This is a genomic window from Natronincola ferrireducens (assembly GCF_900100845.1).
GTDB classification, from domain to species: Bacteria; Bacillota; Clostridia; order Peptostreptococcales; family Natronincolaceae; genus Natronincola_B; species Natronincola_B ferrireducens.
On the sequence record NZ_FNFP01000005.1, the window covers coordinates 1 to 57,671 of the forward strand.

A 57,671-nucleotide genomic window follows, 5' to 3' on the forward strand; every position below is an offset into this window, starting at 1 on the left:
TATTTCTCTTAAAGAATATTTTCCAGATAAATAGTCTTTAACAGCGCTTTCCTTTAATTCTTGCGAATACCTATTCCATGTTTTTGATGCTTTTAACCCTTCTATTCCATAAGTATTAAACATATATCGCCAATCTTGAATGGTCCTGTTGTGGACTCCAAATTTTGAAAGAATCTCATTTCTAGTCATCAATCCATCATCGTATGATTTTAGAATTTCGTATTTCTCATCAGCTGAATAACTTTTTCTTTTGCACATAAATATACTCCCCTTAGATAAACAGATTTTATTTTTTAATCTGTCTACCTAATAGGGAGCATATCATAAAGAAGGGTGCTTTTCTTTTTTTAACATTATGAATCATCCTAAACCTATTAAATTCCTTTATTGTGCTCATAATATAGATATGATAAAATGTAGAAGATACCCGTTTGGAAGGGAGTAAAAATCTATGGGAAAATTATTTGGTACTGATGGCGTAAGAGGAATTGCCAATAAAGAGCTTACACCTGAGTTAGCCTATAAGCTAGGTAGAATAGGAGCATATATCCTTTTAAAAGAAAAAGTCAAAGGAAAAGTAGTTATAGGAAAGGACACAAGAAAGTCTGGAGACCTTTTAGAAGCCGCTATGACGGCAGGATTTTTATCGATGGGAATAGATGTAATAAGTCTAGGTGTATTACCTACTCCAGCAGTGGCTTATTTGACAAGACATTTACAAGCTGACTGTGGTGTAGTGATTTCTGCATCCCATAATCCTGCAGAATATAATGGCATTAAGTTTTTTAATTATGAAGGCTATAAATTGCCAGATGAAACTGAAGATGAAATAGAATACTATATATTAAAGGATAAAGATGTAGATAAAAGACCTGAAGGAGAAAATATAGGTAAAGTTACTGTTTTAGAAGAGGCTGCAAAGCTTTATACAGATTACTTAAAGACTACGATAGACTGTGATTTTACTGGGCTTAGAATAGCTGTTGACACTGCCAATGGTGCAGCCTATAAAGTAGCTCCCGAAGTTCTAAAGGAATTAGGAGCAGAAGTACATGTGATTTGCCATGAGCCTGATGGTTTAAATATCAATTTAAACTGTGGCTCCACCCATCCCGAGACACTACAAAAGCTTGTAAAGGAAGTAAATGCAGATATTGGGGTTGCCTTTGATGGAGATGCTGACAGGTTAATTGCAGTAGATGAAAAGTGTCACATTGTAGACGGAGATCATATAATGAATATATGTGCTTTCAATCTAAAGAAACACAATAAGCTAAAAAATGATACTGTTGTGGCTACTGTTATGAGCAACATAGGTTTAGACATTGCCATGAAGGAGCAGGGTTGTCATGTAGTGAAGACAAAAGTAGGTGACAGATACGTTTTAGAAGAAATGATTGCTAAAAACTACTCCCTAGGAGGAGAACAGTCAGGACATATCATCTTCTTAGATCATAACACCACAGGAGATGGACTTTTAACTGCTCTACAACTGATTGCAACTATGAAAGAGGAAGATAAAAAAATATCTCAGCTGGCTTCTATGATGATTGCTTATCCTCAAGTTTTGGTAAATGCCAAGGTAAGGAATGAGAATAAGGAAGCTTATCTTCAGGATGAAGTTATTATGAAGGAAATTGAAAAAATTGAAGATAAAATGGCTGGAGAAGGCAGGGTATTAATTCGACCTTCAGGTACAGAGCCTCTAGTAAGGGTAATGTTAGAAGGAAAAGACCAAGAAGAATTAAATCAATTAGCTACGGACCTAGCAAAATTAATAGAGTCAAGATTAAGCTAAAGCAGAGCACAGAAATATTTGATTTGATCTCAATTACTTTTACACAGGGATAAAATCGTTGGGATTAGTAGCGAAACTGATCCCAACGAATAATATAGTAATAGAAGGAGGAGGGATGCCAATGGTAAACAACAAGAAAATTTAAAGTAAAGCGCCTGAGCTTGAGCTTGGTCGGAAAGAAGCTTAAGTTGACGAGGGACAGGGTTTATCGAAATTTCGGCGGATGCCCTGCGGTGTATTCACCACCGATAACGGATCTACAAAACTACTAAGTAATTGGTAGAACAAAGGGGTCTAGGTGAAAGAGTCTGCAAAATATTTTTTGAAATGATTTTGGAGGCTTAGTTTCTTATTGTCTATTTATGAATTTACAAGTAAGTTTAGAACATAAATGGATAAATGACAGGGTTTTGAAAAAAATATATATTAAACAAAATTCTTTTATTAAAGAAATTTGAAAGGAGAAAAGAATATGTGTGGAATTGTTGGATATATAGGAAAAAAAGAAGTAGCACCTATTTTAATAGAGGGTTTACAAAAACTAGAATATAGAGGATATGATTCTGCCGGTGTAGCCATTTATAGTGACAATGATGTTGTTGTCAGAAAATACAAGGGTAGACTTAGTGTATTAGAAGAGCATTTGAATAAAGAAAAAATACCAGGAACATTAGGAATCGGTCATACGAGATGGGCTACCCACGGAGAACCCAATGATATCAATGCCCATCCCCATACCAACTATGCAGGAGATATCGCAGTGGTACACAATGGCATTATTGAAAATTATGTAAAAATAAGGGAATGGTTGATTAAAGAGGGTAAAGTATTTGAGACAGAGGTAGATACAGAAGTAATAGCTCATTTAATAGACTATTATTATGAAGATGACTTGGTGGAAGCAGTGCAAAAATCAGTTCGTAGAATGGAAGGTGCCTATGCCATAGGTGTCATCAGTAAGAAAAACCCTGATAAATTAGTGGCAGTTAGAAAAGACAGTCCTTTGGTAGTAGGTATTGGCAATGGTGAAAACTTCATCGCTTCTGACATCCCAGCGTTATTAAAGCATACACGAAATGTATATTTCTTAAATGACGGAGAAATGGCAGTTTTAGATGAAAACAATATTACATTATTAAACGAATTTGGCCATAAGATAGAGAGAGAAGTATTTGAAGTGACTTGGGATATCGAGGCGGCAGAAAAAGGTGGCTACGAGTATTTTATGCTTAAAGAAATTTATGAACAACCAAAAGCCATAAAGGAAACCTTATCTCCAAGAGTAGATAAAGAAAATCATATTGTTCTAGATGATATTAAACTAACAAAGGAAGATTTAGAAAAAATTAATAAAGTAATGATTGTAGCCTGTGGAACAGCCTATCATGCAGGATTAGTAGGTCGATATGCTATAGAAAAGTTTGCTAAGATTCCAGTGGAGACGGATGTGGCATCAGAATTTAGATATAGAGATCCATTTGTAGATGAAAACACCTTGTTTATCGCAATAAGTCAATCGGGAGAAACTGCAGATACATTGGCAGCTTTAAGGGAGGCAAAGGCAAAGGGTGCTAGAGTAATGGCAGTAACCAATGTGGTGGGAAGCAGAATTTCAAGAGAAGCTGATGATGTTTTCTACACTTGGGCAGGTCCAGAAATCGCTGTAGCTTCTACAAAGGCCTATACAACTCAATTGATAGCCATGTATTTAATTGCCCTAAATATGGGAATAAAAAAGGGTACTATTTCAAAAGAAAAATATAATACAGTACTAAATGAATTAAAAGCCTTGCCACAAAAGGCAGAAAAACTATTAGAAAATAAACAGTTGATCCAAGAATTAGCTGATAAACAATTTAATAATCAAAACGTATTCTACATTGGTAGAGGGATTGATGATCATGTCGGTAGAGAAGGTTCATTGAAACTAAAGGAAATTTCCTATATCCACTCCGAGGCTATTGCTGCAGGAGAATTAAAGCATGGAACCATTGCTTTAATCGAGGAAGGAACATTAGTAGTAGCCCTAGCTACACAAGATCACCTATACGACAAAATGCTTTCAAATATCCAAGAGGTTAGGGCTAGAGGTGCTTATGTAATAGCGGTAGCAAAGGAAGGTAATGAAGAAGCAGAAAAAGCTGCAGATGTTGTGATTTATATACCAGATACAATAGATGAATTAACACCAGTTCTTTCAGTAATTCCATTACAGGTATTTGCTTATTATGTAGCAGTGGCTAGAGGTACTGACGTCGATAAGCCTAAAAATTTAGCCAAATCGGTCACTGTCGAATAAAATAATATTTTGTCGAATATGGGTGTTGTCGATTATAATTAATGCTGTCACAACTTAAAATATTTTATCAAATACAATATAGAATCTACAGAGTTTACTTTAATGAAAGTTACCTTTATAATACAATAATCTCAACTAAAGGACTAAAAAAGTCGATTTTATATTCCCGTAGTAGATACAGAAGAAATTCTGATTTATTACGGGAATATTTTTATTTAAGATGAATTCCCACTATCGACAAACATGACATAGCAGATAGATATATGTCCTTATTGTTAAAAACTGTTTTTATTCAGTTAGATTTAAAGGTGATGAGTAAAGACATTTATGCTGATGATAGTTTAATTTTTAAAAAGATAAGAAAAACAAAATAAAAGAAGTCAAATGTTCACATAATCCACCAGATACTACCTAACAAATACTTTCATGACCTAGGTCTCATTGATATTCATAAATACGAAGTTGGTTTGTTATCGAATTACTATTAATTCCTTGAGAAATTTCAGGAGCCGGATACGGCAAACATAAGTCCAGTTATGTGAGAGCAAAAAAACAGAACTAATTATCTTGTTTTTTAGCTAGTGGATATTTAGGCATCTTGTGGGCATTGGGATTTATTACTGTAAGTATTGCAATAAATAATAAGATACAATGTTATTTATTTATGCGGAATAACATACCCAATAAATTCCTTGGGACTGCTTTTGTAATAAAGAGGACAAGTATATAACCTAAGCCACCAATGATAAGACTATAAATAAAACTGGTGGAAAGGTGAAAATTTATTGAAAGAAACCACTGCTGTGTCTGTAGAATCAAGATTATCATCAAAGCAGCAGCAAAAAAAGGCTTTATAAATAAATCTGTATATTGGTATTTCATTTTAATCATTTTCCATAAAGTATAAAAATCCAATATACAAATGGACAAAGTGCATAGGAAAAATCCCGTATAATAACCATAGATGCCGTAGCTTGGATTGCCTACAAGGTAATAAACAGCAGCGAACTGAAGGCTCATACCAATCATTCGATGAATTGTAGTATTTTTTTGTTTTCCAAGACCATATAAGATCCCTGAAAAAGTATGTTGTATGGCTAGGAAAATAGTACAGAAACCCAAGAGGTATATTGATTCACTGGCTTTAGGATCACTATATAGATAAACTGCTAACGGCTTTGAGAAAAAAACATACAGTGCTGTTAGAGGGATAGACACCAATAGGGTGATTTTTATAGCAAGGTGGATATTGTTTTTAGCTGTTTTATAATTTTTCACAAAGACTTGTTCTGATAAGTTGGGAATAATATTGATGACCAGGGCAGATGTAACGAAATAGGGAAGATATGTTAAGGGCATGGCCATGCCCATGACTCTTCCAAAAGTTGCAATAGCTTCACTATATGTATATCCTGAAGCCATAAGTCGTTGGGGTATTAAGATGGCATTGGTGAATTGCAAAATAACATGAAAAAGTCCTGACAGGGTCAATGGGGCGGATATAGTTAGTATTTGCCTTAATAGTTGGGTCATCTTGATTGAAGTAGGGATTGTGTAGGGGAGTCTTTTAGTAAAACGGCTTTGCATGAAAAGCAACCATACCAAGTCAAAAAACTCACCTATGCTAATCCCACAAATGGCAATGAAGGCTCCTAGAATAGGATCTAATGGATAAATAGAATACAACAAGCCAATAACAATAACAAATCGTGTAAAGTGTTCCACAATTTCAGAAATGCTGGCAATACCTATCATTTTCAGTCCATAATAATAGCCTCTCATGACAGATGTTATAGAAATCAAAACGAGGGCTGGAGGAAGAAAATAAATACAACGTAAGGCATCTTCATTTTTAAATATCCTTAAACCAATAAATCCACGGAATGAAATAAGGATCAAACTGAGACCGATGGATAGGGACAAGGTAAAGAATACAGCTACTCTATAAGTTTTTCTAACGGCATCATAGTTATTTTTAGAACTATATTCAGCGATTAGCTTAGAGACAGCTGTAGGAATACCAGCAGTAGTAATAATAAGAAAAATCATAAGAACCGGCATCATCATTTGAAATAAGCCAATGCCTTCAGCTCCCATAAGCTTTGATAAGATTACATCATAGCTAAATCCAATAAAACGGATAAGAAAATTAACAAATGTCAATAAAATAGACCCATAGACAAAACCCTTCTTTTTCAAACCATCACCCCGCGATTGCCACACTGTATCCCCAGGATACGTAACTATGTATATTATTATAGATAACAATATATACGGGAAACTTCATCAAAAAAACTATAAGAAAACAATGGGGTTAAAGAAGTAAAAATAGCGATGTACTTAATACACTACTAATTTGCTCTCTTCGTTTAAAGATGGTTAAATCAATGAAACAGTGGTCTATAACATATCTACTAGCTTAGTAATAGATTTAGCTACAACCATACAGTAAAGAAATTGATAAAAATTTAATTTAAATTAGCAAAAATCCTTTTAGTATTGATATAAATTCTAAAAAATGGTAGTATAATCCCGTCGAAGTAGCATTTTTAGATTTTGAAAGAGATAGTGTCATAATATTAATCCTCCCATTTCTTATATTACAATACGATAAAATATCAAAGATCCACCTCCTAATTGTTTACTCTGTGGTGTACTTTAGAATCTTCTATTTTTTAACCTACAGTAACTTGACACAATCCCTTGACTTTTAACATCGAATCGATTAAACTGTTATTGCGTAGAAATAACAGTATATACAAGGTAGACAACAAAATAAGAATTTAGGTGCCTCTTTTACAGGGGATAAAAGGGAAGTACGGTTAAAATCCGTCGCAGCCCCCGCTACTGTATGCATGGACGAAACCTCAGTGTCCACCATTTATTTGGGAAGGTGAGGAAGTAGATTGATGTGCGAGCCAGGAAACCTGCCTATACCCATAGAATAACAATAAACCTTCGGAGGGAAAGGTCTTATTATGGAATGTAAGCAACCAAAATAACAATCTAACCCTCAAGGTTAGATTTTTCTATTTGGATAATATATTGACAAAAAGAGAAGAAACGCTGTTTACAACATATCAATGGATAAGTAATATCTATATTGATTGTTAAAAATGAAAAATTAATAAAAGCTTTATGGTGTTGTTCATCTGTTTGATTAACAACTTAAAAGGGAAGTTGGGTGAAAATCCCACGCGGTCCCGCCGCTGTAAAAGAGGAGTTCTTTCAAAAAACCACTGAGTAATCGGGAAGGTTGGAAGGATGATGAAACTTGAGCCAGAAGACCTACCTGTAGCTTTATGACATGCACTCTACGAGGAAATGGAGGGGGTCTATTTGAATTTATCAAAACGATTGATTATGCTCCCAGTCTCCAATTACCAATATAGGTATACGCTGGGAGTTTTTATATTGAAAAATTTATTCATTGAGTCCTACGGTAATATGTTAAGTAGATAAAACAATTAAATTGGGAATTTTCAACATCGATACAGGCAGTACTAAGCTAGTCCAGTGAATATGTAAATAGTCAATATACTGTTCTGTTTTAATAATGCTCAGTAGTAGCAAGGGATGGAGTGAGAGAAAATAAAAACTAGGTTTGAAGGATGTCAAATCCGGGCTGAAAATACGATGGTTAGTCTTTTTATTCTTCTATTTTATATATCCTTTATAGATAGCTATAGATTATTGGCAATAACTGCTGGGATTGCTGTTGTATACTCCATCAGCATCTGTAAAAGCAAATATTTTATAAGGCTGATAAAACCAGTATTGCCCTTTGTAATTTTGATGCTGCTACCCATCATAATAAGGTATATACTAAGAAACACCCTGGAAGATATAGATTTCACAATAATGATTATTGGTAAAATTTTAATTTCCTCTATTATACTGGGAACCGTTGTCGCTAAGCATTCAGCCCTTTATCTAGTGGATGGAATACTAAACATCGGCTTACCTCGAATATTTAACAGGATATTGGCACTTACCTTTAGGTACTTTCATATGATCAATGAAGATGTACAGATAGGTAGAAAAGCATTAAGCAGTAGAGGAATGGGGGAAAGGAAAGGACTATCATCCCTTAGTATTTTTGGTGAATGGATTGGAGGGTTTTTCCTAAAAAGTACCCATCACAGTGATATGGTCTTTAATGCAATGAAGTCCAGAGGTTTTCAAGGAGAGTCAAGAAATGAAAAAATTAAAAATAAGGGCCTAATTATTGAATGTTGTATACTAATTCTGTTTTTGACCATGGTGTTAATAATTGATGGGAAGGTGTAAGATGGTAATCAAAATTAGAGACTTAAGTTTTACTTATCCAAATAATCACAGGGGATTAATCGATGTGAGTTTAGATATTGAAAGTGGCAAAAAAACTGCGATACTAGGGGTCAATGGCAGTGGCAAGTCGACTCTACTGTATCATTTAAATGGTATCACCCTACCTCAAACAGGTTCGGTAGAAGTATTAAATATGGATGTAAAGGAAAAAAATCTTAGGAAAATCAGACGAGAGGTAGGCTTTTTATTTGATTATCCCGATCATCAATTATTTTCGACAACTGTTTATCGGGACATTAAGTTTGGATTAGACAACTATAAATATCCTGAAAAGCAAAAGGATGAGTGTATAAGAAAAGCTGCCAGGGCCCTACGAATTGAAGAACTATTGGAGTATCCTCCCTATCAGCTGAGTCTAGGACAAAAAAAGAAAGTGGCAATAGCTGGATTAATCGTTTTGGAGCCAAGTATAATTCTTTGTGATGAACCTTTTTCAGGGCTGGATGGGTATACACTGATTTATTTTAAAGAATTGCTAAATGATTGGGTAAAGGAAGGAAAAACAATTGTGTTTTCAACTCATGATGTGGATTTAACCTATGAATGGGCGGATAACGTGATTATTTTGAGGGATGGTAAGGTTCTTAAAAGCGGAACTGCATCGGAGGTCTTAACTAAGGAAGAGACCTATTTAGAAGCAGGTCTTGTAAAGCCTATGCTGTATGATTTATTCCAAGACAGTGAATACAAACCCCAAAATATAAGGGAAGCCAAAGAACATCTAAGTAAAAAATTTGCCTATTAAAGTCTAGTACTTTAAAATGTATATTTTATTAAGGAGGAAAAAGAAATGAGAAAAAACATTTCAATGATTATGGTTTTAATTTTGCTATTGACGATAGGTCTGGTAGGGTGTGGTACAGGAAATGAAAGCAATGCAGGGGTAGGGGAAGTGCAACAGGAAGAGCAGAACCCAGTACAAGAGCATGATGAAGGTGATCATGACGAGGAGGAACGTGGTGAAGAAGGACATGACCATGGAGATTATGAATGGATTGGAGAATTTGAGTTCAAGGAAGGAAGCTACTTATTTCATTTTGGTGCAAGTGAAGATGAAACCATGGATGTTGGTTTTATAAAGATTGGAAGTAATATTATTGATTTAGATCATCACGCATCCCACTTAATGTTGACTGAAAAGGAAGTAATCAAACAGGACAGCACTTTTGAAGCAAGGCCGGACTACGCTTATACCTTTGAAATGGCTGAAGATCATGGACATATTCATTTCACAATAAAGGAAGAGGGCACCTACGCTATTGTAACTGAGCATTTTCCTGGAGAAAGCAATATGCAGATATTTGATGAAAACAAAGTAGAGATTTTGCCAATAAGAGAGCATGAAGGAGAAGGACATAGTCATTAATAAATATTTAGGAGGTGCCATCTATGCATTTAGCCGATGGAGTATTAAGTACCCCAGTGATTGTAGCATCATATGGGGTATCGATAGCCAGTATGGCGGTTGCAGCTAAGGGAATCAAGGATGAAGAGATTCCTAAAATAAGTTTAATGGCAGGAACATTTTTTGCAGTATCACTAATTTCTATTCCAGTTCCGCCTACCTCGGTACATCCGCTGTTATGTGGGCTAATCGGTATAATCCTTGGAAAAAAAGCACCTCTTGCCTTTTTTCCTGCACTATTGTTACAGGCCCTGTTATTTAGACATGGAGGAGTAACCTCATTGGGGGCAAATACCGTGATGCTGTCAATACCCGCATATTTATCCCATATGCTATATCAAAAAATACCTATGAAGAAACCTGCTGCTAGGGGAGGTATAATAGGTGCCATATCCGTTGTAATGACTGTGATTATACTGATTTTTTTACTGGCATTGACGGATGCCAGGTTTGCAGCGGGAGATTTTTCAGTTGTGAAAATTGCAATGGTAGGCCATGCACCGCTTATAATAGTAGAAGGTATTGTTACTGCCTTTGCAGTACAATTTATCGATAAAAACAAAAAAGATTGGATAGAAGAGAGGGTGCTTGTATGAAAACAATAGTAAAGAGAAGTATTATATTTTTTCTAATCTGCCTGCTTCTTTTGATACCTACCTCCTCCTTTGCCCATGGAATGCTTTTAAAGCTGGAGGAGCCAGGAGTATTAAAGGTGGAATATGATGGTGGGGGTTTTTCACCAAGAACCGAAGTCACCATCTATGATGAAGAAGGCAATGAGTTGGGCAAGGGACCAGTAGATGAAGAGGGTAAATTTCATTTTGATCCAGACCTGAAGGTTCATAGCGCTGTGGCCGATGATGGTATGGGCCATAGAGCCGAATATAAGGAAGGTGTTGAAGAAAAGAGCATACCAAAGGTACCAGTAGTAATTGGTGTGTTTGCAGTGATAGCGGTTGTCTTTGTTATATTTAATAAAAAATCAAAAGCACAACAGCAGCAATAGGTTTTGCTCGTATCCGTAAAATACAGCCCACATATGAAAAAAGTCCTATCTATGAAATAATTATCATAAATAGGGCTTTTTACTACTTTTAAGCTTTAAATATTGCTGGGGATTTCTCCATTTCTTTTACAAAATAGCAATTGAGTCATTCTCAGTTTTCTGAACACTGTTTGATGAACATGCTTACATTCAATGGTTTCTTTGTATGGAAAAAGCATATGAATATTTGGTTGGGAATCGAAAAATTAATTTAGTAGAGGGGTTAATACCATTACCCATCAAAATAGTAAGTCTACTATAATTCCACTAATTGAAAAGTGGTATTACCCATGAATAGAATAGGACTTTAATTGAATTTACTAATGATATCAACTGTTTTGAACTTTTACAGGCTTTCAAACTAAATATGAAGAAAGTAAGGTATACAGTTTTTAAAAAACAACAAAAATTAAGGCTTCTATTATAATGGGCTGTGAGTCAATAAAAGACACCAATTCAATACTAGGTCCAGAAATCTTAGCTGATAACATGCTTGATATGGAGCAATTCCTGGATCAGTCCCAAATTAACCTGGTGCTAAAGCCAATGAATAAGGACGGTGTTGATCAACTGCAGGATATTCATTATCAGTTATATATTAATCAGAGCTACTCCCTTTCATATATTGGATATAAAAATACTCCCGATAGAAATTTGTGGCATTTTATAATTACCTCAATTATTATCTAGAAAGAGTATATTTAATCTGGGCACACAAAATTTTCTACAGGCTTCTTTCGGCTAAATATATCTATATTTTTGTTTTGGTCTTCCTCTTTTGCCTATGGATTGGGCTATTTCAACAACATTTACTTCAATTAGATAATTGATATATCTATGGGTAGTCTGATAAGCATATCCTGTAGCTTCAGAAACTTCATCAATAGTCATGGCTTCTTTTTTATTTTTCATATATTCTTTTATTGCCTCAACTGTATATTCATTAATACCCTTAGGATATTGTTGTTGTATCTTATGGCCTTGATGAACTTTGCTATGTCTAAGATGCACACTAATTCGTGATAAAAAATCAGGTATTTTTATAGGCTTTAGTGCAAAGTCATTAGCTCCTGCCAATAAAAACTTATCTGCTAATTCTTGATCTTCGTCAACAGTCAAAACAATAATTGGTATATCCTTATAAATCTCACGTATTTTCTTTACCCCTATCAAACCATTTATAAGAGGCATATGATAATCTATGATGATAATATCTATAGTCTCTGCCTTCAACACAGCTAAACCCTTATTTACATTATTAGCTAGATGGGGTTCCCAGTTTTTAAGTTTACATATTTCGCCCAAGCCTTGAAGAATATCTTTATTATCATCTATTATTAGTATTTTTTCCATTTTTATCTGCTCCTTTCATGAGCTATGTAACACAAATGAATATAGTGTTATACTATGATTCAGCTATTTCTTTTTGAAATCCACAGGGAAGCTCTATCAGCACTTGAGTTTTCTGTCCTTCAGTTGAATTCACAGCAATCGTTCCATTATGATTCTCTATAACAGTTTTTGCAAAACCTAAACCAATACCAAAGGAATTTTTTGTACTGAAACCTCTTTCCCATATTCTTGAAAGGGCTTCCTGTTGGATTCCTTTTCCATTATCAGAAATTTTGATGTTAATTTGATCTATATTTTTTGTGACTTGGATGTCAATCATCGGATTTTCTTTGTCAATACTATCTATACTGTTTTTAATGATATTAATAATAGCTCTAGACATTCTAATTTTATTCATATAAATTATGTCTGCGCTACATGCTATATTTACTTTCAAAATATCAGCAATATCATAAGTTGATATTTGAGATAAAATACTATCGAATAATTCTTCTATTGTCACCATTCTTTTTTTGTTTTCTTGAAGAATCTCTGAAATCATACAATTTAGTTGATTAACAGAGGAGAGTATTTTTGCTGCATAATCATGGCACTTTACATCTATTTCAGTCATTTCTATTAATGATGCATAGACCTGTATGGTAGTCAGTGGTGTTTTTAGATCATGTACTAGGTTCTGTGTTTCTTCTATGGAGCGTGCTTTGATATTGTTCAATCTTGCTTCATCCAACTCTTTCTTTATTTTTCGGGTAATTTCAATATCAATAAGAGCTTTGTTTTGATCTACAAAAATTTTATATATCAGTAAAGCATTAACAGTAAAAATACAGAATAAAAACCATGAGATAAAAGTAAGGATGCTGTCTGTATTGATAATTGCTGAAATATATTTAATATCTCTTGATATTTCACCATTACCAAAACCATAATCAGAAAGAGTTGGTACTATGTCAAGCCATTGAAACCCAATTAATAAAATAATAATAAAAATTGATTTTTTTGTGATACTAATATATTTCATTTCTCGAATACTAAAAATAGTCATTGCGCTAATAACAAGGATAGAGGTCATGCCAAAATTATAGCGGATATCATAGATACAATAAATTAAATGATATATAGAGGGAATAATCATTAGTACCATAAAGATATAAATAAATTTTTTTATAGATGTATTTATTGTTTTATGTATCCATTCCATCAAAGCAAAGGTTGCTGTATATATGGGAAGTATTCTTATTGAATTCATTATAATCAACATAAATGCAGCGATAAGCAGCAATCCTTGATCAGAATTAATAGCACTTAAATACATATATTTGTAAATAGGGAATGACACTGAATTAAAAACTCTTGGCATCAATAGTCCTAGCAAAAATAGAATACCTATATTTCTAAGACTCTTGCTTTTTAATATAGCCCAGCTTTTTTTTGATTTCACATCGGTGGATATGTCCATAGTATAAAACACCACTTCCTCCAATAAGTAATAATAAAATGCCAATACTTCTATTATAATGATATCTAAAATAAATTTCTTCAACTGCAATATTGGGTATAGGAATGGGATCTATTTGAATACCGTATTCAGTAGCTAGGTCTTTAATATCTAGAAGATTTATAACACCAATACCGCGACTTAAAAAATTTCCTGCTAATCCTATATCATTATAATTCAGCTTAAGTTTTGGATTAATATAACCATTCTCCAGCCCATAACCCAAATCTTTTTTTCCAAGACCAACGATATTACCGCCAATATTTATAAAAAGAGCAATATTAGGATCGTGAGTATAGTAGATTTTTAATCGCTCATTGATATTTTCATCATAGTCTTTTATATAAATAAAGCTTTTATCTTGATGACGTTTACCTATCTCTTCTAATAATTTTTGATCCATGTCTTTCCCGATATCATCTGCCCCACCATAAGAATAGGCTATACTTGATGTGTTGATAAACCCATCTTCTAATAATCTCTGTTCCATGTCTAAATAGGTCAATCTTGGGTCATTTGCTCCGTAGGTAGATGAGCCAATAGATGATATGAGTAAAACATCTAATTCCAGCACTTCTGCAGCTGCAATAACTGCAAGGTTTAGAGCAGGAAATGATCCTGAAGCATTTACTGCAACGGTATCTCCTTTTCTTAATCCTGCTTCCACCATCATCTGAACAACCATAGCTGCAATATGGGGATTAGTGGTAGTTCTTTTAGACTCCAGAGAGCCAAGGGTAGTTGTAATATAAGTGTATCTTGGACCCACGATACCTGTTTCATTAATATCAATAGAGGTATCAATTCTACCGTCAATTTCTAAACGATAGATTTTTACCTGCTGAAATATTCTTTCTAAATGTTGACTGGCAGCTACTTTTTTATCATAAAGCAAATCTTTATCTTTTATTTTTGAATATTCGAGGAAGGTATATCCTAATAGTAAAATTACAAGTAAAACAAATAATATTCTATTTTTCATATAAAATAGCTCCCCTGCATCAAAATAAGCATGACCTTCAAAATAATGCTCGTTATAAAAAGAGAAAATAGAGTTGGCAATACCCCTTGTTTATCACATTCAAAGGCTATCAGTCCAGGAATAATACTGCCAATGGCCAAATAAGGGAGGAATAAAGATTGAACAAAAATCAGCTTTAAAATAATGCCCAGTACAATAGCTAAGGCAAAGGTTCTTTTTCCATAAATAGGAATATAATTGCTTAAAAGCTTTAATAAGTAGTATATAATAACTGATATAATAATCGTACCAATAATTCGTTTTGGTTGGTCAATAAATAGTGCTAGATAAATTGGTGAAATCATTCCCCCAGGAGATAATTCTGTTATTTCATAATATGTGAGACTAATAATGATACCAATTCCTATAAAAACTTCTAACACAATAAGACCTCCTCTTCTAACATTTGTATTCCAAACCCTTTAATATTGCCAATACCTACGATTAAAAAGCCATCAAATTCAATATCTTTAATGCTTTTAATAAGTATAATATCTCCAGGAAATTGAAGTTTCTTCAATTTCTTATGAACATAAGGACTCCCATTACCTGAAAGATATACTATATCTGAATTGTATTCTAATATAAGATCTAGCATCATAGTAAGTCTATCGGGACGATCCTGTCTATGATTGTATAGAATAGCTTTTTTGTAAGGTTTATGATCTTTATATTTGTTGAGGAGAATTTTTGTAGATCCATAATCGTTGGCACTAAATCCATTTATAAAAATCCCCTCACCTACTTTATAAATCTCTTGGTGACCTATGTCCAAAGTATAATTTTTTAGTCCCATCCTGCTTTTCTCTAAATCAAGGCCAAAATATTCACAAACACTCAAAGCCATATTAGCATTTTGAGAAAAAGTATCTTCTGACTGGAAATAAGCTTTTTTGATATGATGATTAGCATCTAGAGGTTTATAATAGGTATCTGTTATGAGTATGCCTTGTTTTGGTTTAACCATCAGCAAAGATTGAGCTATTTCTTCTTTTGTATAACCTAAAATACCCAAATGATCCTCTTTTACATTCGTAATAACAGCTACATCCGCTTTCAATATAGTTTCTGATTGTAATTGCAGCTTTGGATTAACAGCCATACATTCAACAATAAGATAATCACATTTTAAATCACTGGCCATTTTTAATATTCGTCTTTGCTCTCTAATATTAGCTTGAGTTTTTCTATGTATTTTTTTTATATCACCATTTGGCATAACGATAGCTGCTTCACTTCCAGTTGTCTTTGCTATACCTATAAGGCCATTGTTTTTGAAAGCAGCATCAATCATCCTAACTACAGTTGACTTTCCCCGAATACCGTTGACATGAATAACATACTTTATGTTTCTTCGCCATTTCTTACATAAATGCTCTTCTAAATAAAGGCCTCCTATTAATAAAATAAATAAAATCAATAAAATGGGCATAGTTTCTCCTTTATTAAATAGAGAAAGCCCCTTAGATAGTAGAGACTTTCTCTGTTATTTATTCTGATTTTAATAAATAATTTCCGATACCATTATTTATTATATCATAATAATCTGGAACAGCGTTAACTTCTATGGGCTTGTCAGGATAGGTATCTGTAAAAACCCTAAGAAATTCCATAATAGCTTCCGTATGTCTTGCCACCCTCTCAGAAATGGGATGTCCATTATCATCGAAGGGCACATATAGATATCCTAGCTTGCCAGCTTTTACATAGCCACTGTCTTTACCTTCAACTGCTAATGTAGCATCTGTTTTACCACGCAGCCTTCCTTGGCAAGGATTAGCAGTCTCCATAAGAATTGCTAATGTATCTGTATAGTCTCCAAGCTCTCTATGGGTAAGCCCACGAAGATTTGGTGGAGATGGTTCAAGTCCATATTGAATTCCATTGATTTGTAGATTAATTAATGCACTTGATGCAATCCCCATAGCATCCTCATGGGCTACAATTGCATTGTTGACAGGATACTCTGGTGATGCCTCATGTAGATCAAAGGTCATGTTAATACCTTCAGTATTAATTAGGTTTACAATCCCAAAGCATACTTGCTCTGTACGTGTACCATCCTCTCTACCAGGATACCCACGATTTAAGTTTCTCGTTTCACTACCGGATAGTTTTTGACCTGATGCAGCGTGAATATATACATCAGGATCTGGCCATTGGTCTATAGGGTTTGTTGCTCTAGAACCATATTGAAACCAGCGTTCACCCCAAGGTGTTTTAATACTGAATTTTTGAGGTGAACCTTCTTGAGAGTCATTATGGGTAAAGGCACTTGCGTTCGAATGTGGAATGATGTATACCGTTCCAGATTCAGGCTTCATATTTTCTAAAAGTAATACTGCTGTAAGATACCCTGAAGGTTCATTTGGATGGGTTCCCCCTAATATCAACACACTCCCACCAGGTTTTTCACCTTTTAGAATATATATTTCAGTATCAGAAGATGTCCCCTTAATATTTGGGGAATATTCACTTAGCATTCTAACTTCAGTAACCCCAGGTCCTTTAATCATTGGATCTTTGTGGTACATTTGTGAAAAGCTTTTTCCTGCTAATGCTGTAATGATTAATGTTATTAATAAAAATACTATTGCTATACGTTGATGTTTTTTCATTGTTCCACCCCTTTATTTAATCATTAATACACGAAGTATAAGAGGGATAATTACTAAAGCATTATTGGCTTGCATTTTGATTTCTGTTTCCTCAAATAAATTCCATAGTACAAGGCCAAGGATATATACAATTATTAATCGATAAACTATTGTAATCATCTAAATTCCTCCCCTCTATAACACTAAAAATGTCTTTAAAACATTGGCAAAAACGATGGAAAGAAGACCAAAAACAACTGTTACAATGGCTGGCACTACACATTTTTTCAAAACAAGTTTATAGTCCTTTTCACCAACCACCTGCGCAGCAAATAAACCTGCTAAAGCTGTAGGAGGCATTAAATCTCCTGTACTTGCTATAAGAGATAAAGCTGATGCTGTAATAATTTGATCCCTTGCTAAAAGTGCCAATAAAAAGGGTACACCTAGTACGGAGGCAGAGCCATAGGAAGATACAGCACCAAATAATGGGATCGTGATAGCTATAGATATATAAAGTAGAATTGTTGGTAGACTGAGACCACTAACAACAATAAGTCCTCGAACCCCTGTAAGTGTCATGACCTGTATAAACATCCCAACTCCCATTAATATACCTAGAACGGGAAGAGCATCGCGAATGGCTTCTTTAGAAGATTTGAAATAGTTCACTTTTTCTCCAGTAAAGATACCAACTAAACTAGCTAATAAAAATATTAGTGGCATGCCTAAATTTGGTATAGCTTTAGGAAAGATTTTGCCGCCTATCATTAATACAATTACAACAAGAATAGGCAAGTATATAAGTATCCCTTTATTATCTTTTCTTTTAAAATTCATTTCCTGCATTAATTTGTCAAAGTCATTAGCTTTAACGTGTTTATAGCCTAGAAAAAGAACTGAAAAGATTGCTATAGGGATTGTCATAAAAAACAGCGGAAGGGTAAACCCTACATAAGGCATATCTACACCACCACCAATAATCATTACAGGAACATTGACTGGAGGTGCAATCATTCCCATCATACCGCCCATAGCAATGATAGCTGCAGCAGATGCTTTTGGTATCCCCATTAGTATCAATACAGGGGCTACAAGACTACCAGCAGTCAAAACTGCAGCTGTTGATGACCCAGTAATCATACCTGGGAACATAACAATAAACATTAATAGAATAAGAAGTATAGCAGGTTGCTTATGAAATTTTTTAATAATACCATTACTTATTGCTGTCAAGGCTCCTGATTCCTGTACAACTTTCATAAAAATCATTGCTGTAGCAATAATAAGAATAGCATCAATGTATCCAAAGGTACCTTCAACCAAATGTCTTATTGAGAGACCATTGCCAGATACCAATAGTCCCAATATAGAAGAAATTACTAAGGACAAACTTACTGGTAGCTTTAATTTAAAACAACCAATCATAAAGGCTGCAACCATAAGTATAAAAATTATTAATTCCACTGGAATTACCTCCATTTCTCATGAACAAAACTTATGTTTTTTTAAATTAGGTTTCCAGTAGTTAGCTGGAAACCTAAAAATATCAGAAACTGCTATTTAAATGTCTTTGTAAGAATACCAATGACCTCTCCAATAGTATCTACCTTAGCCATAGGAATTCCATTATTTACAGCAATATTGCTCATGAGACCGTCAGTATCTCCTGTTGCTACCGCAATAATGTAATCTGATTCCGGCAATACTGCGTTAATAAAACGATCTGACAAAGTACCCCGTCTACCTTCTCCACCAATATGAAGTGCAATAATAGTCATTCCATCCTCTTTTGCCTTAGCAATTACTTCTGTCACTCTTTTTAGTTCATCATCTGCATCAATGCCTGCAGCTCCTAACCCTTTAGAGCTTCCTCCAACAGCAACCATAAGTGTAGCTTGATTATTAAGCTGGCCAGCAGTTATTGTTGCATTACCCTCATAATCGATTCCGGTTTTATCCATAAGTGTTTTTGCAATATCAAAATCAGCACTCTGTCCTGCTGATGTAAGAAGCACTGGGGTTTCTGCCATAGCCTCAGTTATATCTTGTATTGAGATAGAATCTGTAGCTTCTTGAGGTTTTTCACTTCCACAGGCCAAAATATTAATACAAATAAGTACTACAAGCATTATCATTATTATTTTCTTCAACTTGATTATCTCCTTTGTGTAATTTTTAATATGCTCCTGCATGGGAATCACGTCTTCGATCTGCTACAGCATGGAATCCTTTTGTATCTCTATAAACTGCATTAGTAGAACCATAATAATCATGTTTGGACGCAACAATTTGTCCTCTTGCCCTTAATTCTTCAAGAATTTTTTCATCAATACTTGTTTCATCGTCTTTTGGTTCAATATATAAGTAGAATTCCTCACCATAGTATGCACCTGCTGGGTGATAAGAACATCTCTCAATATTGATAGCAGTGTTTACATCCATACCATGATCAATAACATTTATAATGTTTTGAAGCACTGTAAAGAATATAGTGTATCCACCTGGTGTTCCTAAAGACATCAATGGCTCACCTTCTGGTGTAAATACAAAGGTTGGACTCATGCTGCTTAATGGTCTCATACCTGGCTTAGGTGCATTAATGGAATCTAGATTTGAGAAATCAAAATCTGTTAATTCATTATTCATAATGATACCTGTTCCTGGGATTACCATTGCATTACCAAGATAATTATTTACTGTATTGGTATAGGAGACCATGTTGCCATCTTTATCAATAACAGATAGATGAGTGGTATCCACTGCTTCATAATCAGCAGGCATTCCTGCTGTTACTTCATTATCAGCTTTATTTAAATCAATTTTATCTGCTATTGATTTTGCGTAGGCTTTAGATGTAAGCCCCTTAAGTGGAACATCAACAAATAAAGTATCAGCCATATATTTAGCACGATCTGTATATAAATATTTTCCAATTTCTTGTAACAAGAAAAATTCATCTACTGAACGGTGACCCATAGCCTTTAAATCAAAGTTTTCTAAAATATTAAGTCCTTGAATAATATGGGTTCCTCCTGAGCTTGGTGGTGGTGAGGAAACAATCTTATAGCCTCGGTAGGTACCTGTGGAAGGCTCTATGATCGTCGCTTCATAATTTACCAAATCCTCCATGGTTAAAATACCACCTTGCTTTTGAATCTCATCTACCATCTTTTGAGCTAATTCACCTTTGTAGAAGATTTCAGAACCATGTTTGGCAATTTTTTGGTAGGTTTCGATTAAATCTGGATTATAGATAATATCTCCTTCTACATAAGGTAAGCCTAGATCATTAAGCAACAGTTCTTTAGAAGCTTCATAGTTTTGGATATAACCATAACATTCTGCAATAGCTGATTCAACTTTATTGGTTACATAAATACCTTGCTCTGCCTTAGCACAAACAATATCCATAATTTCTTGCATAGACATCGTTCCATAGGTGTTCAAGGCTAATTCTAAACCAGCAACATTACCTGGAACCCCAATAGCTAAGGGATGGTAATTGGCTTCATAATAATCAACCTCTCCATCTCCATTAGTGTCCAAAACATCTGTGTTAAGGAACATATCAGGTGTTGTAGCAGCTGGAGCTGTTTCTCTCATGTCTATAACAACATCTTCTCCAGACTTAGCATCATGAATTAACATGAAGCCCCCTCCAGCAATCCCTGTAGATTCAATCTCAAAGAACTGAATAGCAAAAGAAGTTGCAACAGCAGCATCAATTGCATTACCACCTGCTTTCAAAACCTCAAGTCCTACTTCAGTAGCTTCTACTCTTCCAGAGGATACAGCACCATTTTCTCCATTAGCGTGTAATGCAGTATTGTAGACTACCTTTTCAGTAGAGGGTACTTCCTCTTGTTGCTGAACCTCTACCTTTGTTTTGCTAGTACATCCACTAAGTACACTCACGATCAAAATTAGGATTAAACCTATGGTTAATCCCTTATGCTTTAACTTCATACAGTTTCACTCCTTTTCATATAAGATAAGTTAATCTTATAGCACTTATATTATATGAGTCAATTTATTCTCTTTTTTTCTCTTTTTCTATATTTTCTATCTTTTTTAATGCAACCTATGGTTTTTATAATTCCTTGATGCTATAATAAAATTTAAGTGATAAAAAACTCTTTAATCCATCCTATAATAAGAGATGTATATCTAATTAATATTGGAAAAGGAGAAGCTGCTTTGTACAATATCATTAATCTTCAAAAGGATATTATCAATAGTAAGCAGGTTATGAAAAAAACATTAGGTGCTATATTCATATTAATTCCTTTAATCTTATCGGGATGCAGTGTAACCGAAGGTGAGGGCTCTAATATTGACACCATTGATTCAACGCAGCCTATCATAACCTTTCCACTAGCTGTAACTTCTATAGGTCAAAGCATTGATTTAATAATTCTTCAAGGTGCTTTGGAGACTATGCAGCTGGATTATGCCTGCAATTCACAATTAACTGCTGAGGATATACATAATTACAATACACTTCTTGTTGCTGTAGGGTCTAGCAAAAAGGGAATGAATTTTGCAAATGTTACGCTAGATCAAGAATTAGAAAGAATTCATCAGTTAAATAAACATGTAAAAGATGAAACAACCATAATATTAATTCATATGGGTGGTGTTAACAGACGAGGGGTTGAATCTGATAAGCTTATACGTAATTCGTTTCCATTAGCTGACGGAATTATCGTAATTAAAGATGGGAATCATGATTGTTTTTTCTCTGATTATGCTAAGGAACATAATATTTGGTTTAATGAAATAGATACTATTAAAGATCTACAACCTCTTTTAGAAGCTTTAATTCAAAACTAAGACTTTTTTTACAACCTAAAGACCCTAGAACAGGGTCTTTTTTATAACCACTAGGAAATTATATATTTTGTAAAAATGTAGATAAATTTAAACGTAAGTTGCATCAATTCTTTCAATTCATGTTTTAAATAAAAGAATTGATTTAATTTCCGTTAGTGGTTTCAAAATAAGTAAGAAGAAAAATCCTCCTTATACCATGTTGTTTTACTATATTTATTAATCAAACTTTTTAATTTTATCCGAGTTATCCAGTTCTAAAGAACCGGTTATTCCTATTTGACAATTTTGTCGGTATTTTAGTGGAGATATACCATAGCGTTTTTTAAAAACACTACTAAAGCAATATACTGAGGGATACCCGAATCGTTCTGATATTTCATGAATAGGACGATTACTTTGGGCAAGCTCAGTTTCAATATGGCGAAAGCGATAAACAGATAGAAACTCCTTAGTAGATAATTTAAAGGTTTTTTTAAAGCATTTATATAAATATGCCTGAGATAGCCCTAAATGAGAGCATAGATCTTCTACTTTTATATTTTTATTCATATGGCTATCTATATACTTCATACAGTTCCGTATAATAACACCTTCCCATGCACTGTATTCTGTCAAGTCAGTATTTTTTTTGTGACTGTCCACTGGGTTTTGCTGCATAGCCAGTAGTAGATGTAATAAAACTAACTTTGCAGAAAAATTACAACCTGGGCGGTTTTGTTGGATATTTTTATAGGAGGATTCAATCATAGGGAAGACATGATCACTAACTAGTTTTGGATATATAGCAAGTCCATCGCACCTGAAAAGCTGGGCAAATTCACTGCGCTTTCTGTCGGGTATTACATCAAAATAAAGATAATAATATTTAACAGAAACTTTGTCCAAAAAGTGAGTATTATACATAATGTATGGAGAAAGTAGAAGCACATCCCCTTTGGTTAGAAAATATTCTGTTTCCTGATATTGAATGATGCACTTTCCTTCTGTAAATACGATAGCCTTAAAGCTAGTAGAGATTTCGTTAGAAATAGTATCTTTTGTACATTTCTCCAAAACCCCAAATTGTAACAGGCTATAATCAAACTCTTCCAATTTTTTAGTCAATGAGTCCTTATACATAGATTTGCTACCATAGACTGTTTTCAACTTTTCAGCCCCTTATACTTATTTAAATTCTGTAGTACTGACTAACCAGAGATATATTTATAATTATTCTATCATATGTTGGGAAACTTAGTTATGATTTATTTAAAAATAGTATTAAAATAAACATTGTTAAAAATTTATTTTAATAATAAAATTGAATTGTTCTTTCGTAAACAAATTGACTAATCAAACTACAAGGAGGAAAAAAAATGAAATCACGTATTGCATTATTGTTGGCTCTTATTATGGTAATGTCTGTTTTTACAGGTTGCACGACCAATTCTACACAGCCAGGAACTACAACGCCTGAGGATTATGATAATACAGAATCTGCTGATATAGTTATTATTGGTGCTGGTGCAGCTGGTCTTTCTGCTGCTAATGAAGCTATTGAAAATGGAGCAGAAAGTGTTATTATTTTAGAAATGACTAATAAAACTGGAGGCGCTTTAAACTTTACAAGTGGTTCTATGTCTGCTGCTCAGACAATTATTCAAGAGGAAGATGGTATTGAAGATACTCTAGAATCATTTGTAGAAGATATTATAAAAACAGGTAGTGATTTTGATGGCAAGCCAAATCGTAAGCTAGTAGAATTATTTGCAGAGGAAGGTGTAGATACCTTCCAATGGTTATGGGACAATGGTCTTAAGGATTACGAATTTTTGACGGATAGAGAAGGTAAAAGAGCTGTATTTGCTCCTGAGCATCCTCTTTACTCCATTCCCCGTACCTACAAGCCCAAAGCAAAAGACCCTGTGAACTACAAGGCTGCAGCACATGAAATTTTAGATAAAGTAGTAAAGGATGCAAGCAAAATCCAAATTGTTTATAATACAAAAGGAACAGAACTTATTGCAAATGACAAAGGTCAGGTACTTTCTGTAATTGGTGAACACCTAGATACTGGCAAAGCAACAAGATATGATGCTAAAAAAGGTATTATAGTAGCTACAGGTGGTTACTCAGCAAACCATAAACTTATGGGTGAATTCACACTTTATGGTAGTTCATACCTAACAGGAAGTCCAGCTACTGCTGATGGAAATGCTCTACCTATGATGCAGAAAGTGGGTGCTGCAATCAACAACATGGATTATGTACCAACTTTCCCAATGGGTCTTGAAAGTGCAGATAATCCAGGTACAGGTATAATTGCTTCTACTTATACATGGAAAACTGGTGGTATATGTATAAATAAAGAAGGTAATCGTTTCATGGATGAAACAGAACCGAACAACTCTATCCGTGAAGTTGCACTAGAAGAACAGACAGATGCAATTCAATATGATATTTTTACAGATAAAATCCTAGAGGACCTAACTGCTAACAATGCAGCAGGTATGTACAATTACAGATTTGGTGAAGGTACCCCTGGAGAGAGAACTGTTGTAACAGCTTCAAGCTTAGATGAGCTTGCTGAAAAAATTGGTGTTCCAGAAGAAAATTTAAAGAAAACTGTAGAAGACTATAACCAAGCTGTAGGTTCAAAAGGTGAAGATGAATTTGGACGTAAATACGATGATACAGTTACTCCCTTCAACCTTGGTGCAAACAAAATTGAAGGGGATAAATATTATGCAGTTCCTCTACGTGCCCTTTGTATTATTACACTTGGAGGTGTAACTGCAAACGAAAATATGCAGGTTCTTGATAATAATGGAACAGTAATCCCAGGGTTATATGCAGCTGGTGAAGTTGTAGGTGGTATATGGGGTAAATTTGTTTCTGGCGGTACAGGTGTAATGGGTCCAATTGTATTTGGACGTATTGCTGCACGGGCTGCAATGACAGGGGAATTGGCAACTGGTTACACTGTTGCTCCTTCTTCAGAAATACTTGATGCAAGTCTTTTCCAAAAAGATAAGGTGGAAACAGAAGGATTTGATATGTCAGTTGAACTTAAAGATGGGGAATATGAAGCTACAGTTGATGGACAAGAAGGTCCAATGACTGTAAAAGTAACAATTACAGATGGAAAAATAACTGATGTTACTATTGTTTCTGACAAGGAAACAGCTTCAATTGCTGCTCCTGCCTTAGAACAGATTCCAGCAAGGATTGTTGAAGCAAACTCTCCTGATGTTGACGGAATTACTGGTGCTACTTTAACTGTAAACCGTATTAAAAATGCAGTTATTGAGTGCCTTAATCAAGCAAAATAATTATTAATTTTATATTATTATAAAATCACTACTGACAGGGATTATATAGTTCAAGTCGGTAGTGACTTTTTATTATAAACATGGATTTGTTAAGAAACATAGTAGATTATGGGAAAAATAAAGGAAAATAGAATTTTTTGTAGAATAATTAGTAGATGTAGATAAAAAGATAAATTAAGGAGATGGAAAATAAAAATATGTCAAAAGCAGAAAAAAAATTTCTCAATATTAATGAATTATTAAATTTTAGTTTTATCAATAGTATAACCTTGAAAATGATAATTGTTATAACTTTTGCATTTCAGATCAGTACTCCCATTGCAAGATTCATCAATAGTTACATAAATAAGCTAGGAATTGTAACGGAACATATAGGTATTTATATTAACACAGTAATTAATATAATAATTATCAATTTTATTATAGTGTTTTTTATGAAATATATGGTAATAACCCCTCTAAAAAATCATATAAAAAAACTGTATGAAATTAGTTCAGGGAATATAAAAGAAAATGTTGAAGTAAAAGGTAAGGGTGAATTTGCACAACTTGCTATAGCAACCAATAGAACCATTAATAAATTGAATGATCTTATTCAAAGCATTCAGAAGAGTGCAGAAAAAACAGATGATACTACATCTGAGCTAACAGTAAATTTAAATAATATGAAAACCAGTGCCTATGAAGTTGCAAAAGCAGTTGAAGAAATCGCCATGGGGGCTTCAGAACAGGCGAGAAATATAGAAGAAGGTTCGTCAAAGGCTTCACAATTAGGAGACGCCATTGAAGATGATATTGACTGTATGAGGAACTTAAATAAAACAACACAAAAAGTAAGTCAATTGGTAAAGGAAGGTCTAAAGGAAATGCAAGACTTATCAAGAATTTCCTATGAGAGTAGCGAAGCTACAAAGAATGTTCAAGATGTAATAATTAAGACAAACGAAAGTGCTAATAAAATAGGAGAAGCCAGCAATGTGATTGCTTCAATAGCAGAACAAACCAATTTATTGGCTTTAAATGCAGCGATAGAGGCGGCACGGGCTGGAGAGGCTGGTAGAGGATTTGCTGTTGTAGCAGAGGAAATCAGAAAGTTAGCGGAACAGTCTGCTGATTCTACTAGAGCAATTGACGAAGTTGTAAATGAACTACAGATGAATTCAAAGGCTGTGGTTGATTCTATGGAAAAAGTTTCTTGTATTTCAAAAGAACAGGAAGAAAGTGTAGTAAACAGTAAAGAAAAATATATATTAATTGATACAGCCATAAAGGAAGCAGAAAAAGCAACACAAAGCTTAAACGTTTCATCAGAAAAAATGGAAGTAATGAAAAATGAAATACTAGATACCCTAAAGAATTTATCTGCAATTGCAGAAGAAAATTCTGCCTCTACGGAAGAGGTTGCAGCTTCTATACAAGAGCAGACTGCTGCTATAGAAAAAATTACAAGTATTAGTAAAAAAGCATCACAATCAGCAGATTATTTAACTTCTGTGGTGGAACAAATTAATATTTAGTTAACTTATTGAACTATACTAAAAATTTTGAAAGCCTAGTGGGTACTTAGGGGAATAAGCCTTACCAATACCCATGAGGCTTTTTATTATGGATAACCTATAGGGTACTAACTTTGTTATGATTACAAAGGAAAACACCCTTTTATACAATTTAAAATTTGGCAGAAAAAAGAAGGTAAATGTAAAATTTTGTAGAATATATTATATTGATATATATAGAATACAGGAGGAGAGTACATGAAATCATTAAAAGGAACAAAAACTGCTGAAAACTTAATGAAAGCATTTGCAGGGGAATCCCAGGCTAGAAATAGGTATACGTATTATGCGGCTATAGCAAAGAAAGAGGGTTATGTGCAAATACATAATTTATTTATTGAAACAGCCGATAATGAAAAGGAACATGCAAAGAGATTTTTAAAATTTTTTGATGAAAGCATGAAGGGTGAAATGGTAGAAATAACTGCCTCATTCCCAGTAGGTTTAGGAGATACAAAGGCTAACCTGTTGGCAGCAGCTGAAGGTGAAAATGAAGAGTGGGATGAATTGTATCCAGCATTTGCTGATGTAGCAGATGAAGAAGGTTTTCCAGAGATCGCTACAGTTTTTAGAAAAATCGCTGAAGTAGAGAAGCATCATGAAAAAAGATATAGAAAACTGCTAGAAAATATAGAAAACAATAGTGTGTTTGCAAAAGAGTCAGTTGTGGAATGGAAATGCAACAATTGTGGATATATCCATAAAGGAGAAAAGGCTGTTGAGTTATGTCCTGCATGTGCTCATCCACAAGGTCATTTTGAAGTGTTTGTTGAATCCTATTAAGGTATAAACTATAATAGAAATTACTAAAGGTTTATTGAGGATTTGTAGCAAGAAGACATACAAATATGAATAAAGATTAGTCAGAGTCCCATAAATATTTCCAAGAGAGTTTTTGTGAATATTTATGGGATTCTTTATATACTGCAGCATCTTTTGTCCTTAAGGTTTTTAAACTGTTCTATTCAAAGGAATCGTCTCAGAATTTAAAAGTTCAAACTAAATATAAAATTCAGTAGAGTCATGAAAAATGGAGGTTTTACTGGATTTATTGTATAATTAGTTAAAAAGCAATTAAGGTTCAATACATCAAAAACAGATGGCAATGATACCCTATGAAATCAAATGAAGAATTGTAGATAAATGTTGGGGGAGAATATTTAAATATGAGTGGAGACAAGATGATTGTTAAAACAAGAAAAATTAACAAAGCAACAATTTTTTTTATATTGATGATTAATTTAGTACTGTTTTTATATTTTCAAAACAATATGATTACTACTAGAGAAATTACTATACAATCCTATAAGTTACCTCAAGTTTTTGAGAATTATAAGATTGTTCATCTAACAGATTTACATGGTAAATCCTTTGGCAAGGAACAGAAAACTTTAGTAAAAAAAATCAAAAAAGCACAACCAGACTTAATTGTATTTACTGGTGATTTAGTAGATAGTAGACGTTATAATGAAGAACACAGTATTAAATTAATAAAGGAAATTACAGAAATTGCTCCCGTATATTATGTAACTGGTAATCATGAATGGCGATCAGGAAGATTTGAGACGTTAGAAAAAACTTTAGTAAATAGTGGTGTTAAAGTTCTTCGCAATACATCTGACAAAATTGAAAAACAGCAGGATGAAATTTATATTATAGGTATAGATGACCCAGTATCATATTACACAATTAACACAGAGAAAAATACTGTAGAGAATGCACTGGATATATCTACAAAAGGCATACCTAGTGATGGTAGCTTTAAAATATTATTAGCCCATAGACCAGAATTATTTGATCTATACAGCCAATATAATATTGATTTAGTTTTTTCCGGCCATGCCCATGGAGGTCAAATAAGACTGCCCTTTATAGGAGGGTTAGTAGCCCCCCATCAAGGGTTTCTTCCCAAATATACATCTGGGAAGTACATGGAGGGTAACTCTATTATGATAGTAAATAGAGGGCTGGGGAACAGCATTTTTCCTCAAAGGCTTTTTAATAGACCAGAAATTATAGTGGTTCGGTTAATTAATTAAGAGCCTAATAACCAACATTAATATAGGTTCTAAGAATACTTTTGGAAGAGATTCTGTTGGTATCGATAAGTATGTAATTTAAACAATATTTTTTATTTTGTATTGACAATTCTAATTAAGTATAATATTATTTAATTAATGAAACACTTAATTAAATACAAAGGAGTAAGTGATGAAGCAAATCGTACAGATATTTAAGGCACTAGGGGATGAAACAAGATTAAAAATATTAATTATACTTTTTAGAAGAAAAATATGTGCTAAGGGAATTGCAAAACATTTAGATATTTCTGAAGCAGCAGTATCCCAGCATATAAAGGTACTTAAAGAAGCAGGGATTATTGTTGGGGAGAAAGTAGGATATTTTGTTCATTACGATTTACAAGAAGTAGCACTTCAAGAAATAGTGGAATTTATTGAACAAATGAATAATGAGCACACAATAAATAGTTGTAAGCTAGGTATACATATGCCAAATGAATGTAAAGCATCATGTAAAGCAAATAAAAACAAATGTTGTCACAGAAACAAGTAAAACTCGAAAGGAGAAAGAATATGAAAGTATGTATTCCAGTTCAAGAAAATGAGGGTTTAGACAGTATTATCTATAATCATTTTGGTTCAGCTCCATTCTTCCTCATCTATGATTTAGACAGGGAAGAAATAAAAACCATCGAAAATAAAGATTTACATCATGCCCATGGAATGTGTCAACCCCTTAAGGCTTTGGGTGGAGAAACAGTTGATGCTATTTTAGTTGGTGGAATTGGTGGAGGGGCATTAATGAAGCTAAACAATCAAGGTATAAAAGTATATAAGGCTATTAATGGAACTGTATTGCAGAATATTGTTATGCTGAAAGATAATAAACTAATTGAATTCTCTATGAATAATAGTTGTAATCATCATGATTGTAATCATTAGTAATTGAGGAAGTCAAAAGGCATCTATCGCAAGGTAGATGCCTTTTAAAATGCAGAGAATAATTTTAAGGGGGTTAGAGTTATGGGTAGTTATGTAATGTATTTAGTAGTTATCTTACTTTTAATTATTTCTTATGTCCAAGATAAGAAAAAGACAACAATGGCTCTAAAAAAGGCTTGGAAATCATTTGTAAATATTTTACCACAATTTTTAGGAGTAATCATGGTGGTAGGCATCTTACTTGCAACATTTAATGCTGAATTAATATCAAAAATAATAGGCAGTGAATCAGGATGGCAAGGTGTGATTTTTTCTGCTGTTGTTGGTTCCATTACATTAATCCCTGGATTTGTAGCGTTTCCTACAGCAGCCATGTTATTAAATAATGGAGCAGGATATATGCAGATAGGTGCATTTATATCTGCATTGATGATGGTAGGTGTTGTTACAGCACCTGTGGAAATCAAGTATTTTGGTAAGCGACTTGCCATTATGAGAAACTTGTTAGCATTTCTATTTGCATTTGTCGTGGCATATATAATCGGAAAGGTGGTTGGTGGAATATGACTTTATTAAAAAAATATAGATTTTTTCTTATTACTGTTCTAACTATGGTTATTATATTTTATATCAATAAAGAGATGGGAAGAAAAGCAATCAGTGTTACAAGTTACAGTTTTAAAGAAATGATTTTAGTTATACCACCAGTTTTTATACTTTTGGGACTGCTAGATGTGTGGGTGTCAAAGGAAACAATCATGAAATATATGGGGGAAAAATCAGGAATCAAAGGAATTCTGTTAGCCATTTTATTAGGTTCAGCAGCAGCAGGACCATTATATGGTGCATTTCCTATTGCGGCTGTGTTTATGAAAAAAGGAGTTAAGTTTAGAAATGTATTAATTTTTATTGGAGCATGGTCTACTACAAAAATCCCTATGTTTTTATTTGAACTTTCGGCCTTAGGAGCAAAGTTTGCTGTTACAAGACTATTTATAAACATACCTGGAATTATTATAATTGCACATATTCTATCTTCTTTAATTGATGAGGTAGAAATTAAAAAGATATATGAAAATGCTGAATCGATGCAATAGTAAAATTTCATAAAAACCTAGTGGATATTGCAGGGAGAAGTATTGTAGAGACCCACTAGGTTTTTTATTGTTAGGACAGTCTGAGACCTCCTCTAAATCGTCTTCTCCAACTGCCCTCTAGACTATGGATTGAAACTCCTACTATTGGTCTAGTATGAAGAAACTCTTTATTATTGATCATGATACCAATATGGGTTATGATGTTACGATTAATTGCAAAATAGATTAAGTCTAAAGGTTGTAACTCGTTAATACCGATGGATATCCCCTCGAGGCTTTTAATTCCTTTTATAAGTCTTTCAGGGTCTGTTTTGTACCAATCTTTTGTTACAGTAGTCCCATCATTATGGGGAATGTGGATTTCAAACTCTTTAAGAAAAAGGATAACAAGCCCTAGGCAATCTACCCCCTCTTCTAGTGAGCGGCCATTATGAAGAAAAGGCAAATCTATATACTTATGAATCAATTGTTGAATTTTATATTCATAATCATTTTCAAGCACTTTCCACCACCTCCTAAGTATGAAAGTATCTTTTTCCATAGAATAACTCTTTGTATTATTGTATGGAAAAAGATAGAAGTAGTGATTTTCTAAGGAGGATATTATTCTATTAAATAAGTTATAGAAATATTGTTACATGAGGATATTTAATATAACAATATTAAATAGTAGAAAAGGAACTAAGAAAACTTTACGGGGGATATATTATGAGAAATTAACGATTAGAATAGGCTATGGCAGCAGTTCCACAAGTTCAAAATAAAATACAATAAGAAAAGAGTTCATTCTTTTTCTTATTGTATAGAAATCCTCGCTAATAGTTTTTAAGCAAGAATACAATAATATTTAATAAATATAAAACTTTGTTTTTAAGTAAGTAATGGTTTTGTAGCTATAGAATAGTTAATAAATTAACAAAATCAAGCGTTGTAATTAATCCATTATTTGATTAATTCCTCATTCTTAAGAACATATTCCTTGATGGCCTCTGTTGTTACATCTATTAGACCTATATTTCTAACGGCTGCTATTTTTTCTAATGATTGTTTTAAACCTTCTTCTATCTTAAAACCTAATGGAACGGGTTTTAGCATTTTCAATACAGATTCAAACTCTGATTTTGATATGCTTTCTAAAATAATTCGGCCCTTTGATCCCTTTACATCCTCATAGGTCCATCCATTTTCATAATATCTTGATTGCATATCATTGAAGTCCCTAGAGTCTGTCCAAATATCGCCGGTCTCTTTACTTTCTAAAATAAAATAGATCATTTTCTTCTTAGGACTTACTTGGGTATTTTTTTGACTCAAGAAACCAGATTCTTTTTTCATGATGTTATTTTCCCCTCCCCTTATAAATTTTTAGCGATTATTTATCCCCTTCCACTAACCTCCTTATTGAGATCAGTAGATTGAAAAAATTATAGTATATATCAATACTTATATATATTATACCTTGTTATACGAGAAATTGCTACATATTTAGATAATTAATTAACAATATCCAAGGGTCTAGGGGATTGTAGATATTGATGTCCTATACTAAGGGTAGTCTATATAATGAAAGGTTAATTGATAAAAAGTTTATATGTACTAAAGTTATATCATTATAAAATCAGTGGATTTAAAGGGAGGAAAAATAAATATATTTATACTAGTTTAGAAAAAATTAAAATATTTAGTTTGATTTTTAGATTTATTCTAATGTTTTTATTATTTAGGTACTGTATAATTATTTACAATAATTAAATTAATATTTAACAAGATAAAATTTTCAAAAATATTTAGGGGGTGTAGTTTATGAAGTACTATGAAATCGAATTGGTTCAAGCTGCTAAAACACTGGTGGAAGACATGTTCAAAGCAAAAAAAGGTGAGACCTTTATCATTACAGCTGATACTGAAACCGATGAAAGAGTGGTTAATGCTACAGCACAGGCTGTATTCACTGCCGGTGCTAAACCAATGATTATTTGGGTAGCAGCGCCATCGGGAGTCGGTAAAGCCGCTGATCCTGATTTGCCAGTTGATGCATTATCTGGAGCTTTAAAGCATACAGATGCATGGATAGAGTTTAATAACAAATGGCTACTTTATTCAACACCATTTGAAAGAGCAGTGGAAGAGAATAAGAAATTAAGATACATGAACCTAGTGGGTATGAATCCTGATATGATGATTAGATTAATCGGTAAGATAGACACAGAATTATTAAAAACATTTATGATTAAGGTTAAGGATATGACAAAAGCTGCAAAGAAAGTTAAGATAACAACTCCTGCCGGTACAGATCTTGAATTTGAAAATAATCCTAGCCACCCATTTAGCTGTGATTATGGAAAGGCAGATGAACCGGGTATCCATTATCTTTCAGGGCAGATAGGATGGTGTCCAGAATTTGATACAATAAACGGCAAGTTAGTTTTCGATGGTTCTCTTGAACCACCCCTTAGAATGCTTAAAGAATCTGTAGTCCTACATATAGAAAAGGGAAGAGTTGTAGATATCGAGGGGGGCAAGGAGGCTTTAGACTTTAAAAATTGGTTGGAAGCCTTTAATGATCCAAATATGTTAAGGCTAGCCCATATTTGCTATGGATTTAATCCTGGCGCAAAGCTTACTGGTGATATTGTTGAAGATGAAAGAATATGGGGATGTACAGAGTGGGGTCTTGGTTATCAAAGTCAAGAGGATGCTCCACCAGATGGCATTCCAGCCGTATCCCATTGCGATGGCATATGCCTAAATACCTCTATATGGTTGGATGGAGTACAGCTATTGGACAAGGGAATTGTAGTACATGAAGAGGTAAAGGATTTAGCAGATAAGTTAATTAAATAATATTCAATTACAAAACACCCCATCTATAAAAAAGATTTTTTATAGATGGGGTGTTTTTATCATTGTCGTAATCATTAGTAACTGCCCTATAAACCTTTAGCATAGTTTTCAAGAGAATATTTAACTCCCTCCCAATTTGTTTCTTCATTGGTTCCTAGGATAAGTCTTATTCTTTTATTATTGTTTATAAGATTTTGGATTGTTTTTAAAATATTGGACCAAATTTTGTAGAATTAAAAAATCTCTGCAAAACAGGGTTGTTTGCTGGGGATATAGAATTAAATAAAAAGTACTTAAACAAATTAAATAATACAATTGGGAGGGAAACCACCATGCCAGTAAAGGTTAGAAATGTTTTGGATTTAGATATATTTCAAGAGGTCAACATAATTGCTGGAGAGCAAGGTTTAAATAAAGAAATTCACAGAGTAAGTTTTGTAGATTGTCCCATAAGTAGTGATGTTATCGATAAAGGCATAATGAGGAAAGGAGATTTTTATTTATCAAGTCTATTTGCTGCAAAGGATAGCATAGATTCTATGTTACAGCTAATTAATATTTTAAGCCAATCAAAATCAAGTGGCATTTGTATAATTAACGAATATATTGATAGCGTTCCAGAGGAAGTTATAAACCTTGCTAATAAAAACTCTTTACCAATATTTCTTGCAGATAAAAATATTTCTTATGCAGATATTATTAAAAGCATTATGGAGTTGATAGTAAAAAGCAAAGAGGACACCATTAATGAAATGAAGATTAAAAGCATTTTAAAATTAGATCAGGATGAAAAAATTCTTCAAGCTGCCTATGACTTAAACAATAATTTTATGGAAAATATTATTGCTTTCTATTTAATAGCTGAAAATGATAATGGAAATTTCAATTATATTTGTGAAAATATAAATTCCAGGGACCCTTGGCTAGCACTAAAATATGACAATGGGATTTTAGTAATATTAAGTTCCCATCAATCAAATGATATGAAAAATCTAAAAAATTTTTTTCAAAGTTTAGTTGAAACAACCTGTAAAGATTACACATTGGGAATAAGTAATGAATATGGGGAACTTAAAGATTTAAAAAAAGCGGTACTAGAGGCCATATTTTCTTGTGATTTTTCAAATATACTGGGGAAAAAGACGGTGGAGTATAATGAACTTGGTGTATACAGCTTACTTATGTCTATAAAACATAAAATAGAATTAAAGGAATTTTATAATAAAACCATACTTCCATTGAAGCAATATGATGGGAAGTATAAAATGGATCTTTTCCACACAGCAATCCACTTTATAGATAATGATGGAGATTATAAAAAAACTGCCAACAGTTTGTTTCAGCATGAAAATACAATAAGGTATAGAATAACTAGAATGAAACAAATACTTCATATGGAAGATAAGAATATAGAGTTCTATATGCAACTATCTATTGGTGTAAAAATTCATAAGCTTATCAATTACTTTGAGAAAACCCTTTGAGTGTAAAAGACACCTTTAATCCATATAATTTGTAAAGTAAATAGTTTTTAAATAATATACTCCAATACAAGGGCTTTTGCTCATTATTAATAATAAATATTTTAACCACAAACATTTACAAATAGTAAATATTATAGTATCTTATGGAAGAGGTTAAGAAATTTTCTTAGGAGATTAACCTTTTCTTTATCAATCTAAGAAAGGTGTTACACTTTGCAAATCCTGTATAGGATGATTATGATAAATTCCTTCATAAATATAAAATATTGAAGGTGGCTTAATAGTAGAAGGAGGCAGTAATAAATGAAGAACTTAGATAATAGATTCTTAACAAGATTTTACTACGTTATTATAGATGATGAAACTGACGAAGAGGGGGTTATAGTTTCTAGTCATAACAACCCTGAAGAAGCAAAAAAATTGATTTTCTATTTTCAAGCAAAGGTGTATAACGATATTTGTGACAATATTCATTTAGATAAAGAAGATGTTTCCAACCTTTTAACACAATATTATGGTTTTAGAAGAGAAAGACTCTTTGATGCAAATCAAAGGATTGAAACCATTGAATTGATTAGTGTTTGGGATGAGATGATAGACAGTTTTGATAAGATTTTTACTGAGGCTAAATATCAAAATATTGATGTTGAAGATGAATTACTGGAGATTATAGAGGAACATGACAACTTCTTTATTTTCATCAATGCTGCTACTAACCTACCAAATTGGGTAGAGGACATTTACATAGAACCCCTCACCATGAAGGTTACCCACAATGGCGTATTGATACAGGGATTAGAGCTTCTATCTGATGAAGAGGCTGATCGAATCCAAGAATTTTATCCTAAAGCCAAATTTTTTGATGCAAATACCCTTTTCTTTAATTTCAAGGATTTTCCGCCAGAAAAATATACCTTTGGATGGAATGGAAGACATATTACAATCCAAGAGGTGCAGGAATACCCTGATAAACCAACAGAAATAATAAGACAAATGAATATTGGATACTATCTCAATACAATGGATATGAGATTGCCAATAAAAACATTAAAGGATTTACAGATGTTGAAGAAAAAAATGAGGTTACTATAGTTTTTAAGGAAAGAAAGGATAAGAAATAAGATAGACATCAATCCAAAGAAGGGAGCAGAAGGAATGGAGGAAAAAGAGTTAAAAGCTTATGAGGTGTTGGAACAATTAAACATCCCCTATAAAAAATATACCCATCCCCCTGTAGCAACGATTGCTGCAATAGAAGAACTAGATGAAAAGATGGAAGTAATGCATTTTAAAAATTTGTTTCTGAGGAATTCTAAGGGGGATAAGCATTACTTAGTATTGGTGGATAGTACAAAGAAAGCCAACACCAAGTTGATTGCTAGAGAAATTGGCAGCACCAGACTAAGTTTTGCATCCGATGAGAGGTTAGAAAAACATTTAGGCTTACAGCCAGGAGCTGTATCTCCTATGGGGTTAATCTATGACAAAAACAAAGAGGTGGAAGTGTTAATCGATAAGGATTTAACCTTCCAAGAAAAGGTGACCCTCCACCCTAATGTCAATACCGCCAGTGTTACCATAACCTATGGAGATCTTTTAAGGTTTTTGGATTGGTGCGGCAACAAAAGACAGTTTGTAGAAATACCATAATATATATAAGTAGAAATTGGTTGATACTTTTACGTTGACTGATTTCTATTTTTTTACAAAATTCCACCCTAATAAAGGGTTTTAAAGGGTCTATCTAGAAAAATAATAGGGTTAAGAAATAAGCCATAACCAATTGTTAAGACATAGTTCCATCGAGTGGAAAGGAGGCAGTTATGAAGGAGTCAGACAATCATGAAGTAAAGATAGAGGAAAAACAAGATCGGATTTTTTCAGTTTTAACAGGTATAACAGCGGTGGCGGGAGTTGCAGTAGTTTTTTTGTTTTTTTATAGAGCCTTTGGCCATGTTCTTGTAGGGGCATTAACCATAGCCTATATAACAGGATTTTTTATGAAGCCCCTTATTACTATTATAAGGGAAAGTAAAGATAGACTTATATCCCTTCAGGAAAAGTTGTTTTTAGGATTAAGAGCCCTCTTAATTCTTATAGGTATTCAGTCAGCCTATATGATTTTTGCATCTCCTGAATACAATTTATATTGGAATTACTGGATTTTTGTAGGGATTTTGTTATTGTTAGCATGGATAACAGGAAGAGAAAATAAAAAAAGAAAGACGGATTCAGAGGAGGAAGTAGAGGAAGAAGAGTTAAGGGGATTTAAAAAGCTTAAAAAATTTAAAAGGGTAGGGGGGTTCCTATTATCTGCAATTGTAGCCCTATCTAATTTCTATTCCCTGTATACTCCTAAAAAAATTATAGCCCTAGAGGACTTAGCTCTTCCCAACTACATTTCTATGGAGGAAAGGGATGAGGTAGAAGCAACCTATGGTAGTACAGCCTATCTATTTCAACATCGGGAAACCATAACTATTGATGATGAAGAAACCCTACAGAAATTGATAGACAGCTTGGAAGGGAAAACATTGGAAAATATTCGCTACATAGAAGAACTAAATTATATGAAAATGAAGGGGATTGAAAGCCCCTATTATAGAGGTTATACCCATTATGAAGGAGCCGGTTCTTTGAAACAAGCCTGTAATGGTGAAAAGACCAGTTATATTTATGGTTTAGAGATTTATCCCAACGGTAGAGTTTACTTGATAATGTATACAGGGGGGCGACGACGGTGGACAGAGAACTTTCAAGTAGAGTTGGATTATAAAATAATAGAAACCCTATTACAGGAGGCAATTACTTTGAAATAGGGCTTTAAAGCAAACTACAAGAATCTAGTATAATTTATCAATAATTTCTCTCCAACATAGAAAAGATAGCTCTAACCCCCTGCCACCAGTTGGGATCTTCGGCATATCGCCTATTCAACCAATAAAAGGGGTCTACATGGGGAGGTAAATCTCCCAAGCTGTTATAAATCGTCCTAGCTGTAATAGCGGCTGTCTCCTCTAAAGTAGTATTATAGGCTTGCCAGCTGCCAAAGACATTAAAGGGATTATTGATCATAACATCACTATTTGGATGATCCTTTGGGATGAAGGCCTGTTCATGTCCAGCAATGGCAAATAATAAAAGAGGATTCAAATCAAAGGCTTTAGCAGTAGATACAATATAAGTAAAATAAGGCTCATCCATCAATAGAGAATTTCTTTTCTTTAAATATCCCTTTAGATTTCCTTCATCAATATCACGATAGAAAAAATAATGGGGAAAATTTCTATTAGGATTTTGAAAACGGAGGGTGACATAAGATGGCAATGGGAGGACTTCTTCCTCAAAGGAGACAATGGGGTTTATACTATTGTTTATAGTAGTAGATGGACTATTGATTAAGGGAAAAGCCAGCATTAATATAATGAAGGAACTTAAAACCCAAGGGATAGCCTTAGGATTAGGTGCAACAGCCTCCTCCTCTTGATTTTTACCATAATAGCTTTCTAATACATCTTCATGCAATGGCTCATCCATATGTTGATTAACCCACTTTGTTAAGCTAGTGAAAAAATGTTGGGAGGGTTCATGACTAGAGATAAGGGCTTCAAATACTTCATCGGCAAAAAGGTCTTGTTTTTTATTAAGGAGAATTTCCTCCACAAAATGATGGGTAATAGAATCATGAACAGGAAGCTCCAGATGTGACAAATCTCTTTTCACAACATAACTAATGGAATTCCATAGTATAGCCTCCCTTTTTTCTTCCTCCAAAGCTTCGTACTTCTGATAAATATAAATTTTAAAGTTTTCAATATCTGTTTGAGATATTATTTTTTTGTTTTTTAAGGTGTTTAAAACGTCCATACTTTTAAAACCCCTCTATCAATAAGGTTTAATATGTATATAATAGCATATATTGTAAAATAACAAAAGGAAAACTAACCTATAGAAGGCTAAAGGCTGGTTAAATTTAAGGATAAAAAACCTGAAGAATTATTGAATAATAGATTGTTAAGGGGTATGATGGAAATAGGGGAGAGATGAAAGAAAGATAAAGCTTTTACTCGGCAGGGGCTCCTATATAAAGGCTAAGGTGATAACGATGAAGAGGATTCCTATTATGAATATTGAAATAGATAAAAAAAGGGTTTTTAAAGCCATACAGCTCCAGGAGGATAGTCCTGCTTATAAGGAGACTAATAAATTATACGATCTTTTAGAAAAACAAATAAAGCATGTTGTTTCTCCTGAAATTATTTATCACCTAGATCATAAGCTAGACGTAAAAGTAGGAAAAAGCTACGAAGACAGCCAAAGGTCGTTGTATGTGGTGGTCACCCTAGGAGGAAAAATAACAGAATCAATTGCTACTTATTTCAATGAAAACCAATATTTAAAGGCATATGTTATGAATGCTTTAGCCGATGGCATGCTTTTTTCCATGGTGGAAATAAGTCGTCAATATGTTTATGAATTTGCCAAAGAAAACCATATGAATCTTACAGAAAAACTGTCTCCAGGGGATAATATTCCTTTGGAACTTCAAAAACCTATCTTAGAAAAAATTGATCCAAAGGGTGACTTAGATATAAGGATTACAGAAGGGTATATGCTAGATCCTGAAAAATCTGGGGCTTGGATGTATGGTGTCTACATGGGACAATCATTAGATGAAAACAAGGAGCATGATTGTAGGGGCTGCCACAAGAAAAATTGTCTATGGAGAGAAGAAAATGATGAAGTTAATTGTTAAAAGCCAAGAGGGTTCAAAAACATTAGATATACATAAGGAAAAATCAATACTAAGCTTGTTGCAGGAAGCCAATATTTATTTATCAGCTCCCTGTGACGGCAGAGGCACCTGTGGAAAATGCAAGATAAAGGTTTTAAAAGGAAACCTAGGGATAACCTTAAAGGATCAAGTGCATTTTTCCCATGAAGAGTTAGATAGAGGTTATAGGCTTGCCTGTTCTGCCTATCCGGAGGGTGACATAGAAATAGCTATTGAAACAGTAGAAAAGGGGTTTGCTGTTGTTACAGAATTTCAAGGATATAATAACAGAATAAATCATGGTTTTGAAGTAATAGATATTGACCTAAGTGATGGGAATTGGCAGGATACCAAGAGTATGGTGGGAGCTATCCAAAGAAACCTAGGTAAAACCTATAAAGTATCCTATAAAGCTTTGAAGAGGTTATCAGTTATAACAAACCCTTATATTAGCACTTCAAGCCTCCATGAAAGGTCAAGCCTACAGCTACTGGTGAAGGATACAAACATAGTAGATGTATTTTATAAGGAAACCATTGGCCTTTATGGTGTAGCCATTGATATAGGGACTACCACCTTAGGCTTTCACTTGATTAACCTCCAGCAGGGAGAAATAATAAAAACCTATTCAATGCTGAACTCCCAAAGAATTTATGGAGCTGATGTCATAGCTAGAGTTCAAAGGGCTAACGCTGGAAAGCTAGAAGTCTTAAATCAACTTATTAAACAGGATATCATAACAGGAATAGAAAATCTTTTAAAGGATGCTGATATTGACAAAGGAAACATATACTCTATAGCAATAGCTGGGAACACCACCATGCTGCATCTTTTATTAAAGCTTTCCCCTGAGACATTGGGACAGTTTCCCTTTACTGCTGTTACTTTGGAACTAATATCCTTCAGTTTTAAAGAAATATTTGATAGTCCTCTCTTAGACTGCGGAGTTGTCCTTCTTCCGGGTTTAGATGCCTACATAGGTGCTGATATTGTAGCAGGAGTTCTTTATCATGAATTTTCTAAAACAGAAGAGATTAATATGTTGATTGATATAGGCACCAATGGAGAAATGGTCATAGGCAATAAACATAGTATGCTAGCTACTGCCACTGCTGCTGGACCAGCTTTTGAAGGTGGAAATATAACCTGTGGTACCGGATGTATTATGGGAGCCATCACTTCTATTACATACAATGGACAAACCTTCAACTATGAAACAATGGGAAATAAGAAACCAGTAGGAATTTGTGGTTCCGGTATTATAGACATCATGGCCGAGGGTCTTCGGTATGGGTGGATCGATAGTACCGGAAGATTATCGGAGGCTTTTTCAAATGGAGAAGTGGTTTTCTACCAAAATAGTGGGGGAGATAGGATAAATTTTACCCAAAAGGATATAAGAGAGGTGCAATTGGCTAAATCGGCTTTAAGGTCAGGGATAGAATGCCTCATAAAACAGTATGACGTTGACTATGATGCTATTAAGCGTATCTATTTAGCTGGTGGATTTGGAAGCAATATTAATATAGAGGCTGCCATGAAGATAGGACTGCTACCAAGGGAATTTAAGGATAAAATAAAATTTGTAGGCAACACTTCCCTTGGAGGGGCAGTAAAATATCTACTAGATAGAAACTGTGGAAAGGATTTAGAGGCTATTATGAAGGCAGCAAAGCCCATCAACCTTTCCACAGACCCCCAATTTAATCATCTATTTATGGAGAATATGCTGTTTCAATAGGATTTACTAGCACCTTTTTTGTAGATGGACATAATATATTATCGAAAATAGAGATGTACGAAGGAGGTGCAAAGGAACTATGGAAGCAGTGTCAAAAAAAATTTCAAACTATAATCTCGACATGATTATGTTTCCTAGTGAAGAGCTAGGACAGTTTGATGAATTTATGACCCAATATGGAGAGTTATCAGAACCCTATGTTTATAGAGAAATTGCAGAAGTAAAAAGTAAGGTATCCAAGGAAGTACTGCAGCAACACATTAAAAATCTGGATGCACTATATCAAATGGATGGCTTTGTAACCGACAGCCATAGACAACGAATCCACATAGTGAGGAGCATATTAACAGAAGATATTCCATCAGAGAATAATCTTCATTTATCAAAGGATGTAGAAGGACAATTTCTATATGGTAGTAGTCTTCTTCTTTGGTTTTTAACCCTATTGGCAATATGGAGAAGACCCTATGGCTGGGGGTACTAACCCTTCAATACCGATAAATAAGGGAAAGAACTTTTATAGTTCTTTCCCTTATAAAATTATGGGTTACTATAAAACTCTATAATTGTTATGATGAATTTTACTGCTTTTTCCATAAAACCAATAGGTATGTACTCATATTTTAAGTGGAGGTAATGAACTTGTGTACTCAAAACATCTTTAATAGTAATTTGCATAGGTCTATTATTAGGAAATTTTAGGATTCAAAGATTATCTTTTAACCTATAAATATACAATATTAACATAATATTAACATCAATCAACAAATATTAATACAAACTTTATAACTATAGCATTAAACTACTATAGAGAGGAGGAGAATTGTTTGATTTATATAGGAGTTTTAATTGCTATAGTTCTTTTGTTTCTAGGCTATTATGCAATGGTTAAAGTCGACAAGTTTATAGAAAACAATGTTGAGCATTCCAATGGAGATCTTTGTGATAAATACAAAGATTGTAGAGGAATGGAAGAAAAATTGATATTAATTTATGGGAATAATGAGATAACCAATTTAGTAAAAGATTATTGTGATTTACAGAAGTATAAATATGAATCGATAATAGATATCAATTCTATTAATTCAGAGGTTGAATATAGATGTTTATTTACACTATCCTATCATGATACAGATAATTTAATGGTTAGCTCTGTTGGATTTAAGGTATATTCTATACCCAGTGTGATTGCATTATGTAACAATCAGAATTATTTAAAAATCTATAAGGAATTTAACTTTGCCAAGACGTTGTTATATACTTATGAGACAGACAAACTTTTTAATGCTATAAAGGAGTTGGTGGAAGATGCAGTCAAAGATAAAATCAAGATTTAATTTGACTTATGCAAAGCTAAGTGCCATAGGTTTTATAATAATAATAATAATTGGTGCAATATTATTGTCTCTGCCGATTTCCTCTAAGAGTGGTGAGGTTACGCCCTTTATCAATGCACTATTTACTGCTACATCTGCAACTACGGTTACTGGCCTAGTTGTTTATGATACCTATAGTCATTTCTCTCCATTTGGACAGAGTGTTATATTGGTACTTATTCAAATTGGTGGGTTAGGGTTTATGATCATTGCAACAATGTTTCTATTGGTACTAAGGAAAAAAATAGGAATCAGAGAGAGGAGTTTTCTGAAGGAATCTGTTAATACCATTCATATAGGTGGTGTTGTACGTTTAGCAAAGCATATATTGGTTGGGACAATTCTTTTAGAAGGTATTGGTACAATAATACTTTCTATTAAGTTTAGTTCTGAAATGGGTGTTAAGGCAGGAATATTTAACGGGGTATTTCATTCGGTATCAGCATTTAATAATGCAGGTTTCGATTTGATGGGGAGATATGAGGCCTATTCATCTCTAACCAAGTACAGTAGTGATACAGTAGTCAATATTACCATCATGACCTTAATTGTGATTGGTGGTATAGGATTTGTAGTATGGGAAGATATATACAAAAACAAGCATAGGTTCCAAAAGTATCAGTTACACTCCAAGATTGTTCTGTTTACAACGGCTTTGTTGATAATTTGTTCTGCTATTGCATTTTATGTACTGGAAAGGAATAATCTTTTAGCAGATACTGGAGTAAAAGAAACCATTTTATCATCATTCTTTCAAGCCATAACACCTAGAACAGCTGGATTTAATACGATGGATACAGCAAGTCTATCAGAGGGATCAAAACTTTTAACCATGATTCTTATGATTATTGGTGGTAGTTCTGGTTCAACAGCTGGAGGAATTAAAACAACAACCTTTATCATTACTATTCTTTCTGTGATCTCTTTAGTGAGACATTCTAATGATTTGAATATATTTGGACGTAGATTAGAAGATAACATATTAAAACGGGCATACAGTATTATTACAATTTATATAACAGGTGCTTTTATAGGGATGTTATTCATTAGCCTAATTCAACCTGAGTTGGCACTGAGTGATATCGCATTTGAGGTTCTATCAGCAACAGGAACAGTCGGAATGTCTACAGGTATAACACGGCAATTGAATGTATTATCAAGATTTATTGTTATTATCCTTATGTTTTGCGGCAGAATAGGAAGTCTTGCAGTTGTGATGGCAGTTGCTGAAAATAAAAATAATGTAATTGTAAAAAATCCTTTAGAAAAAATTGTTATTGGTTAATGATATATAGAAAGGAAAGTGTAATATGATAGTAAGAAAGAAATCTATATTAATAATAGGGGTAGGTAGATTTGGTAGATATTTAGCCCTTAAATTTGTAGAATTAGGTAATGAAGTGATGGTTGTAGATCAACGGGAGGAAAGAATAAGTGACTTAATATCTATGGTAACAAGTGCTCAGATTGGTGACTGTACCAATGTGGAAGTGCTCCGCTCCCTTGGTGTTTCAAATTTTGATATTTGCTTTGTGTGTATGGGGGCTAACTTCCAATCTTCGATTGAAATAACCTATCAATTAAAGGAGTTAGGTGCAGGCTACGTTATTGCAAAGACAAATAGAGAAATCCATGAAAAGTTTCTTTTACGCAATGGTGCCGATGAAGTTGTTTACCCAGAGAAAGAAAGTGCAAATAAGGCAGCCGTAAGGCTTAGTGCTGATAATGTATTTGACTATATTGAACTAACACCTGAGTATTGTATTTTTGAAATTCCTCCTTTAGATTCATGGATTGGTAAAACCATTGCTCAAGTAGCTGTTAGGGTGAAATACAAAATTAATATACTTGCTACTAAGAATAATGAAAGGGTATTTCCCCTGCCAGGTGCAGACCATGTATTTAAAAAAGAAGAGCATTTAATTGTTGCAGGAAATAGGGCAGATATAATGCAGTTATTAAAAAAATTCTAGTTTAAATACTATGCTATAATAAATTTAGGGGGTGATCTTATTAACCAGAAAAAACAAATTCACATCATCTATATTATAAAACTTGTCTTGGTTATAACGATTTCCACCATATTATCCCTATTTTTAGGTAACTTTGGTATAGGTAAAGAAAGCATCATTATGGTGTTTTTGGTAGGTGCTTTAGTAGTGACGGTAATAACAAAAGGATATTTTTATGGCATATTTGCATCCATAATTAGTGTGCTTATATTCAACTACTTTTTTACAGAGCCTATTCATACATTCATAACCTATGACACTAATGATGTGATATTAATGGTATCATTTCTAGGCGTATCTTTGATATCAGGAACGATGACGAAAAGGTTTCAAAAACAACTACTCATTGCTCAACAAAATGAACATACAGCAATACTTCTGTATAAGATAACGAAAGGTTTTTTAAATATTACTGGACAAAAGAATATTATTATACAAGGTATTGATTATATTTATCAAAACACCCATTATAACAGTAGAGTATTACTTTTAGAAACTGGTGAAACTTATACTGATGAGCACAGGAAATTCATAACTGACAAAATGACAACAATGAAAATTCCAATTCGAGGCTTGACTAAGAAGCTTGGTGTGATGGAGATAGCCTACTCTAAAGAAAATTTTTCATTTGAGCATGAACTTCTTATTAAGACGGTGGTGACTCAAATGGGACTGTCACTTGATAGAGAATTTATTTACAATGAGCGGGAAAACATTCGTATAGCCATGGAGAGAGAGAAGATGCACAGTAATTTACTTAGGGCGATATCCCATGATCTTAGGACACCATTAACAGGCATTGTTGGCGCCAGTGGGGTTATACTTGAAAATTTAGATCAATTGGATAAATGTAATATTGAAAAACTTGTTTCTGGTATTAATGAAGAAGCTATTTGGTTAAATAGTCTTGTAGAAAACATTCTAAATATGACTCGGATTAGTGAGGGTAAGCTTATAATACAAAAGAATTATGAGGTAGTTGATGATGTTGTCTATGAGGCTATTAGGCACATCAATAATCTAGCGAAAACAAGAAATATAGTTGTATCTGTGCCTGATGAAATCGTCACACTCTTAATTGACGGAAAGCTAATTGTTCAAGTTCTCATTAATTTATTAGATAATGCTATAAAGCATACCGAAGATAATTGTAGTATATTTGTGCATGTTTACACAGAAGGTGATATGGTAATCTTTGAAGTGGCAGATAATGGAGATGGTATTGATGAGAGCATTAGAAATTCATTATTTAATAGCTTTGTAACCATTTCTAGTAATATTATAGACGATAAAAGAGGAATAGGCCTTGGTTTAGCCATATGCAAAGCTATTGTAGAAGCCCATGGTGGTAGCATATCTGTTGGCAAAGCTGTGGAAGGCGGGGCATTATTTACATTTAAATTACCTCAAGCAGGAGGAGAATAATGGAAGAAAATTTAAAGATATTAATTATTGAAGATGATAAGTATATATTAAACTTCATATCTCTTTCTTTAAAAACAAGTGGGTATACATTTGAAATTGCAAAAAGTGGTATGGAGGGAATATCATTGTTTTATAGTCATCACCCGGATATAATTCTGCTTGATTTAGGCTTACCAGATATAGATGGTATTGATATTATTAAATCAATTCGTATGATTTCCCAAGTACCAATACTAGTTGTATCTGCAAGAGGACAAGAAAATGAAAAAATCGCAGCTTTAGATGCAGGGGCAGATGATTATATAACGAAGCCATTTCATATGGGAGAGTTAATGGCACGTATTCGTGTTGTGGAGCGTAAACTAAAAAAGACAAAACAACCTGAGAACATTGAAATATTTGAGATGGATTATTTAACAATTGACTATGAGAAGAGAATGGTTTTGGTTGATGATAATGAGGTTCATTTAACACCTATTGAATATAAATTATTATTACTTTTGGTAGCTAATAAAGGTAAAGTACTGACCCATAATTATATTCTAAAGGAAGTATGGGGATATGGTGAAACTGGAGATTCAAAGTCAATTCGTGTATTTATGGCTAATCTTAGACGGAAGATAGAGAAGGACACAGCTTCTCCCCGTTTTATTTTGACGGAAGTAGGGGTTGGGTATAGATTTGCAAATGAATAAAAAAACAAACGACGGAGATAATTTTGCACACTGCCATTATATGTAGGAATAATAATATTAGGTTTAATAATAGACTTTATTCCTAAAATTAAATTTTGTTGACATAGGTATTAATCTGTGATATATTTTTATAAACTAAATATCGGTATCTTTAATTCAGTCCCGAGAGGCTGACAAGGTCACAGCAAAAACATAGTATAATAATAAATTAATAAATATTAATTTATTTGAATAATTATACATAAAAAAAGAGATAAACTCCTTGTCAGGTAAAATACTGATAAGGAGTTTTTTAGTGGCATCAATTTTCAATTGTTAAAGATACTGAGGAAATATAACTTGATTCAGTGGGTGCTTTTCTGCCACTGAATTGTAGACCAGGTTACTTGAAGGATATAGTGCTTGGTTTCCCCCTATTGAAATGGTGGGCTGAAAGGAATACAAGGAAGAATAAATAATGCAGAATTTAGGAGGATGACTTATGACAAACAAATGCCAAGATCATGATTATGCATTACAGACGGTACCGCAGGAAGGCAAGAAGGGATTTTTATCGATGTTTGCCATCATGCTGGGATTCACTTTTTTCTCAGCCAGTATGTGGACGGGAGGAACCCTAGGAACATCCCTAAATATTAAAACATTTATAGGAGCAGTATTATTAGGAAACTTAATTTTAGGAATTTATACCAGTTCATTAGCTTACATAGCCTCTAAGACAGGACTATCAACCCATTTGTTAGCTAGATATTCCTTTGGAGAAAAGGGATCTTATCTTGTATCCTTTCTGTTAGGGATTACCCAGGTAGGGTGGTTTGGTGTAGGTGTTGCAATGTTTGCTCTGCCGGTAGAAAAGGTGACAGGTATCAATGTACATCTGCTGATTTTCTTAGCCGGAATCCTTATGACGGCAACAGCCTACTTTGGCATAAAGACCTTAATGATTTTAAGTATTATTGCTGTACCCTCTATTGCAAGCCTCGGAGGATACTCTGTATGGCAGGCTGTGGAATCTGTTGGGGGGATCAATGAACTATTAGCCATAGAGCCTAAAGAAGTTATGGGTTTGGCTACAGCCCTAACCCTATGTATAGGCTCCTTTATAAGTGGAGGAACCTTAACCCCAGACTTCACAAGATTTGCAAAAAATACTAAGGTAGGTGTTTTAACAACAGGAGTGGCTTTTTTTATGGGAAATTCCTTAATGTTTATTTTTGGAGCCATAGGTGCTGCTGTAACAGGTCAAGCAGATATATCGGAAGTCATGTTTATTCAAGGGTTAATCTTACCAGCTATTATTATATTAGGCTTCAATATTTGGACTACCAATGACAATGCTTTGTATGCTTCTGGTCTTGGGTTTTCAAACATAACAAAAATAGCAAAAAACAAAATTGTAATTGTCAATGGATTAATAGGTACTGCAGGGGCCATGTTTTTATATAACAACTTTGTAGGATGGCTTACCTTCTTAGGTTCCTTTATTCCATCCATTGGTGGAATTATAATTGCTGACTACTTCTTTGTTAACAGAGAGAAATATGATACCTTTGAAGAGGAAGGGTTTGAAACAGTAAATAAATATGCTATTGGAGCTTGGGTACTGGGGGTATTAGCGGCTAGATTTGTACCAGGAATACCTCCACTGAATGCAGTTGTTGTTTCTGCCCTAGGGTATATAGCCATTACCAAATTGACAAAAGCAAATACAGTGAAAGATACAAAGGTAGAAATCAATACTGCAACAGGAAACTAGGAGGAAGCTATGTTAATTAAAAATGCTAGACAACATAATGTAGAAGATGTGATAGATATTTTGATTCAAGATGGAAAAATTACAAAGATACATAACAACATAGAGATAGAGGGGGAGGAAGTAATTGATGCAAAGGGGGGACTGGTTTTACCTCCCTTTGTGGAGCCCCATATTCATTTGGACACTACTTTAACAGCAGGTGAGCCTAAATGGAATGAAAGCGGAACCTTGTTTGAAGGAATAGAACGTTGGGGAGAAAGGAAGGAGCAGCTGACTAGGGAGGATGTAAAAAGAAGAGCTAAAAAGGCACTAGAATGGCAGATTGCCAACGGCATTCAATATGTAAGAACCCACGTAGATGTGACGGACCCTCAGCTAACAGCCTTAAGGGCAATGGTAGAGGTTAGGGAGGAAATGAAGGAATATATTACTTTACAAATTGTTGCCTTTCCTCAAGAAGGCATACTTTCTTATCCCAATGGATTAGAGCTTTTGGAAGAAGCAATAAAGCTTGGAGCAGATGTGATAGGAGCTATACCTCACTTTGAATTTACTAGGGAATATGGTGTGGCATCTATAGAAAAGGTTTTTCAGCTAGCTGAAAAATACAACTGTCTTATCGATGTCCACTGTGATGAAATCGACGATGAACAATCTAGGTTCATCGAAGTAGTTGCTACTAAGGCCTATGAATATCAGATGGGAGAAAGGGTTACTGCCAGTCATACTACAGCTATGCACTCCTATAACAATGCCTACACCTATAAGCTCTTTAGGTTATTAAAACTTTCAGGAATAAACTTTGTAGCAAACCCATTAGTTAATATTCATCTCCAGGGGAGATTTGATACTTATCCTAAAAGGAGAGGAATTACTAGGGTTAAGGAATTACTTGAGGCAGGAATCAATGTAGGCTTTGGACATGACGATATATTTGATCCCTGGTATCCACTAGGTACAGGGAATATGCTACAGGTTCTTCATATGGGACTCCATCTATGTCAAATGATGGGATATAGTGAAATTAACAGGTCTATTGATATGATTACCACCAACAGTGCTAAGATTTTAAATATAATAGATGAATACGGTATTGAAGAGGGGAAACCAGGAAATCTTATTATTTTACCTGCAGAAAATGGTTATGATGCTATAAGAAGGCAAGTGTCTGTTCTATACTCCATCAGAGGAGGAAAAGTAATTGCACAAACAACTCCAAGTACAACAATTATAAAGCTTGGAGATAAGGAAAACATAATAGATTTTACAAAATGATGCAATATATAGACATTGTCTTCCACAACAGAGCTTATTTTCTAATGTTAAAGTAGAATAACAGTAACTATACTATATAATTTATTTTTAAAGGCTATGGAGATTCCAAGGCCTTTTTTCTTTTTAGTACTATGATAAAGGTAGATATTAATATAGTACAAAACCCAAAGGGTGCAAAGAGATCTGTCCTCTTAATTGGTGGCTAAGGATTTAGTTCTTCATATTAATAAACCGATGATTCCTTTGTTAAAAAAATGATGGTTTTAAAAATGTTAGAGGAATTTTAGAAAATGGGAAAAAATATAAAATGAAAATTTGATAGATTATGATATGCTTATTTATATATTTTTATTTTAACAATACATCTTGAAAAATATTTTGTGTAAAATTATTTTAAAAATTTCTATGAAATAAGTCCCATTTCATAGGGAAATAGTCCCGAAAAAATCGACTTTTTTCGTAATATATAGTGAGGAGGTGTTGTAGTGCCTAAACTTCTCAATTTCTTTAAAAAGAAAAGGACCATTGAGGAACGCGTAAAGAAAATACAGCAGGGGGATGGAGAAGAAAAAGAACGCTTAATAAAGGAATATATCCCATTTATTATGAAAACCCTTAGCAATCAATTAAATAGATATGTTGATATGGAAAATGACGATGTATTTAGTATTGGTTTAATGGCTTTTAATGAATCCATAGATAAATATGAAGAAGGAAAAGGAAATTTTTTAACCTTTGCATCTGTTGTTATAAAAAATAGAGTAATCGATCAGTTAAGAAAGGAATCAAAAATCTCTGAAAAAATAGTGATTACACAATTCACCAATGAAGATGATGAGGAATATGAAGGAACTGTAGGAGCAGTGGAGGGTTTTGAAGCTCAAATTGAATTAAAAGCAGACCTAGCTGACCTCATAAATAAAATGAAAGCCTTTGATGTTTCGTTAGATGACTTAATTAAGGAGGCACCAAAGCATAAAAAGACAAGAGCTACAGCCATCAAAATAGGACGATATATCTATATGACTCCTAATTTAAAGGAAAAGTTTTTAAAAACGAAAACCCTTCCAATAACAGAAATAACAAAAGTACTACATATATCTAAGAAAGTAATTCAAGGAAGTCGTAAGTTTATTATTGCTGTTATATTGATTCTAGAAAGTGATTTGGATACATTGAAGGAATATCTTTGGACAACAGAAGGGAGGGAACAAAATGATGTATAAGGGCTGTATAATTGAGGTTAGAAAAGAGACAATGATTGTAATGACCAGCGATTGTGACTTTTGTGAGATGCAAAAAAGGCAGGCTGTAGAGGAAGGAATGGAAATTGAGTTTCATAGGAGGGAGATTATATCACCTAAGCCTAGGACCTTTGCTTCCTTTCCATTAGTAGCTGCTGCAATTATTTTATTCTTTATTACTTCTATTTATGGGTTTCATTATTGGGACATAATGAATCAATCGGTGGCAATGGTTACTGTCGATATAAATCCTAGTATTCAATTGGAAATAAACCACAAAAACCAAGTTCTGCATGTCTTAGCCCTCAATGAAGAGGCTAAAGCCTTACCTTTATCCTCCTTAAAGAAAAAATCCCTAGAAGAGGCTTTGGATATAGTTTTACAAGAGGCTAGGAACAAGGGGTATATCCTTCATGAAGAAGAAAATTATATTCTAGTGACAAGTGTTGCCTTAAAGGAAGATAAAGAGAATAATATAGAGCTTGTTAACATATTAGAAAAAGCAAAGGAAAAAATGGAAGAAAAGGCATCACAGGAGGGGGAAATAGTCTGGGTCATTAACCAGCAGGCCAATAGGGCTACCTTAATAAAAGCAGAGGAAGAAAACATCTCTGTAGGTAAGCTAAAACTTTATGAAGCATTGCAGGCCATTAGCGATAGTGAAGTCAATTTAGAGGAAATAAGAAATACCAAAGTTAAAGAGTTAATTAAAATAAAAGATGATTTAAAAATAAAAAAGGAACATCCGGTGTTTAAAGAGCATCCAGGTAACAAAGACAATGTAGAATCATCAAAGGATCATAAGGAGCACCCAGTGTTTCAACAGCATCCAGGTAATAAAAAAAGAAATGATGAATCCATTATACCTATAAAGCAACATCCAATATTTCAACAACATCCTGGACAAGGGAAAAAAATAAAAAAGATTGAAATCAATAAAAATGCTAGAGAGTAAATTTATTTTCTAGCATTTTCAATTTTTTTGAAAATACATACCTAAATTTTACATTTTCCACGTATTGTATAGTAGATAATATTAAAGGAGGTTACAAATAAATGAAAAAGAAGTTAGCAGGAATATTGGTGTTAGTGATGGTTCTTACTGTTATGGTATCTACGGCAGCAGCCTTTACCCCCCCAGGATTAGAAAAAAAAGGTGGTTTGCCTCCAGGAATTCAAAAAAGGTTTTTGGATGGATTTCTAGATAAAAAGCAAGTTGAATTAATAGGCAGGGAGTATGATGAAGTAGTTATTAAAGCTATTGATAGAGGGGATAGAAGAATTGGTATTGAAGAGGGTACAGCAAAAATTTCCCTATTGGTATCCGATAAGGTTAAAATTTATATGGAAGAAAAAACTATTGATTTCAAGGATCTTCAAGTAAATGATATGGTATATTTGAAGCTGGACAAAGATAACACAGTTACAGAAATCAAGGTTATTGAAGAAAACAAAGATAATATAAGAGCTACAATACAAGGAGCCATTGTCAGAAGGGTGGATATTGAAGATAGAGAAATAGCTTTATTCAAAGATGGTAACACAGTTTGGTATAAGATCCATCGTAATGCAACGATTACAGTAGATGGGATGAGAACAAGAGACCTAAAGGATATTAAAAAAGACATGAAGGTTGATGCCAGAATTGTAGATGGCGATATCCAAACTTTAACAGCTGTTAGTGAAAGAAAAACCTACGAAGGAAAATTACTTCTTGCAATGGGAGGCAAGGAGGCCTTTATTATTTTGGATATAAATGGTGAAAGGACTATCTTTTCTGTATTAAAGGATTTAAACTTATCTAGAGTTAGAGAGGGAAGACAGGTTATTGTTGAAGTTGAAAAGGATGTAGTAATTAGAATTTCAGAAAAATAGCAAGGTTAAACAAAGAAACAATCCATCTATAGAACTTCAGTAGATGGATTGTTTCTTGTTTGCCAACAGGAGTTAACCTCTAGACAGCCCATTTTCTATTTTCAGTAAAGGACACGGTTAACCATTTTTCATATTTTATAGATTCAAGCTGGGTATCAATCTCTTCACGAATACAATCAAAGTCTTTAACGTGTTTAACCTTTGTTTTTTTACCAAGCACAAAGTCTATTTCTATAAAAATTACTCTTCCCACTTTGCTGATTCGAACATAGGATTCTTCTATAAAATATTTTAACTTAATATCATGAATAATACTTTTTATACCCTTTTCAATTTCTCGGCTTGGTGGCATACCCAATAGTTCCTTTATATTTTCTTTAATGGTTACTAAAGGGGTTTTGACAAAATATAAAGAAGTTACTAAAACCAAGAAGGGATCAACATAAGGAGTAAGGTAAGCATAGTTGGTTTTTTTCATAAAGAAAGCAATAATAAAACCTATTAGAACTGCTAAACTAAGCAAAGTATCCATAAACCACTGGCTGGATTCAACCTTTAGCAATTCTGAAGGACATATCTTTTCTTTTTTTCGTAGCTTTAAATAAAATAAAAGACAAAGGAAGGTTGATAAAAAAGCATAACCCAATGCATTTTCAATATGAACACTTCTTCCTCCATTAAAAATATCCTCCAAAGATACTACTACTGCATAAATACACATGACTAAAATAACAAAGGATTTGAAAAGTATAACCAAAGGTTCAATAATATCTTTACCAAATTGAAATTTATTAGTTTCCTCTTTTTCCATATAAATAAGAGCACGTAATGAAAGAAATGATAGTCCAAGGCTAACCAGTGAATAGATACCATCAAAGAAAATCATTTGTGAGTTAGCAACTATACCTAAAATTATTCCTATTACAGCAAAAAGCAATGCCCCTAATACAGATAATCTTAAAGTTCGATATTCAATATTTTTTGTTTCCACAATATACACCTCTATTTTTTATACTACTAGTTTTTACTACATATAAATTATAATGAATTTGAAGGAATTACATATAAGTTATAACTATACCTATTATATTGTAAGGGGAGTAGAGGACCAACTCTTTGATTTTAGGGGAGCTGTTTATACAATGATAATGGGGCTTTGAAGTTTGACAAGGTTGATTAAGATATTTTCAGATGAACAATAAAACATATAGGCTGAAAATATATGATTGACTATCAGTCATAAAATAAGTAAGAAAAACATCCTTATTTTGCAAAGGAATGTTTTATAAAGGATAATAATTCCCTATGATAATCAGAAGCATTTTTTTCATCTTCTTCAAATAAATAAACCTGTTCAGCGGTTCCTTCAATTAACTCAATTAAAAGCTTAGCGATGATACGGCTGTTCATATCATCTCGAATTTCTTTTTTGTTTTGTGCTATAATAATTCTTTCTTCAATCCAATTATAATAAGGTTCATAAATCTTTTCCCATTCCTGTAATACACCTGTTATTGCTAGCCCAGAATAGCATAGGGCTAAAACCTCCCTATATTCTGCTGTTACTTGAAATGTAATATCTATTATGTCCTCAAGTTGATGAAAAAAAGAAGTATTATCATCAATTTTTTCCTTTATTTTTTCAAGTGATTTCTGGAACATACTATCAGCAATAGCAGGTATTAAGGCATTTTTTGATGGAAAATAAAGATAAAAAGTCCCTTGAGCAACACCCGCTTCCTTTACAATATCAGATATTTTTGTTTTTTCTAATCCCTTTTCTGACAATACTGTAATAGCAGCCTGTAAAATTTTTTCTCTTTTGTTTTTTTCTTTAATTACTCTCACCACCTATAACGAATGAATGACTATCATTCATTTATTATAAACTAAAATTTCTATTTTTGCAACTATATTAACGTATTTAACAATGGAATTTAATAGAGCCCAACTTTTAAAAGAGTTACAGGGGTCTCCATGACATCTATAGTTGGAAACAATATTTTAATGATATCCAGCATATTTTGTATCCTCCTATATAGAATCCAGTATAGGCACCACGTTGAGTTTTCTTCTTTTTTCAGTTAAATTAAAGTAGGAGAAAACTTTTTAAAAATGAACTTTTTACATAGATAAATACTCTTATAGTTAGCAGAGGAGGTTGTGCAGTGGAAACTGGAGACTTAGTAAAAAAAGCAAAGTTAGGAGATAAAGAGGCACTGGTAGAGTTAATCATGGCTCAACAACAGGAATACTATAAGTTAGCTTATGTTTATACTCAAAACCGTGAAGACGCTCTAGATGCCCTTGAGGATATGATTGTTATTCTTTATAAAAAAGTAAAAAGTTTAAAAAAAGAAGAAGCTTTTTATAGCTGGAGCAAAACAATATTGGTCAACAGCTGTAAAAAAACCTTAAAACAGAGAAAAAAGTTAGTGTACTTAGAGGGATGGGAAAGACAGGAAGAAAGAAATCCTATAGAAAATCGTGAAGAAGCCTTGGATTTGGAGAAGGAGCTGAGGAAACTAAGTAGTCATCAGCAGGAGGCTATAAAACTTAGGTATTATATGGACTTGGATTATGAGACAATTTCTAAAATCACCAAGGTCCCTTTAGGAACAGTGAAATCTAGAATCTCTACAGGTATCAGTAAACTTAAAAAAGCGTTGGGTGGTGAAATAAAGTGATGGATTTAGAAAAAACACTTCTTAAAAAGAAAAGGGATTATAACAATATAGAAGTCCCCCAAGAGATGGAGGAAAGACTGAGAAATGCATTAGAAAAAGAAAAATCTGTTAAAAAATCTATCTTAGGTAGTAGGTTTATAGCAGCAGCATTGATATTATTTATTTTTGTAGGCTATCACTTTGATACCTTTGCCTATTATGGCAAAAGACTAATTGGTTATGACAGCATTATGTCCGAAAGCTTAAAGGACTTAAACCAAATGGGCAGGGGACAGGAAATAGGGCAGAGCTATACCTTTGAAAATGGTGTTGAGATTATTTTAGATGGTATTATGGTGGATGACAATCAAATGATTGCCTTTTATAGAATAAAGAATGGCCAAAATGGCTTTGACGGTCATAGATTTGATCCATCTTTTAAGGGATTCTTGAGGAGGTATAGGATGAGGAGTGCTGTAGGAGAATATTTAGGTGGTGATCAAGAGGAACTAATCTATATGGCTGTCTTTGATCCCCCAGGACTATTTGAAAGAACCTTAACCTTTGAATTTACAATATGGGAAGGAAACCATCATGAAAAAGCAGTTTTTCCCTTTATATTAGACAGAAGTAAGGCGATGGGTTATATGATTAAGCAAAAAATTAACAAAACAGTTGAAGTTGAAGGTATTGAAGTGCATTTTAAAAAAATCACAGCAACCCCTACCCAAACCATGATAGAGGGTAGTGTTGATAATATAATAGAATTAATAAGACAATCCATCTCTGGAGACCAAACCCGTATTCCTCATATGAGGATAAAGCTTTTGGCTGATGGAAAAGCAATAGCTGAGCAAGGAAGCAGTATGACCACCAATATGAAGGGAATGAGCTTTAGTAGCTCCTTTGATCCTTTACCAGCAAATATAGAAAAGCTAGAAATACAATTGGAAGAACTATCAATAATGGAAAGACCCAACTTGAGCTTGAATCTATCAAAAAAACAACTTCCTTATTCCACATACTATAAAAATAGGGAGATAAAAATTGAAGAGATGGTTAGTGTAAATGGGGAAACCCATATTACAATAGAGACAGAAGAAAATATGTTGCTTTTAGATGTAATATTGCTTGCTGATGGGGAAAGCTTAAAATTTATAGAAACCCAGTCTTTAGACTATGACAAAACACCAAATGGTGGTACCCATAAGAGAAAAATTAAGTTTCAAGGAAATGGAGATAATCTAGAGCTTAAAATAGGAACAATTATTTATACTGGGAAATTTGAAGGCTTTAACAGTCCGATAGAAATCAAGTAGGTGAGGGGCTAATTACCTTTTCCTAGAGGTAAGATAAAGAAAAAAGAGAGAAATAC

Annotated in this window: 54 protein-coding genes and 2 riboswitches; of the genes, 36 read left to right on the plus strand and 18 right to left on the minus strand. The window is 33.5% G+C overall.

Features of this window, described 5'->3' with window-relative positions; translation table 11 throughout:
- A partial coding sequence (locus tag BLS22_RS10685) for a helix-turn-helix domain-containing protein (RefSeq protein ID WP_143011280.1) occupies nt 1-258 on the minus strand: 258 nt, incomplete at its 3' end.
- A gap of 193 nt (nt 259-451) precedes the next feature.
- On the opposite strand from BLS22_RS10685, the gene glmM reads away from it, so the two are divergent.
- Together glmM and glmS are read left to right on the plus strand one after the other, a co-directional pair.
- Nucleotides 452-1,798 (plus strand): phosphoglucosamine mutase, encoded by a 1,347-nt coding sequence (glmM, locus tag BLS22_RS10690; protein WP_090553752.1) that lies wholly within the window; start codon nt 452-454, stop codon nt 1,796-1,798.
- Nucleotides 1,799-2,270: 472 nt separating this feature from the next.
- Entirely contained in the window at nt 2,271-4,097 is a 1,827-nt protein-coding gene (gene glmS, locus BLS22_RS10695) for a glutamine--fructose-6-phosphate transaminase (isomerizing) (RefSeq protein ID WP_090553753.1), read from the plus strand.
- 654 nt (nt 4,098-4,751) lie between these two features.
- Here the strand turns inward: glmS and BLS22_RS10700 are convergent.
- Nucleotides 4,752-6,296, minus strand: a complete 1,545-nt coding sequence (locus BLS22_RS10700; protein WP_176762141.1) for a putative polysaccharide biosynthesis protein — start codon at nt 6,294-6,296, stop codon at nt 4,752-4,754.
- A gap of 569 nt (nt 6,297-6,865) precedes the next feature.
- A riboswitch (cobalamin riboswitch) is annotated at nt 6,866-7,046 on the plus strand.
- Nucleotides 7,047-7,219: 173 nt separating this feature from the next.
- A riboswitch (cobalamin riboswitch) is annotated at nt 7,220-7,407 on the plus strand.
- 308 nt (nt 7,408-7,715) lie between these two features.
- On the opposite strand from BLS22_RS10700, the gene BLS22_RS10705 reads away from it, so the two are divergent.
- From BLS22_RS10705 to BLS22_RS10725, 5 genes are read left to right on the plus strand one after another with little or no spacing between them, the layout of a single operon-like run.
- On the plus strand, nt 7,716-8,387 hold the full coding sequence (locus BLS22_RS10705) for an energy-coupling factor transporter transmembrane component T family protein (RefSeq protein WP_280139578.1): 672 nt from the start codon (nt 7,716-7,718) through the stop codon (nt 8,385-8,387).
- A 1-nt stretch (nt 8,388) separates the two neighbouring features.
- On the plus strand, nt 8,389-9,192 hold the full coding sequence (locus BLS22_RS10710) for an energy-coupling factor ABC transporter ATP-binding protein (protein WP_176762142.1): 804 nt from the start codon (nt 8,389-8,391) through the stop codon (nt 9,190-9,192).
- 45 nt (nt 9,193-9,237) lie between these two features.
- Nucleotides 9,238-9,813, plus strand: coding sequence for a hypothetical protein (locus BLS22_RS10715; protein ID WP_090553757.1), 576 nt, complete (start codon nt 9,238-9,240; stop codon nt 9,811-9,813).
- A 23-nt stretch (nt 9,814-9,836) separates the two neighbouring features.
- On the plus strand, nt 9,837-10,448 hold the full coding sequence (locus tag BLS22_RS10720; RefSeq protein ID WP_090553758.1) for a CbiM family transporter: 612 nt from the start codon (nt 9,837-9,839) through the stop codon (nt 10,446-10,448).
- Nucleotides 10,445-10,858 (plus strand): Ig-like domain-containing protein, encoded by a 414-nt coding sequence (locus tag BLS22_RS10725; RefSeq protein WP_090553759.1) that lies wholly within the window; start codon nt 10,445-10,447, stop codon nt 10,856-10,858. Before BLS22_RS10720 ends, BLS22_RS10725 begins: the two co-directional genes overlap by 4 nt.
- A gap of 780 nt (nt 10,859-11,638) precedes the next feature.
- Here the strand turns inward: BLS22_RS10725 and BLS22_RS10735 are convergent.
- The 10 genes from BLS22_RS10735 to ggt all read right to left on the minus strand — a co-directional run bounded on the left by BLS22_RS10735 (nt 11,639) and on the right by ggt (nt 21,335).
- Nucleotides 11,639-12,250: a response regulator gene (locus BLS22_RS10735; RefSeq protein ID WP_090553761.1), complete on the minus strand. Its 612-nt coding sequence runs from the start codon at nt 12,248-12,250 to the stop codon at nt 11,639-11,641.
- A 52-nt stretch (nt 12,251-12,302) separates the two neighbouring features.
- Nucleotides 12,303-13,721 carry a sensor histidine kinase gene (locus BLS22_RS10740; RefSeq protein WP_090553762.1) on the minus strand — a complete coding sequence of 473 codons (1,419 nt, stop codon included), beginning with the start codon at nt 13,719-13,721 and terminating at the stop codon, nt 12,303-12,305.
- Nucleotides 13,645-14,730 (minus strand): poly-gamma-glutamate system protein, encoded by a 1,086-nt coding sequence (gene pgsW / locus BLS22_RS10745; protein ID WP_090553763.1) that lies wholly within the window; start codon nt 14,728-14,730, stop codon nt 13,645-13,647. Before pgsW ends, BLS22_RS10740 begins: the two co-directional genes overlap by 77 nt.
- A complete protein-coding gene (gene pgsC / locus BLS22_RS10750) occupies nt 14,727-15,152 on the minus strand; it encodes a poly-gamma-glutamate biosynthesis protein PgsC (RefSeq protein WP_176762143.1) in 426 nt (141 codons plus the stop codon). Before pgsC ends, pgsW begins: the two co-directional genes overlap by 4 nt.
- A complete protein-coding gene (locus tag BLS22_RS10755; protein WP_090553765.1) occupies nt 15,146-16,201 on the minus strand; it encodes a Mur ligase family protein in 1,056 nt (351 codons plus the stop codon). The genes pgsC and BLS22_RS10755 overlap by 7 nt, the downstream gene beginning before the upstream one ends.
- A gap of 58 nt (nt 16,202-16,259) precedes the next feature.
- Nucleotides 16,260-17,387 (minus strand): M14 family metallopeptidase, encoded by a 1,128-nt coding sequence (locus BLS22_RS10760; RefSeq protein WP_090553766.1) that lies wholly within the window; start codon nt 17,385-17,387, stop codon nt 16,260-16,262.
- Nucleotides 17,388-17,399: 12 nt separating this feature from the next.
- Nucleotides 17,400-17,546 (minus strand): hypothetical protein, encoded by a 147-nt coding sequence (locus tag BLS22_RS15150; RefSeq protein WP_176762144.1) that lies wholly within the window; start codon nt 17,544-17,546, stop codon nt 17,400-17,402.
- Nucleotides 17,547-17,561: 15 nt separating this feature from the next.
- Entirely contained in the window at nt 17,562-18,833 is a 1,272-nt protein-coding gene (locus tag BLS22_RS10765; RefSeq protein WP_244269526.1) for a TRAP transporter large permease subunit, read from the minus strand.
- 92 nt (nt 18,834-18,925) lie between these two features.
- On the minus strand, nt 18,926-19,519 hold the full coding sequence (locus BLS22_RS10770; RefSeq protein ID WP_090553767.1) for a DUF6305 family protein: 594 nt from the start codon (nt 19,517-19,519) through the stop codon (nt 18,926-18,928).
- A 25-nt stretch (nt 19,520-19,544) separates the two neighbouring features.
- Nucleotides 19,545-21,335 (minus strand): gamma-glutamyltransferase, encoded by a 1,791-nt coding sequence (gene ggt / locus BLS22_RS10775; protein ID WP_090553768.1) that lies wholly within the window; start codon nt 21,333-21,335, stop codon nt 19,545-19,547.
- A 231-nt stretch (nt 21,336-21,566) separates the two neighbouring features.
- Here ggt and BLS22_RS10780 point away from each other — a divergent pair, with 231 nt between their 5' ends.
- The gene (locus tag BLS22_RS10780) at nt 21,567-22,202 is read left to right on the plus strand and encodes a DUF6305 family protein (RefSeq protein WP_090553769.1); all 636 of its coding nucleotides are present in this window, start codon (nt 21,567-21,569) and stop codon (nt 22,200-22,202) included.
- 216 nt (nt 22,203-22,418) lie between these two features.
- On the opposite strand, the gene BLS22_RS10785 is transcribed toward BLS22_RS10780, so the two are convergent.
- Entirely contained in the window at nt 22,419-23,348 is a 930-nt protein-coding gene (locus tag BLS22_RS10785) for an AraC family transcriptional regulator (protein ID WP_090553770.1), read from the minus strand.
- A gap of 209 nt (nt 23,349-23,557) precedes the next feature.
- Between BLS22_RS10785 and BLS22_RS10790 the strand changes: the two genes are divergently transcribed.
- The 8 genes from BLS22_RS10790 (at nt 23,558) to BLS22_RS10825 (ending at nt 31,129) form a co-directional block, all read left to right on the plus strand.
- The gene (locus tag BLS22_RS10790; protein ID WP_090553771.1) at nt 23,558-25,513 is read left to right on the plus strand and encodes an FAD-dependent oxidoreductase; all 1,956 of its coding nucleotides are present in this window, start codon (nt 23,558-23,560) and stop codon (nt 25,511-25,513) included.
- A gap of 197 nt (nt 25,514-25,710) precedes the next feature.
- Nucleotides 25,711-27,030 carry a methyl-accepting chemotaxis protein gene (locus BLS22_RS10795; protein ID WP_244269527.1) on the plus strand — a complete coding sequence of 440 codons (1,320 nt, stop codon included), beginning with the start codon at nt 25,711-25,713 and terminating at the stop codon, nt 27,028-27,030.
- 237 nt (nt 27,031-27,267) lie between these two features.
- Nucleotides 27,268-27,852: a rubrerythrin gene (gene rbr / locus BLS22_RS10800; RefSeq protein WP_090553773.1), complete on the plus strand. Its 585-nt coding sequence runs from the start codon at nt 27,268-27,270 to the stop codon at nt 27,850-27,852.
- Between the two features lie 383 nt (nt 27,853-28,235).
- Complete coding sequence (locus BLS22_RS10805) at nt 28,236-29,108, plus strand: metallophosphoesterase (RefSeq protein ID WP_244269528.1); 873 nt, start codon at nt 28,236-28,238, stop codon at nt 29,106-29,108.
- Nucleotides 29,109-29,280: 172 nt separating this feature from the next.
- Entirely contained in the window at nt 29,281-29,643 is a 363-nt protein-coding gene (locus tag BLS22_RS10810; RefSeq protein ID WP_090553774.1) for an ArsR/SmtB family transcription factor, read from the plus strand.
- Nucleotides 29,644-29,663: 20 nt separating this feature from the next.
- On the plus strand, nt 29,664-30,032 hold the full coding sequence (locus BLS22_RS10815; protein WP_090553775.1) for a NifB/NifX family molybdenum-iron cluster-binding protein: 369 nt from the start codon (nt 29,664-29,666) through the stop codon (nt 30,030-30,032).
- Nucleotides 30,033-30,113: 81 nt separating this feature from the next.
- The gene (locus tag BLS22_RS10820; RefSeq protein ID WP_090553776.1) at nt 30,114-30,599 is read left to right on the plus strand and encodes a permease; all 486 of its coding nucleotides are present in this window, start codon (nt 30,114-30,116) and stop codon (nt 30,597-30,599) included.
- Entirely contained in the window at nt 30,596-31,129 is a 534-nt protein-coding gene (locus BLS22_RS10825; RefSeq protein ID WP_090553777.1) for a permease, read from the plus strand. Before BLS22_RS10820 ends, BLS22_RS10825 begins: the two co-directional genes overlap by 4 nt.
- 70 nt (nt 31,130-31,199) lie before the next feature.
- On the opposite strand, the gene BLS22_RS10830 is transcribed toward BLS22_RS10825, so the two are convergent.
- Together BLS22_RS10830 and BLS22_RS10835 are read right to left on the minus strand one after the other, a co-directional pair.
- The gene (locus tag BLS22_RS10830) at nt 31,200-31,631 is read right to left on the minus strand and encodes a C40 family peptidase (protein ID WP_090553778.1); all 432 of its coding nucleotides are present in this window, start codon (nt 31,629-31,631) and stop codon (nt 31,200-31,202) included.
- Between the two features lie 440 nt (nt 31,632-32,071).
- Nucleotides 32,072-32,464, minus strand: a complete 393-nt coding sequence (locus BLS22_RS10835; RefSeq protein ID WP_090553779.1) for a hypothetical protein — start codon at nt 32,462-32,464, stop codon at nt 32,072-32,074.
- Nucleotides 32,465-32,932: 468 nt separating this feature from the next.
- Here BLS22_RS10835 and BLS22_RS10840 point away from each other — a divergent pair, with 468 nt between their 5' ends.
- From BLS22_RS10840 to BLS22_RS10860, 5 genes are all read left to right on the plus strand, one after another.
- Nucleotides 32,933-33,973 carry a 2,5-dihydroxypyridine 5,6-dioxygenase NicX family protein gene (locus tag BLS22_RS10840; protein ID WP_090553780.1) on the plus strand — a complete coding sequence of 347 codons (1,041 nt, stop codon included), beginning with the start codon at nt 32,933-32,935 and terminating at the stop codon, nt 33,971-33,973.
- Between the two features lie 332 nt (nt 33,974-34,305).
- Entirely contained in the window at nt 34,306-35,457 is a 1,152-nt protein-coding gene (locus BLS22_RS10845; protein WP_090553781.1) for a PucR family transcriptional regulator, read from the plus strand.
- Nucleotides 35,458-35,760: 303 nt separating this feature from the next.
- On the plus strand, nt 35,761-36,549 hold the full coding sequence (locus tag BLS22_RS10850; RefSeq protein ID WP_090553782.1) for a hypothetical protein: 789 nt from the start codon (nt 35,761-35,763) through the stop codon (nt 36,547-36,549).
- 63 nt (nt 36,550-36,612) lie between these two features.
- On the plus strand, nt 36,613-37,107 hold the full coding sequence (locus BLS22_RS10855) for a prolyl-tRNA synthetase associated domain-containing protein (protein WP_090553783.1): 495 nt from the start codon (nt 36,613-36,615) through the stop codon (nt 37,105-37,107).
- A 173-nt stretch (nt 37,108-37,280) separates the two neighbouring features.
- A complete protein-coding gene (locus BLS22_RS10860) occupies nt 37,281-38,276 on the plus strand; it encodes a hypothetical protein (RefSeq protein WP_090553784.1) in 996 nt (331 codons plus the stop codon).
- 37 nt (nt 38,277-38,313) lie between these two features.
- Here BLS22_RS10860 and BLS22_RS10865 read toward each other — a convergent pair whose 3' ends face one another.
- The gene (locus BLS22_RS10865) at nt 38,314-39,324 is read right to left on the minus strand and encodes a glucosaminidase domain-containing protein (protein WP_090553785.1); all 1,011 of its coding nucleotides are present in this window, start codon (nt 39,322-39,324) and stop codon (nt 38,314-38,316) included.
- A gap of 256 nt (nt 39,325-39,580) precedes the next feature.
- Between BLS22_RS10865 and BLS22_RS10870 the strand changes: the two genes are divergently transcribed.
- From BLS22_RS10870 to BLS22_RS10930, 13 genes are all read left to right on the plus strand, one after another.
- Nucleotides 39,581-40,213, plus strand: coding sequence for a hypothetical protein (locus tag BLS22_RS10870; RefSeq protein WP_143011281.1), 633 nt, complete (start codon nt 39,581-39,583; stop codon nt 40,211-40,213).
- Nucleotides 40,131-41,972, plus strand: a complete 1,842-nt coding sequence (locus BLS22_RS10875; RefSeq protein WP_090553787.1) for an ASKHA domain-containing protein — start codon at nt 40,131-40,133, stop codon at nt 41,970-41,972. The genes BLS22_RS10870 and BLS22_RS10875 overlap by 83 nt, the downstream gene beginning before the upstream one ends.
- A 79-nt stretch (nt 41,973-42,051) precedes the next feature.
- Nucleotides 42,052-42,456, plus strand: coding sequence for a hypothetical protein (locus tag BLS22_RS10880; protein WP_090553788.1), 405 nt, complete (start codon nt 42,052-42,054; stop codon nt 42,454-42,456).
- A gap of 343 nt (nt 42,457-42,799) precedes the next feature.
- Nucleotides 42,800-43,309, plus strand: a complete 510-nt coding sequence (locus tag BLS22_RS10885; RefSeq protein WP_090553789.1) for a hypothetical protein — start codon at nt 42,800-42,802, stop codon at nt 43,307-43,309.
- Nucleotides 43,281-44,633 (plus strand): TrkH family potassium uptake protein, encoded by a 1,353-nt coding sequence (locus BLS22_RS10890; protein WP_090553790.1) that lies wholly within the window; start codon nt 43,281-43,283, stop codon nt 44,631-44,633. Before BLS22_RS10885 ends, BLS22_RS10890 begins: the two co-directional genes overlap by 29 nt.
- A 25-nt stretch (nt 44,634-44,658) precedes the next feature.
- Nucleotides 44,659-45,321: a potassium channel family protein gene (locus BLS22_RS10895; protein WP_090553791.1), complete on the plus strand. Its 663-nt coding sequence runs from the start codon at nt 44,659-44,661 to the stop codon at nt 45,319-45,321.
- Between the two features lie 87 nt (nt 45,322-45,408).
- Nucleotides 45,409-46,785 carry a sensor histidine kinase gene (locus BLS22_RS10900; protein ID WP_244269529.1) on the plus strand — a complete coding sequence of 459 codons (1,377 nt, stop codon included), beginning with the start codon at nt 45,409-45,411 and terminating at the stop codon, nt 46,783-46,785.
- A complete protein-coding gene (locus tag BLS22_RS10905; RefSeq protein WP_090553793.1) occupies nt 46,785-47,480 on the plus strand; it encodes a response regulator in 696 nt (231 codons plus the stop codon). The genes BLS22_RS10900 and BLS22_RS10905 overlap by 1 nt, the downstream gene beginning before the upstream one ends.
- A gap of 481 nt (nt 47,481-47,961) precedes the next feature.
- Nucleotides 47,962-49,236: a cytosine permease gene (gene codB / locus BLS22_RS10910; protein ID WP_090553794.1), complete on the plus strand. Its 1,275-nt coding sequence runs from the start codon at nt 47,962-47,964 to the stop codon at nt 49,234-49,236.
- 9 nt (nt 49,237-49,245) lie between these two features.
- Complete coding sequence (locus BLS22_RS10915) at nt 49,246-50,511, plus strand: cytosine deaminase (RefSeq protein WP_090553795.1); 1,266 nt, start codon at nt 49,246-49,248, stop codon at nt 50,509-50,511.
- Between the two features lie 485 nt (nt 50,512-50,996).
- Entirely contained in the window at nt 50,997-51,737 is a 741-nt protein-coding gene (gene sigI / locus BLS22_RS10920) for an RNA polymerase sigma-I factor (protein WP_090553796.1), read from the plus strand.
- A complete protein-coding gene (locus BLS22_RS10925) occupies nt 51,727-52,710 on the plus strand; it encodes an anti-sigma factor domain-containing protein (RefSeq protein WP_090553797.1) in 984 nt (327 codons plus the stop codon). The genes sigI and BLS22_RS10925 overlap by 11 nt, the downstream gene beginning before the upstream one ends.
- A gap of 101 nt (nt 52,711-52,811) precedes the next feature.
- The gene (locus BLS22_RS10930; protein WP_090553798.1) at nt 52,812-53,630 is read left to right on the plus strand and encodes a hypothetical protein; all 819 of its coding nucleotides are present in this window, start codon (nt 52,812-52,814) and stop codon (nt 53,628-53,630) included.
- Between the two features lie 79 nt (nt 53,631-53,709).
- Here the strand turns inward: BLS22_RS10930 and BLS22_RS10935 are convergent, their stop codons facing one another.
- Nucleotides 53,710-54,621: a cation diffusion facilitator family transporter gene (locus tag BLS22_RS10935; protein WP_176762146.1), complete on the minus strand. Its 912-nt coding sequence runs from the start codon at nt 54,619-54,621 to the stop codon at nt 53,710-53,712.
- Between the two features lie 272 nt (nt 54,622-54,893).
- Entirely contained in the window at nt 54,894-55,478 is a 585-nt protein-coding gene (locus BLS22_RS10940) for a TetR/AcrR family transcriptional regulator (RefSeq protein ID WP_208974701.1), read from the minus strand.
- A gap of 320 nt (nt 55,479-55,798) precedes the next feature.
- On the opposite strand from BLS22_RS10940, the gene BLS22_RS10945 reads away from it, so the two are divergent.
- Nucleotides 55,799-56,317, plus strand: a complete 519-nt coding sequence (locus BLS22_RS10945; protein WP_090553800.1) for a sigma-70 family RNA polymerase sigma factor — start codon at nt 55,799-55,801, stop codon at nt 56,315-56,317.
- Nucleotides 56,317-57,615, plus strand: a complete 1,299-nt coding sequence (locus BLS22_RS10950) for a DUF4179 domain-containing protein (protein WP_090553801.1) — start codon at nt 56,317-56,319, stop codon at nt 57,613-57,615. Before BLS22_RS10945 ends, BLS22_RS10950 begins: the two co-directional genes overlap by 1 nt.
- The last annotated feature ends 56 nt before the right edge of the window (nt 57,616-57,671 follow it).

Bases quoted from the DNA above. Each gene is read 5' to 3' on its own strand.
- glmM (WP_090553752.1), top strand. From the start codon at position 452: ATGGGAAAATTATTTGGTACTGATGGCGTAAGAGGAATTGCCAATAAA.
- glmS (WP_090553753.1), top strand. From the start codon at position 2,271: ATGTGTGGAATTGTTGGATATATAGGAAAAAAAGAAGTAGCACCTATT.
- BLS22_RS10710 (WP_176762142.1), top strand. From the start codon at position 8,389: ATGGTAATCAAAATTAGAGACTTAAGTTTTACTTATCCAAATAATCAC.
- BLS22_RS10715 (WP_090553757.1), top strand. From the start codon at position 9,238: ATGAGAAAAAACATTTCAATGATTATGGTTTTAATTTTGCTATTGACG.
- BLS22_RS10720 (WP_090553758.1), top strand. From the start codon at position 9,837: ATGCATTTAGCCGATGGAGTATTAAGTACCCCAGTGATTGTAGCATCA.
- BLS22_RS10725 (WP_090553759.1), top strand. From the start codon at position 10,445: ATGAAAACAATAGTAAAGAGAAGTATTATATTTTTTCTAATCTGCCTG.
- BLS22_RS10735 (WP_090553761.1), bottom strand. From the start codon at position 12,250: ATGGAAAAAATACTAATAATAGATGATAATAAAGATATTCTTCAAGGC.
- pgsW (WP_090553763.1), bottom strand. From the start codon at position 14,730: ATGAAAAATAGAATATTATTTGTTTTACTTGTAATTTTACTATTAGGA.
- BLS22_RS10755 (WP_090553765.1), bottom strand. From the start codon at position 16,201: ATGCCCATTTTATTGATTTTATTTATTTTATTAATAGGAGGCCTTTAT.
- BLS22_RS10760 (WP_090553766.1), bottom strand. From the start codon at position 17,387: ATGAAAAAACATCAACGTATAGCAATAGTATTTTTATTAATAACATTA.
- BLS22_RS15150 (WP_176762144.1), bottom strand. From the start codon at position 17,546: ATGATTACAATAGTTTATCGATTAATAATTGTATATATCCTTGGCCTT.
- ggt (WP_090553768.1), bottom strand. From the start codon at position 21,335: ATGAAGTTAAAGCATAAGGGATTAACCATAGGTTTAATCCTAATTTTG.
- BLS22_RS10790 (WP_090553771.1), top strand. From the start codon at position 23,558: ATGAAATCACGTATTGCATTATTGTTGGCTCTTATTATGGTAATGTCT.
- BLS22_RS10795 (WP_244269527.1), top strand. From the start codon at position 25,711: ATGTCAAAAGCAGAAAAAAAATTTCTCAATATTAATGAATTATTAAAT.
- rbr (WP_090553773.1), top strand. From the start codon at position 27,268: ATGAAATCATTAAAAGGAACAAAAACTGCTGAAAACTTAATGAAAGCA.
- BLS22_RS10805 (WP_244269528.1), top strand. From the start codon at position 28,236: ATGAGTGGAGACAAGATGATTGTTAAAACAAGAAAAATTAACAAAGCA.
- BLS22_RS10810 (WP_090553774.1), top strand. From the start codon at position 29,281: ATGAAGCAAATCGTACAGATATTTAAGGCACTAGGGGATGAAACAAGA.
- BLS22_RS10815 (WP_090553775.1), top strand. From the start codon at position 29,664: ATGAAAGTATGTATTCCAGTTCAAGAAAATGAGGGTTTAGACAGTATT.
- BLS22_RS10820 (WP_090553776.1), top strand. From the start codon at position 30,114: ATGGGTAGTTATGTAATGTATTTAGTAGTTATCTTACTTTTAATTATT.
- BLS22_RS10825 (WP_090553777.1), top strand. From the start codon at position 30,596: ATGACTTTATTAAAAAAATATAGATTTTTTCTTATTACTGTTCTAACT.
- BLS22_RS10835 (WP_090553779.1), bottom strand. From the start codon at position 32,464: ATGAAAAAAGAATCTGGTTTCTTGAGTCAAAAAAATACCCAAGTAAGT.
- BLS22_RS10840 (WP_090553780.1), top strand. From the start codon at position 32,933: ATGAAGTACTATGAAATCGAATTGGTTCAAGCTGCTAAAACACTGGTG.
- BLS22_RS10845 (WP_090553781.1), top strand. From the start codon at position 34,306: ATGCCAGTAAAGGTTAGAAATGTTTTGGATTTAGATATATTTCAAGAG.
- BLS22_RS10850 (WP_090553782.1), top strand. From the start codon at position 35,761: ATGAAGAACTTAGATAATAGATTCTTAACAAGATTTTACTACGTTATT.
- BLS22_RS10855 (WP_090553783.1), top strand. From the start codon at position 36,613: ATGGAGGAAAAAGAGTTAAAAGCTTATGAGGTGTTGGAACAATTAAAC.
- BLS22_RS10860 (WP_090553784.1), top strand. From the start codon at position 37,281: ATGAAGGAGTCAGACAATCATGAAGTAAAGATAGAGGAAAAACAAGAT.
- BLS22_RS10865 (WP_090553785.1), bottom strand. From the start codon at position 39,324: ATGGACGTTTTAAACACCTTAAAAAACAAAAAAATAATATCTCAAACA.
- BLS22_RS10870 (WP_143011281.1), top strand. From the start codon at position 39,581: ATGAATATTGAAATAGATAAAAAAAGGGTTTTTAAAGCCATACAGCTC.
- BLS22_RS10875 (WP_090553787.1), top strand. From the start codon at position 40,131: ATGAAAACAAGGAGCATGATTGTAGGGGCTGCCACAAGAAAAATTGTC.
- BLS22_RS10880 (WP_090553788.1), top strand. From the start codon at position 42,052: ATGGAAGCAGTGTCAAAAAAAATTTCAAACTATAATCTCGACATGATT.
- BLS22_RS10890 (WP_090553790.1), top strand. From the start codon at position 43,281: ATGCAGTCAAAGATAAAATCAAGATTTAATTTGACTTATGCAAAGCTA.
- BLS22_RS10895 (WP_090553791.1), top strand. From the start codon at position 44,659: ATGATAGTAAGAAAGAAATCTATATTAATAATAGGGGTAGGTAGATTT.
- BLS22_RS10905 (WP_090553793.1), top strand. From the start codon at position 46,785: ATGGAAGAAAATTTAAAGATATTAATTATTGAAGATGATAAGTATATA.
- codB (WP_090553794.1), top strand. From the start codon at position 47,962: ATGACAAACAAATGCCAAGATCATGATTATGCATTACAGACGGTACCG.
- BLS22_RS10915 (WP_090553795.1), top strand. From the start codon at position 49,246: ATGTTAATTAAAAATGCTAGACAACATAATGTAGAAGATGTGATAGAT.
- BLS22_RS10925 (WP_090553797.1), top strand. From the start codon at position 51,727: ATGATGTATAAGGGCTGTATAATTGAGGTTAGAAAAGAGACAATGATT.
- BLS22_RS10930 (WP_090553798.1), top strand. From the start codon at position 52,812: ATGAAAAAGAAGTTAGCAGGAATATTGGTGTTAGTGATGGTTCTTACT.
- BLS22_RS10950 (WP_090553801.1), top strand. From the start codon at position 56,317: ATGGATTTAGAAAAAACACTTCTTAAAAAGAAAAGGGATTATAACAAT.